General features: G+C 42.3%; 41 protein-coding genes (1 of these 41 running past the window's edge). 25 read left to right on the top strand and 16 right to left on the bottom strand.

The genetic code is table 11. From position 1 onward, the window contains the following. Together AC5JMF_RS00975 and AC5JMF_RS00970 are read left to right on the top strand one after the other, a co-directional pair. A protein-coding gene (locus AC5JMF_RS00975; protein ID WP_495793850.1) for a nuclear transport factor 2 family protein crosses the window boundary here: on the top strand, positions 1–392 show its end. The gene continues 421 nt to the left of window position 1, outside the view; the window shows 392 of its 813 coding nt (coding positions 422–813); the start codon falls outside the window, past its left edge; its stop codon occupies positions 390–392. A gap of 54 nt (positions 393–446) precedes the next feature. Then, a complete protein-coding gene (locus AC5JMF_RS00970) occupies positions 447–1,214 on the top strand; it encodes an SDR family oxidoreductase (RefSeq protein ID WP_495793849.1) in 768 nt (255 codons plus the stop codon). A 159-nt stretch (positions 1,215–1,373) separates the two neighbouring features. Here the strand turns inward: AC5JMF_RS00970 and AC5JMF_RS00965 are convergent, their stop codons facing one another. After that, entirely contained in the window at positions 1,374–2,291 is a 918-nt protein-coding gene (locus AC5JMF_RS00965; protein ID WP_495793848.1) for a histone deacetylase family protein, read from the bottom strand. Positions 2,292–2,620: 329 nt separating this feature from the next. Here AC5JMF_RS00965 and AC5JMF_RS00960 point away from each other — a divergent pair, with 329 nt between their 5' ends. Next, positions 2,621–3,658 (top strand): mechanosensitive ion channel family protein, encoded by a 1,038-nt coding sequence (locus AC5JMF_RS00960; RefSeq protein ID WP_495793857.1) that lies wholly within the window; start codon positions 2,621–2,623, stop codon positions 3,656–3,658. Here the strand turns inward: AC5JMF_RS00960 and AC5JMF_RS00955 are convergent. Further along, a complete protein-coding gene (locus AC5JMF_RS00955) occupies positions 3,650–4,426 on the bottom strand; it encodes an MBL fold metallo-hydrolase (RefSeq protein ID WP_495793847.1) in 777 nt (258 codons plus the stop codon). The genes AC5JMF_RS00960 and AC5JMF_RS00955 overlap by 9 nt on opposite strands. An 830-nt stretch (positions 4,427–5,256) precedes the next feature. Between AC5JMF_RS00955 and AC5JMF_RS00950 the strand changes: the two genes are divergently transcribed. The 7 genes from AC5JMF_RS00950 to AC5JMF_RS00920 all read left to right on the top strand — a co-directional run bounded on the left by AC5JMF_RS00950 (position 5,257) and on the right by AC5JMF_RS00920 (position 30,331). Next, complete coding sequence (locus tag AC5JMF_RS00950) at positions 5,257–7,071, top strand: fatty acyl-AMP ligase (RefSeq protein ID WP_495793846.1); 1,815 nt, start codon at positions 5,257–5,259, stop codon at positions 7,069–7,071. 135 nt (positions 7,072–7,206) lie between these two features. Further along, complete coding sequence (locus AC5JMF_RS00945; protein ID WP_495793845.1) at positions 7,207–7,515, top strand: acyl carrier protein; 309 nt, start codon at positions 7,207–7,209, stop codon at positions 7,513–7,515. A 95-nt stretch (positions 7,516–7,610) separates the two neighbouring features. Then, on the top strand, positions 7,611–8,999 hold the full coding sequence (locus AC5JMF_RS00940; protein ID WP_495793844.1) for a hypothetical protein: 1,389 nt from the start codon (positions 7,611–7,613) through the stop codon (positions 8,997–8,999). Between the two features lie 74 nt (positions 9,000–9,073). Next, entirely contained in the window at positions 9,074–17,257 is an 8,184-nt protein-coding gene (locus AC5JMF_RS00935; protein ID WP_495793843.1) for an amino acid adenylation domain-containing protein, read from the top strand. Further along, a complete protein-coding gene (locus tag AC5JMF_RS00930) occupies positions 17,254–21,885 on the top strand; it encodes an amino acid adenylation domain-containing protein (RefSeq protein WP_495793842.1) in 4,632 nt (1,543 codons plus the stop codon). The genes AC5JMF_RS00935 and AC5JMF_RS00930 overlap by 4 nt, the downstream gene beginning before the upstream one ends. Positions 21,886–21,887: 2 nt before the next feature. Continuing rightward, positions 21,888–28,136 carry an amino acid adenylation domain-containing protein gene (locus AC5JMF_RS00925; RefSeq protein ID WP_495793841.1) on the top strand — a complete coding sequence of 2,083 codons (6,249 nt, stop codon included), beginning with the start codon at positions 21,888–21,890 and terminating at the stop codon, positions 28,134–28,136. 167 nt (positions 28,137–28,303) lie between these two features. After that, on the top strand, positions 28,304–30,331 hold the full coding sequence (locus tag AC5JMF_RS00920) for an ABC transporter ATP-binding protein/permease (RefSeq protein ID WP_495793840.1): 2,028 nt from the start codon (positions 28,304–28,306) through the stop codon (positions 30,329–30,331). 25 nt (positions 30,332–30,356) lie between these two features. Here AC5JMF_RS00920 and AC5JMF_RS00915 read toward each other — a convergent pair whose 3' ends face one another. The 3 genes from AC5JMF_RS00915 to AC5JMF_RS00905 all read right to left on the bottom strand — a co-directional run bounded on the left by AC5JMF_RS00915 (position 30,357) and on the right by AC5JMF_RS00905 (position 32,407). Continuing rightward, positions 30,357–30,614: a hypothetical protein gene (locus AC5JMF_RS00915; RefSeq protein ID WP_495793839.1), complete on the bottom strand. Its 258-nt coding sequence runs from the start codon at positions 30,612–30,614 to the stop codon at positions 30,357–30,359. Positions 30,615–30,985: 371 nt separating this feature from the next. Then, the gene (gene mraY, locus AC5JMF_RS00910; protein WP_495793838.1) at positions 30,986–32,089 is read right to left on the bottom strand and encodes a phospho-N-acetylmuramoyl-pentapeptide-transferase; all 1,104 of its coding nucleotides are present in this window, start codon (positions 32,087–32,089) and stop codon (positions 30,986–30,988) included. Positions 32,090–32,167: 78 nt separating this feature from the next. Then, complete coding sequence (locus AC5JMF_RS00905) at positions 32,168–32,407, bottom strand: DUF3134 domain-containing protein (protein ID WP_495793837.1); 240 nt, start codon at positions 32,405–32,407, stop codon at positions 32,168–32,170. A 247-nt stretch (positions 32,408–32,654) separates the two neighbouring features. On the opposite strand from AC5JMF_RS00905, the gene AC5JMF_RS00900 reads away from it, so the two are divergent. From AC5JMF_RS00900 to AC5JMF_RS00865, 8 genes are all read left to right on the top strand, one after another. Beyond that, entirely contained in the window at positions 32,655–33,239 is a 585-nt protein-coding gene (locus AC5JMF_RS00900) for a PAP/fibrillin family protein (protein ID WP_495793836.1), read from the top strand. 331 nt (positions 33,240–33,570) lie between these two features. Next, on the top strand, positions 33,571–33,786 hold the full coding sequence (locus AC5JMF_RS00895) for a photosystem I reaction center subunit IV (protein ID WP_495793835.1): 216 nt from the start codon (positions 33,571–33,573) through the stop codon (positions 33,784–33,786). 110 nt (positions 33,787–33,896) lie between these two features. After that, entirely contained in the window at positions 33,897–34,760 is an 864-nt protein-coding gene (locus AC5JMF_RS00890; protein ID WP_495793834.1) for a DNA-formamidopyrimidine glycosylase, read from the top strand. 200 nt (positions 34,761–34,960) lie between these two features. Then, positions 34,961–35,176, top strand: coding sequence for an NAD(P)H-quinone oxidoreductase subunit O (locus tag AC5JMF_RS00885; protein WP_495793833.1), 216 nt, complete (start codon positions 34,961–34,963; stop codon positions 35,174–35,176). Positions 35,177–35,272: 96 nt separating this feature from the next. Then, the gene (locus tag AC5JMF_RS00880) at positions 35,273–36,157 is read left to right on the top strand and encodes a bile acid:sodium symporter family protein (RefSeq protein WP_495793832.1); all 885 of its coding nucleotides are present in this window, start codon (positions 35,273–35,275) and stop codon (positions 36,155–36,157) included. A 120-nt stretch (positions 36,158–36,277) separates the two neighbouring features. Further along, entirely contained in the window at positions 36,278–37,252 is a 975-nt protein-coding gene (gene mdh / locus AC5JMF_RS00875) for a malate dehydrogenase (RefSeq protein WP_495793831.1), read from the top strand. Positions 37,253–37,462: 210 nt separating this feature from the next. After that, a complete protein-coding gene (locus AC5JMF_RS00870; RefSeq protein ID WP_495793830.1) occupies positions 37,463–40,582 on the top strand; it encodes an NACHT domain-containing protein in 3,120 nt (1,039 codons plus the stop codon). A gap of 107 nt (positions 40,583–40,689) precedes the next feature. Then, positions 40,690–40,935 carry a hypothetical protein gene (locus AC5JMF_RS00865; RefSeq protein WP_495793829.1) on the top strand — a complete coding sequence of 82 codons (246 nt, stop codon included), beginning with the start codon at positions 40,690–40,692 and terminating at the stop codon, positions 40,933–40,935. 25 nt (positions 40,936–40,960) lie between these two features. On the opposite strand, the gene AC5JMF_RS00860 is transcribed toward AC5JMF_RS00865, so the two are convergent. From AC5JMF_RS00860 to AC5JMF_RS00830, 7 genes are all read right to left on the bottom strand, one after another. After that, the gene (locus AC5JMF_RS00860) at positions 40,961–41,224 is read right to left on the bottom strand and encodes a translation initiation factor (RefSeq protein WP_495793828.1); all 264 of its coding nucleotides are present in this window, start codon (positions 41,222–41,224) and stop codon (positions 40,961–40,963) included. Between the two features lie 36 nt (positions 41,225–41,260). Then, positions 41,261–41,752, bottom strand: a complete 492-nt coding sequence (locus AC5JMF_RS00855; protein ID WP_495793827.1) for a hypothetical protein — start codon at positions 41,750–41,752, stop codon at positions 41,261–41,263. 297 nt (positions 41,753–42,049) lie between these two features. Next, complete coding sequence (locus AC5JMF_RS00850; RefSeq protein ID WP_495793826.1) at positions 42,050–42,412, bottom strand: aspartyl protease; 363 nt, start codon at positions 42,410–42,412, stop codon at positions 42,050–42,052. Beyond that, positions 42,409–42,726 (bottom strand): hypothetical protein, encoded by a 318-nt coding sequence (locus tag AC5JMF_RS00845; RefSeq protein ID WP_495793825.1) that lies wholly within the window; start codon positions 42,724–42,726, stop codon positions 42,409–42,411. Before AC5JMF_RS00845 ends, AC5JMF_RS00850 begins: the two co-directional genes overlap by 4 nt. A 244-nt stretch (positions 42,727–42,970) precedes the next feature. Beyond that, positions 42,971–44,557, bottom strand: a complete 1,587-nt coding sequence (locus AC5JMF_RS00840) for a glucose-6-phosphate isomerase (protein WP_495793824.1) — start codon at positions 44,555–44,557, stop codon at positions 42,971–42,973. A gap of 113 nt (positions 44,558–44,670) precedes the next feature. Continuing rightward, on the bottom strand, positions 44,671–44,928 hold the full coding sequence (locus AC5JMF_RS00835) for a cytotoxic translational repressor of toxin-antitoxin stability system (RefSeq protein ID WP_495793823.1): 258 nt from the start codon (positions 44,926–44,928) through the stop codon (positions 44,671–44,673). A gap of 11 nt (positions 44,929–44,939) precedes the next feature. Then, positions 44,940–45,137 (bottom strand): hypothetical protein, encoded by a 198-nt coding sequence (locus AC5JMF_RS00830; protein ID WP_495793822.1) that lies wholly within the window; start codon positions 45,135–45,137, stop codon positions 44,940–44,942. Between the two features lie 272 nt (positions 45,138–45,409). On the opposite strand from AC5JMF_RS00830, the gene AC5JMF_RS00825 reads away from it, so the two are divergent. From AC5JMF_RS00825 to AC5JMF_RS00815, 3 genes are all read left to right on the top strand, one after another. Then, entirely contained in the window at positions 45,410–46,543 is a 1,134-nt protein-coding gene (locus AC5JMF_RS00825) for a branched-chain amino acid ABC transporter permease (protein WP_495793821.1), read from the top strand. Continuing rightward, complete coding sequence (locus tag AC5JMF_RS00820; RefSeq protein ID WP_495793820.1) at positions 46,533–47,336, top strand: ABC transporter ATP-binding protein; 804 nt, start codon at positions 46,533–46,535, stop codon at positions 47,334–47,336. Before AC5JMF_RS00825 ends, AC5JMF_RS00820 begins: the two co-directional genes overlap by 11 nt. Positions 47,337–47,745: 409 nt before the next feature. Then, positions 47,746–48,228: a peptidoglycan-binding domain-containing protein gene (locus tag AC5JMF_RS00815; protein ID WP_495793819.1), complete on the top strand. Its 483-nt coding sequence runs from the start codon at positions 47,746–47,748 to the stop codon at positions 48,226–48,228. 281 nt (positions 48,229–48,509) lie between these two features. Here the strand turns inward: AC5JMF_RS00815 and AC5JMF_RS00810 are convergent, their stop codons facing one another. Then, positions 48,510–48,962: a DUF29 domain-containing protein gene (locus tag AC5JMF_RS00810; protein WP_495793818.1), complete on the bottom strand. Its 453-nt coding sequence runs from the start codon at positions 48,960–48,962 to the stop codon at positions 48,510–48,512. A gap of 202 nt (positions 48,963–49,164) precedes the next feature. Between AC5JMF_RS00810 and AC5JMF_RS00805 the strand changes: the two genes are divergently transcribed. Next, complete coding sequence (locus tag AC5JMF_RS00805) at positions 49,165–51,165, top strand: M48 family metalloprotease (RefSeq protein WP_495793817.1); 2,001 nt, start codon at positions 49,165–49,167, stop codon at positions 51,163–51,165. A gap of 210 nt (positions 51,166–51,375) precedes the next feature. Here AC5JMF_RS00805 and ald read toward each other — a convergent pair whose 3' ends face one another. Continuing rightward, the gene (ald, locus tag AC5JMF_RS00800) at positions 51,376–52,467 is read right to left on the bottom strand and encodes an alanine dehydrogenase (protein WP_495793816.1); all 1,092 of its coding nucleotides are present in this window, start codon (positions 52,465–52,467) and stop codon (positions 51,376–51,378) included. Positions 52,468–52,785: 318 nt separating this feature from the next. On the opposite strand from ald, the gene AC5JMF_RS00795 reads away from it, so the two are divergent. From AC5JMF_RS00795 to AC5JMF_RS00785, 3 genes are all read left to right on the top strand, one after another. Continuing rightward, positions 52,786–52,956, top strand: a complete 171-nt coding sequence (locus AC5JMF_RS00795; RefSeq protein WP_495793815.1) for a hypothetical protein — start codon at positions 52,786–52,788, stop codon at positions 52,954–52,956. 318 nt (positions 52,957–53,274) lie between these two features. Then, on the top strand, positions 53,275–53,568 hold the full coding sequence (locus AC5JMF_RS00790; protein ID WP_495793856.1) for a hypothetical protein: 294 nt from the start codon (positions 53,275–53,277) through the stop codon (positions 53,566–53,568). Between the two features lie 243 nt (positions 53,569–53,811). Beyond that, entirely contained in the window at positions 53,812–54,882 is a 1,071-nt protein-coding gene (locus AC5JMF_RS00785; RefSeq protein WP_495793814.1) for a WD40 repeat domain-containing protein, read from the top strand. Positions 54,883–54,909: 27 nt separating this feature from the next. On the opposite strand, the gene AC5JMF_RS00780 is transcribed toward AC5JMF_RS00785, so the two are convergent. Next, a complete protein-coding gene (locus AC5JMF_RS00780) occupies positions 54,910–56,013 on the bottom strand; it encodes a PstS family phosphate ABC transporter substrate-binding protein (RefSeq protein WP_495793813.1) in 1,104 nt (367 codons plus the stop codon). Positions 56,014–56,107: 94 nt separating this feature from the next. Then, positions 56,108–57,223, bottom strand: a complete 1,116-nt coding sequence (locus AC5JMF_RS00775) for a protein kinase domain-containing protein (RefSeq protein ID WP_495793812.1) — start codon at positions 57,221–57,223, stop codon at positions 56,108–56,110. Positions 57,224–57,671: the final 448 nt, after the last annotated feature.

The raw sequence follows: 57,671 nt of genomic DNA, 5'->3' as shown, positions 1-57,671 counted from the left end.
CGATTAAATCGCGCCAACGCATCACAGGTGGCAAAATTGTCCACCAAGATATTCTTTCGGAACGTACTATACTAACCTCTGGTACCAAGCCCCCCCAAGTTGAGATCAAATTACCACAGCAGGTAAAAGTTGGACAGCAGTATAATTTTGATGCGATCGTTCAAGAACCACTAGGCGATGATTTTCTTCTAGGAACAGCATTAGAAGAACCTGTCAAACCAGAAAAATACCTTAGCCCTACACCTGTAGATTTACAACCACTTTCATCTGGTGGTTTGTTTAAAATAGGACGCGCACCATCCACCCCTGGTAGTCAATGGGTTTCTGCTGTGATCCTCCGCAATAACGGGATCACTATGGTAACTCAACGTATGGAAGTGTTGAAAAAATAAAATGTAGAGAGACGCGCCATAGCGCGTCTCTACAAGGGTTTAGGGTAACTAACAATGATTTCTCTCCAAAATCAAATCGTTTTGATTACAGGTGCAAGCAGTGGTATTGGTGCTGCTTGTGCCAAAATATTCGCTGGTGCGGGTGCAAAACTGATTTTAGCGGCGCGGCGTTTAGAACGTTTACAGCAATTGGTAGAGACGTTACATTTAACATCTGCACAAGTTTATTTGTTACAGCTAGATGTCCGCGATCGCAACGCTGTAGAGTCTGCTATCTCCAGCCTACCTGCTTCTTGGTCTGATATTGATATTCTGATTAATAATGCTGGTTTGAGTCGCGCTTTAGACAAGTTGCACGAAGGCAACTTTCTCGACTGGGAAGAAATGATTGATACTAACATCAAAGGTTTACTTTATCTCACCCGTTATATCGTACCTGGAATGGTAAACCGCGATCGCGGTCATGTGATCAATCTCGGCTCAATTGCCGGACATCAAACCTATCCCGGCGGTAATGTTTACTGTGCCACCAAAGCAGCTGTCAGAGCAATTTCTGAAGGCTTAAAACAAGACTTGCTAGGAACCCCTGTACGCGTCACTTCCGTTGATCCTGGCATGGTAGAAACAGAATTTAGCCAAGTGCGCTTTCATGGCGATATTGAACGTGCCAAAAAGGTTTACCAAGGAGTTACCCCCCTAACACCAGATGATGTTGCTGACGTCATATTTTTCTGCGCCACGCGATCGCCTCATGTCAATATCAATGAAGTAATCCTCATGCCAGTTAATCAAGCTAGCGCTACTCTGGTTCATCGGCTGTGAGAGGCTAGGGGTTAGGGATGAGGGGGATGAGGGAGATGAGGGGGAAATAACAAATACTCATTCCCAGTCCCCAGTCCCCAGTCCCCAGTCCCCAGTCCCCAGTCCCCAGTCCCACTCCCCACTCCCCACTCCCCACTCCCCACTCCCCACTCCCCACTCTCAAAGTCCATATCGCTGATAAACTTCACTAGCAGCACGATGCAGTAGAGAGTGACGCCAAACAAGAGATTTCAAATCGTCAGCGTAACCACCGCCAATTACGCAAGCCACGGGATAACCAGCAGCAACGCAGGTACTCAAAACCTGCATTTCCCGACGGAATATGCCAGCATCAGTTAATGCTAATTTACCTAAGCGATCGCCTATATGGGGATCTACACCTGCATCATAAAATATTAAATCTGGCTTGACTTTTGATATTAAATCTGGTAAGTAATTGGCTAAAGTTTGTAAATAAACATCGTCTTCCATGCCTACAGCTAGTGGAACATCTAAATCGCTGGTTTGTTTAGTACCAGGAAAATTCACTTCGCAGTGCATGGAGAAAGTGAAGACACTCTCGTCATCCTGGAAGATAAAAGCAGTGCCATCGCCTTGATGGACATCCAAATCGATGATGAGGATTTTTTGGACGAGTCTAAGTTTTTGTAAAACACGACAGGCGATCGCCATATCATTAAAAATACAAAAACCAGATCCATAACTTGGGAAAGCATGATGAGTGCCACCGGCAGTGTTGCAAGCTAAACCATGATTTAGTGCTAGCCTAGCAGTCAGTATCGTACCACCTACCGCTACACAAGTACGATTTACTAGAGCCGGACTCCAAGGTAAACCAATACGCCGCTGCGCCTTAGAATCTAGAGTACCTTCACAGTAAGCTTGAACATAGCTTGGGCAATGGACTAACTCTATCAAAGCTTGTGGTGGCCGCTCAGGGATATGAAATTGTTCTTGACTAGCTACATTGTCAGTTAATAGCAATTCATATAGTAGTCTGAACTTGGACATCGGAAAACGATGCCCTTGGGGTAGTGGTGCAATGTAATTTGGGTGGTAGATAATTGGCAAATCCATGCAAGTTCCCAACACTCATATGATCCATCAAGCGAAAACTACATTCTCACTTTACCGAAAACAGGGTGTGGAGTGTAGAGAAGAAAGAATAAAAAAATATCGAATATGTAGGGTACGTCAGTTCAATAAAGCCTTAACTCACAGAGAAATTATTCGTGCTGACGCACTATAACAACCAAACGAGGTAAAATTTATTAAGAACAAAGTTGCTAATTTCGGTAATTGTAGTTCCTTGATGTTAAGTTGATCAAAAAATAAAAGTACGAAAAAAAATAAATTTATTTTAGAGGATTTAAATTTTGAACTTTGAGTTTCCTAAAGGGGTTGATATAATGCAATGGATTCCACCGATTGCATTTATTCTAGCTGGCTTATTTGCTGGGATAATTGGTGAAAAAGTTATCTTTAAAAAGCTAAAAATATTTATTACCAAAAAACAGATCCCCGGAAGCGAAATTATATTTCAATCCTTGCACCGCATGACCTTCATTTGGTTTGTGATTGGTGGTTTCTTCTGGGCAATTCTGAGTTCTCCACTCAATGCAAACATTACCACAGTTTTGCAAAAAACTGTGACTATTGTATTACTGTACTCAGTAACTTTAGTGTTAGCAAGACTAACTGCTGGGTTTGTAAATTTCTTTCTCAGCAGAACAGAAAGAATTTCAGCATCGTTGATTTCTAACCTTGCTAAGATTGCCGTTCTAGTTCTGGGGACATTAATTATATTGCAAACCGTCGGCATTGAAATTACACCGATAGTTACAACTTTAGGGATAGGTGGTTTAGCAGTTGGCTTAGCACTTCAAGACACACTTGCAAATTTGTTTTCCGGCTTCTACTTAATTATTTCTAAGCAAGTTAGAACTGGAGATTATGTGAAACTAGACGCAGGTCATGAAGGTTACGTCACAGATATTACCTGGCGCAATACCACTATCAGAGAAATTTCTAATAACTTCATCATCGTACCCAATTCTAAGCTAGCTTCGGCAATTTTTATTAATTATCATCTACCAGCAAAAGAAATTACTTTAACGATGAATGTAGGTGTTGGTTATGACAGTGACTTGGAGCAAGTTGAAAGAGTAACTGTAGAAGTAGCTAAAGAAGTTATGCAAGAAATTGCCCCTGAATTAATTAGTAATGAACCATATATTAGATTTCACACTTTTGGGGATTCTAGTATAGATTTTACCCTTTACATGCGTGTTAGTGAATTCTTTGATCAACGAATGGGTAAACATATATTTGTCAAAAAATTACATAAACGTTATCAGCAAGAAAGAATTCAAATTCCTTTCCCAATCAGAGATGTTTATGTGCAAAATAATGGCAAAGAAGATTCAGCTATAGAGCTAAATTAAAGATCGTTTTTTCAATGGTACTTCAAAGCGATCGCCTGGTGTCGGTTCAATAACTTGTACAGAAAGATGATTCTTTTCTAATAACGAACGCAGTTCTGTAGTACTCCCTGCATACTTGAGGATTTTTGCGAGTAATCCCTCAAAAATCACATCTCCTCCAGCCGCTGTAGGTATTAATGCTTGAGGTTGCAACCACTTGATAACCTCCAAAACGCTATCCTTTCCTCTGATTAACGAGATTAACAAAGGTATTTCGATATCAATAGAAGGTGTAATTACTACATCAACTGGTGCAACCTGCTTAACTTCGAGAGAATGATATCCATGAGGTTCGTAGTAGACTTTGAAACCACTCTCTAACTCTTGCAGAAGATAGCCATTTTCTACTAGAAAAGGGCCAATTGGAGAGCCGGGAAAAGCCCTAATTTCTACTTGGTGATTCAAAGTAAAAGTTTCGCCATGAGCCAGCACCGTCACTTGTGTATAACCTAATTGTTGAACTACCTTAGCAGCATTAGGAGAAGCTACGACCTTGATATTGCGATCAAGTTGCTTGAGTGTTGGTGTATGAGCGTGGTCTTCTAAACCTTGAGATAGCAAAATCAGATCAATATTCTCTGGTATTGGGCGTTCTTGAGGTCGAGAACCTTCAAAAAACCAATTCAAATTGCCAAAAGTTAACGAACCAACCAGCCAAGGGTCGATTAATATCCGATTTTTACCAATTTCCAACAGCCAACTATTGCTATCGAACCAAGTTAAGTACATACCTACATGAAGATAACACCTGCTTCTATAGCAATCCTAAATCATTTGTGAGAAATTTAGAAATCGGCTTTGCCGACTTGAAGCAACTGGCGCGCGATTTCTAATCGCCGGGGTTGGTATTAATTTGGACTTTTCAAACAACCCCTAACGCACCGAAGATCTCGAACTGAGTGAAGTCCTTCGCGTAGCGTCTTTGACAGGAGAAGTCTAGGGAATTGGGACGCGGGGACACGGGGACACGGGGACGCGGAGACGCGGAGAAAATTTCCCCCTCATCCCCCTCATCTCCCCACTCCCCACTCCCTAACTATTTCCCATACATACAAACAAGTTACAGTTAGTAATTATTCTTTATTAAATGTTTTAAATATTTTAATCTACTCCTTAAATGTCTTAACTGTCTTAACTGTCCAGTTAACTGTCTTAACTGTCCAGTGACTGATCTTAACTGTCTAGTTAACTGTCTTAAATACTATTGTGTTTATTTAATAAATCTGAGATTATTGAAAACTGAAGTTACTTGATATTCCTTCAATAAAACAAAATAAATTACCTAAAAAATAATCTTTGACAAACAGTTATGGCCTATTTTTAGAATAAATATCTAAGTAGGTATTGCTATGTATATATAAGAATTTAAGAGCTTGAGAGAGTAAGGCTTAGGCTTAACTCACCGAAAAATATGGTACGTTATAGCAACGCTTAACGCACTCTAAAATTCAAGGTTTACTTGATAAATGACGTTTTAAAACTTAATTGGATAAGTTGATAAGTAAAAAATCTAAATATCTGCTGTAAGAAGAGTATCTAAAAACATCAAATATTGATCTATGAATGTCTACTTAAATAATTTCCCAAATTCTCAAGAAAAATTTTCAAATTTAGTAGAACTACTACGTTACAGAACACAAATTCAGCCAGATCAAAGGGCTTACACTTTTCTGCGAGATGGAGAAACTGAAGAGATCAGTTTAACTTACTCTGAATTAGACCAAAAAGCGCGATCGCTTGCCACCTATCTTCAATCTCAAAAAGCCACTGGCGAACGTGCCCTGCTATTGTATCCACCAGGTTTAGAGTTTATTGTTGCCTTCTTCGGATGTCTATATGCGGGTGTTGTAGCGGTTCCAGTTTATCCACCCAAACGTAACCAGAGCTTATCGAGATTGCGAGCGATCGCATCTGATGCTCAAACAACCATAGCACTCACCGTTAGCTCTACTCTCACCCAAATCCAGAGTCAGTTTGCCCAAGAGCCAGAGTTTGCCAATATGCCACTACTAGCTACCGATAGCATCGCTATCGATGGGGCATCAGACTGGCAACAAGTACCAGTAGATAGAGATACCCTAGCTTTTCTCCAGTACACTTCTGGTTCTACAGGAACGCCCAAAGGTGTAATGGTCAGTCATGGCAACCTGCTGCAAAATTCCGCAGACATCGACTTAGGATGGGAACACACATCAAATAGTGTCATGGTAACGTGGCTTCCTACCTTTCACGACATGGGGCTTATTTATGGAGTCATCCAACCCTTGTACAAAGGTTTCCCCTGCTACATGATGTCGCCAACATCCTTTATGGAGCGCCCATCTTGCTGGCTCCAAGCTATTTCGCGCTACAAAGCCACTCACAGTGCTGCTCCTAATTTTGCCTACGATCTTTGTGTACGTAAAATCTCTCCAGAACAACGTTGTTCCCTAGATCTCAGTAGCTGGCGTATGGCATTAAATGGAGCTGAACCAGTTAGAGCGGACATTATCAAACTTTTTACTCAAGCATTTCAACCCTATGGTTTTGACGAAGTTGCTTTCTGTCCTGGCTATGGTCTTGCGGAAGCTACCCTCAAAGTTACTGCGGTGCGAAAAAAGAGTCAGCCTGTATTTTGCACAGTTAAAGCAGATGCTTTAGCGATGAATCTGGTCTTGGATACTACTGGAGATGAACAGGGCGTGACGTTAGTTGGATGTGGATGGACTGAGATTGATACAAAAATCGTGATTGTTAACCCTCAATCCCTTACCCAATGTTCACTAGAACAAGTAGGCGAAATTTGGGTGTCTGGTTCGACTGTAGCCCAAGGATACTGGAGGCGACCCGAACAAACCCAGGAAACCTTTCAAGCTTATCTGACAGATACTGGTGAAGGGCCATTTCTCCGTACCGGGGACATCGGATTTATCAAAGATGGGGAGTTATTTGTCACAGGAAGGATCAAGGATGTAATGATCATCCGGGGACGAAATCATTATCCTCAAGATATTGAACTAGTTGTGCAACAGAGCCACCCAGCACTACGCCCTAGTTGTGGAGCAGCTTTTACAGTCGAGGTTAATGGTGAAGAACGCCTAGTGGTTGTTCAGGAAGTAGAGCGCACCTGGCTACGAAAATTGGATGTAAAGATGGTAGCGAGAGCTATCTGTAAAGCTGTCGTACAACAACACGAATTGCACGTTTATGCAATAGCTCTGATTAGGACAGGGAGTATTCCCAAAACTTCCAGCGGTAAGATTCAGCGCAGTGCTTGTCGAACAAAGTTTCTGGATAGAACGCTCGATGCATTAGCTTCAGTACATGGACATTCACAATGGCAAAAAAAGCTAGATGACAACAGCAAGCAACTTACACAAATTAGTACACCTTAGCCCCTATCTCATAAAAAGCACTATATGGTACTCATATTTGATTTGGTGAAAAAACTCCGTATACCTTAAAAATCTCTCTTCCTCTACTCCCTGCCTACGCAAATAATTTCATAAATCAAGTCAGATCCTTTAATTATGAAAACACAAAACGAGCAAGTTCCTCAAATGACAGTACAAACACAGAGCCACAACCAACAACATTCTATAGATGAAATTCAAAATTGGTTAATCTCTTACCTAGCACAAATACTAGAAGTTGCACCCGATGAGATTGATGTCAAGATTCCATTTGATGAATACGGTATGGATTCTGCATTAACAGTTGGGATGGCAGGAGATTTAGCAAATTGGCTTGGGTGTAGGTTTGAGCCAACTCTAATCTATGATTACCCTACCATCGATAGTTTGGCACGGCATGTAGCTTCGGTTTTAACTTCAGGTTGAATACTTGACTCTTGTTAAACTCAACAATCAAAAAAGAAAAATTTTTAATTGTTGAGAATTGATGATTTTAGTGTTGACTTTTATTGGCAAAAAACATGGTGGATTCTACTAAAAAATCTGAACAACAAAAACAGCCTCTCAATTTAGCAAATAATGCACAGCGAGAGAAGCATCGTAAGATAAATGACATCAATTATCGAAACAACCTAGCATCTAATTACACAGAAAAGATTCAAGAGTTAGATGATAACTTTGATTACGCTAGTAATAGCGCACATTATTGGAGTGAGCCTGGTTTATCAGTCCTTTACGGCACTCCACTTTACGAAGAAGCTTCCCCTTCACAAAAACTAGCTCTTAATCACCTGTATTGGGCTGCTGAGTATGACCATGTTGCAGCTAGTGAAGCAAGTACAGTTCAATACAACCAAGTGACAGCTGGTGTCTTTTCTCATTTTAGCGATTACGAAACACTCTGCTTATCTCTGTTCCATGAAACTGAGCAGGAACATTCACATATTCATGCTTTTCACACAATTGCCTACAAAACAAAAATTGCTTTATTAGGCAAAGCATTGCTGGGTAATAACCCTAAGAAAACCAAATCATTAGTTTCAGCACCTGTGCAACAGGTTTTCAACTTCAATTGGGCTAGCTCACCTTTTTCAGATTCACAATACAAGACTTTACGCTCCATTACCCAGATGATGCTCAAAAGTCAAACTAAAACCTATTCCTACTCTTCATATTTGCAGGATTTAGAGAACCAAGGTAAGTTTGTCCCAGCTTTTACTAAAGGTTATTTTGGTGTAGCAATCCCTCGACCTCTGCTACAGTTTTTCAATTTAAATTGGGGAAGTACGCCTTTCTTAGCCTGTCAGCATTACTTCTATCGTTACTCAGGTAATATGTATCTGAAGAATTTTGAACATGGCTATTATGACTACTTTAAAAATTTAGAAGCTAAAGGTGAATTCATTCCCACTCCAACGGCTGTTTCCTATTATCACCTCTTAGATGAATCTTTTCATACTACAACTTCCCAACTCCTAGCGAGAGATATTTACAAAGACTTTCCTAAACCAACAGCATATGAGCAATTGGTTGCGAACCTATTAGTTTATATGATGCAAACTGGCTTTGTAAATGGAATTTCTGCAGCGCTAGTAGCTGTTTTTAGACCTGATATCAATTTCATGCCATTCGTTTATAAACTATTGCGCTCTCGTGTCTTTGATATGTCTGAACAAGAAGCTATCCAATGGATGGAAAAGTGCTTTTGTCAAGAGCATGAAGGTTTTCATCAGAATTTTAAGTATCATCAACGCCTACTAAAAAATATCCGTCAGTTAACTAGCGGTATGGAATATTTGTGGCCAATTAACCGCGAAATGCGGATCATGGCTGAATCAGGTTCAATCAACAAGGCATTGGCAAGAAATACCAAGGCATTGCGAAACTTTTCTGAATCTATTGCTTGTTAAATCAGATATTTTTACCTAGATTCAAATATTCTTTATATAAGAACATTTGAATTTTTAAATTTAATAAAAGTCATATGGAATCTATAGCAATTGTAGGTATTGGTTGTCGTTTTCCAGGTGCAAATAACCCAGAAGCTTTTTGGAAACTTTTATCTAGCGGGGTAGATGCGATCGCAGAAGTCCCCTCAGAACGCTGGAATATTGATACTTTTTACGATCCCAATCCAGCAACACCAGAAAAAATGTACACTCGTCAGGGGGGATTTTTGGGACACATCGATCAATTCGATCCCAGCTTCTTCAGAATTTCACCCCGCGAAGCCAACTACCTAGACCCCCAGCAAAGACTACTTTTAGAGGTAGCCTGGGAAGCTTTAGAAAACGCTGCAATTGTTCCAGAAAACTTAGCAGATACCCACACTGGTGTTTTTATTGGCATCACCAACTTTGATTACCACAGGTTTTTATTCAAACATTTATCTAACCTAGACGCTTATAGCAGCACAGGTACTAGTCCGAGCATTACCGCCAACCGTCTATCTTATTTACTGGATCTACGTGGGCCAAGTATGGCAGTAGATACAGCTTGTTCTTCATCACTAGTGGCAGTTCACTTAGCCTGCCAGAGTTTACAAAACCGGGAGTCCAATCTCTGCTTAGTCGGAGGGGTGAACCTAATTTTATCTCCAGAGTCAACTATTATCTTCTCCCAAGCCCGAATGATAGCGCCTGACGGTCGCTGCAAAACTTTTGATGCTAGTGCTGATGGTTATGTTCGCGCAGAGGGTTGTGGTGTAATTGTTCTCAAGCGCCTCACAGATGCACTTGCAGATGGAGACCGGATACTTGCAGTCATTAGAGGCTCAGCAGTTAACCAAGATGGGCTGAGCAACGGCATTACAGCCCCCAACGGCCCGGCTCAGCAAGCAGTCATCCGCCAGGCTTTAAAAAATGCCCAAGTACAACCAGCGCAAATTAGCTATGTCGAAGCCCACGGTACAGGTACGTCTTTGGGAGATCCAATTGAGATCACATCCCTCAAAGCTGTGCTGAGTGAGGGACGTTCAACTGACCAACCTTGTTGGATAGGTTCAGTTAAAACTAATATCGGTCATTTAGAAGCCGCTGCTGGAATTGCCGGTTTAATTAAAGTGGTGCTGTCTTTGCAACACCAACAGATACCACCTAACCTGCATCTGAAGAAATTGAATCCATATATTTCTTTGGCAGGAACAGCCTTTGCCATTCCTACCGAATACCAGCCTTGGTTTAGCAGTACAGAACCACGCTTAGCAGGTGTTAGCTCATTTGGTTTCGGCGGCACTAACTCCCACGTCATTTTGGAACAAGCGCCACAAAAAAGTAGCGAGTGCATGGCAACTGGCGTTTGCAAGCAAGAAATTGCAGAACAACCGTTGCATCTTTTGACCCTATCAGCTAAGAATGAAGCGGCTTTGAAAGAACTGGGGCAACGTTATGCAGATTTCTTAGCGTCTCATGCTGATGTTTCTTTGGCAGATATTTGTTTTACAGCAAATACGGGGCGATCGCATTTTAACCATCGTTTAGCCATGGTGGTAGACTCTAGGGAGCAGTTGGTTGAGCAACTTGCAACTTTTGCAGATGGGCAAGACACGACTCAACTGATGTGCAATCAGGTAGGCAAAAAGCCCCCGAAGATAGCCTTTTTGTTTACCGGGCAAGGCTCCCAGTATATCAACATGGGACGCCAACTCTACCAGACGCAACCCATCTTCCGCAAAACACTGGAACAATGCGATGAAATCCTCCGCCCCTATCTGGAACATTCTTTGTTAGAGATTATGTACCCTGGGACTGGGGATAGGGGACTGGGGAGCCAGTCGCGTGCGGAGGCGTCCTCCGTTGAGCGAACTGGCGTGACTGGGGACTGGGTTAAGCAAGTTTCATCTTTGCTTGATCAAACTGCCTATACTCAACCTGCGCTGTTTGCTTTTGAATATGCCCTGTATCAACTATGGAAGTCTTGGGGCATTGAACCAAATGTAGTCATGGGGCATAGCGTTGGGGAATATGTAGCGGCAACTGTAGCAGGGGTTTTTAGCCTGGAAGATGGACTGAAACTCATTGTCCATCGGGGACAGTTGATGCAGCAGTTGCCAACTGGTGGCGAGATGGTTTCGCTAATGGCATCAGAAGCGCAAGTGCGACAAATCATCGCACCATTGCATGAGCGGGTGACAATCGCAGCTATTAACGGCCCTGAAAGTGTAGTCATTTCCGGAGCTAATGAAGACATTAGTAGTATTTATCACCGACTAGAAACCTTGGGGATCAAGGCAAAACGTTTGCAAGTATCTCATGCCTTTCATTCTCCTTTGATGACGCCGATGTTGGCGAAATTTGCGGCAGTAGCTCGTCAAGTTACTTATAAACAACCACGCATTTTATTAGTATCCAATGTTACCGGACAAAAAGTTGATGAGCAGATTGCCACAGCAGAATACTGGGTAAATCATGTGATACAACCAGTGCGGTTTGCTGACAGTATGCAGACATTGCGTACTCTTGGGTATCAAGTCTTTTTAGAGATTGGGCCCAAGCCAACTTTGTTGGGTATGGGGCGTCAGTGTTTGCCAGACAGCGAGGGTTTGTGGTTGCCTTCTTTGCGTTCTGGAATACCGGAATGGCAACAAATGCTCTCTAGTTTGGGTGAGTTATATGTTCAAGGAGCCAAGATTGATTGGTTGGGGTTTGAGCGAGACTATCCGCGCCAGAAAGTCGCACTACCAACCTATCCGTTTCAAAGACAGCGCTATTGGATTCAACAAGTAGAACAAACTATGAATGGAAAAAACTTAGCTGTAAATAGTAACAAACTGAACTCAAAGCTAGATGCTACTCTCACACCCAACAGACGAGAAGAAATTTTAGCCACACTGCAAACTTTAGTTGGGAATTTGCTGCAAGTCTCGCCAGCAGATGTTAACATTCATGCTCCCTTTTTAGAAATGGGTGCGGATTCGATTATTCTCGTCGATGCAGTGCGCCGCATTGAAAACACCTATAAGATCAAAGTTGCAATTCGTCAGTTATTTGAAGAGTTGACGACTATTGATACATTAGCCACGTATATAGACCAAAATTTATCTCCACAATCGGTTGAGTTAGATTCGCTCCAACCTAATTTCAAAGTACAACCACAACAGCTAGAGCAACCAACCTCTACACAATCAATTCCTGAATCGAGTTTTCATAGTACACAGGATTTTGCACACAGAGGAACAGCCGCTCCTGAGACTACCTTGGAACGAATTATGACGCAGCAGCTCCAAGTCATGTCTCAGCAATTAGAGGTTTTGCACGGCAACAGTTTGTCTGCAAAAAGTTTATCGCCATCTCAAAATAGGCAGTTGCCATCTGCTCAACCTGTAACCCCTACTGTTTATTCGCCCCAAAAAGAGCAACACAATCAAATTACTCCCAGCACAGAACCAGAGCAAACGTACCGTCAGCCATCTTCACCGCTTCCTCCCTTGCCAGTTAGACAGATTCCAGAAAGGGAAATTGACCTCCAACAAAAGCGCCATATAGAAGTACTAAGCGCCCGGTATAATCAGCGCCATCAAAAATCAAAACAGCTTGCACAAAGCTATCGTCCAGTACTAGCCGATAGCAGAGCTACAGCCGGGTTCCGTCTCTCTACTAAAGAGATACTTTATCCTATTGCGGGAGAGCAAGCACAAGGTTCCAGATTGTGGGACGTGGATGGTAATGAGTATGTAGATCTAACTATGGGGTTTGGGGTACTTCTTTTTGGTCATGAGCCACAGTTTGTAACAGAAGCTCTCGAAAAGCACTATCAAAAAGGTCTAAAAATTGGCCCACAGTCCAAATTAGCTGGAGAAGTTGCCCAGTTAATCTGCGAACTGACGGGTATGGAACGAGTGACTTTCTGTAATTCAGGTACAGAAGCAGTGATGACAGCGCTACGTCTGGCACGCTCAGCTACAGGTCGTACTAAAATTGCTTTATTTGCTGGTTCCTATCACGGTCAGTTTGATGGAATCTTAGCCACAGCAGCAAAGGGTGAGATTAAAGCTGTACCTTTAGCTTCAGGAGTATCTCAGAATTTTGTTGAAAATGTTTTAGTACTCGATTATGGAAATCCAAAATCCATTGAGATTTTGCAAGTCCATGCTCAGGAATTAGCCGCTGTATTGGTTGAGCCTGTACAAAGCCGCCGACCTGATTTACAGCCCAAAGAGTTTTTACAGCAATTGAGGCAATTGACAAAAGCATCAGGAACAGCATTGATTTTTGATGAAGTTCTTACGGGTTTTCGTATACATCCAGGTGGCGCACAGGCATGGTTTGGCATTGAAGCAGATATCGCCACTTATGGCAAGATTATTGGCGGTGGAACTCCAATAGGAGTGGTAGCTGGGAAAGCCATCTACATGAATGGTATTGATGGTGGTTTGTGGGACTATGGAGATGCTTCTTATCCACAAGCAGAAAAGATATTTTTTGCTGGAACCTTCAATAAAAATCACACAGGGATGGTTGCGGCGTTGGCAGTGCTTCAGCATCTTAAAAAACAAGGCCCCGAACTTCAGCAGCAGTTAAATCAGCGGACATCGCAGTTAGCACAGACACTTAACTCTTACTTTCAACAAGAAAATGTCCCCATCCGCGTTGTGCATTTTGGTTCGTTGTTTCGTTTTGCTTTTTCAGGAAATTTAGATTTATTTTTTTATCATTTAATTGACAAAGGTGTTTATATCTGGGAAGGACGTAACTGTTTTCTTTCTACAGCATATACCGATGCAGATATCGATTATGTAATCCAGGCAGTCAAGGAGAGTGTCAAAGAACTGCGAGAAGGTGGTTTTTTACCGTCAGGTTCAAGCAAGTTGTTTCCAATTGAGAAAACTCCTAATGGAACATCAAGCAGTTTGACAGAAAAAAAACAGCCGCAAGAATTTTGGGAACAAAATGGATCTGTGCTGCAAGAGCAGAATAATGTCTCCTATGTGAATTCGGTTGTTGCTGAAGAACTGAAAGTTGAACAAGTCTACGCACTTCCCTTAACTGAAGCCCAAAAGCAACTCTGGACATTAGCCCAGCTAGGAGAAGATGGCTCAGTTGCCTATCACGAATCTGTAACGCTGCAATTGCGAGGCCCATTGAACGCAACGGCAATGGGCAAGGCAATACAGAAACTAGTTGACCGCCACGAAGCACTGCGAACAAAAATCAGCCCCAAGGGGGATGTGCAAGAAATCCTACCTTTCTTTCAAATTGATTGTCCTGTATTGGACTTCAGTTGTGTAGAAGGCGGCCTATCTCAAGTCGCCCAGTGGTTAGACCAAGAAAGCCAAAAACCCTTTGATTTGAGCAACGGTTCTCTGTTGCGTGTGCATCTGCTCAAATTAGAACCAGAACTCCATTTATTGGCTTTGAGCGGTCATCACATCGTAGTCGATGGCTGGTCGATGGGAGTGATGCTCCGGGAATTGGGGGCTTTTTACTCAGCTGAGTCTCAAGGAACGATTTGTCAACTCAATCCCCCTAAACAATTTCGGGAATTCATCGAGTGGCAAAATCAGCATTGCCAGACGCAGGAGATGAAAATTTACCAATCCTACTGGTTAGAGAAATTGACCGCGCTCCCTGTTTTAGAATTACCCACCGATCGCATTCGCCCACCCATACAAACATATAACAGCAGTCGAGAAACTATTAAGCTTGATGTTCAAGTGACCAATAAACTCAAGCTGTTTAGTCGAGAACAGGGTTGCACCCTGCTAATGACACTGCTATCGGTTTGCATGACGTTAATTCATCGACTGACGGGACAGGACGATATTATCGTGGGGGTTCCTACATCTGGGCGATCGCTTTTAGGTAGTGAAGCTATAGTTGGTTACTGTTCCCATTTCTTGCCAATACGCAGTCAGTTAACGGGTAATCCTACGTTTGTAGAATATCTCAAACAGATGCGGGGTGTTTTATTAGAAGCTTACGAACACCAAGATTACCCCTTCGCTCAATTGCTCAATCAACTGAATCTCCAAAGGGACATCAGTCGCTCTCCCTTGGTTGACGTGAGCTTTAATTTAGAGCCATCTATTACTCTGCCACAGATGTCTCAACTGGAGACTAGCTTATTCCCTCAAGCCGTTAAATTTAAGGATCGGGATCTCCATTTAAATGTGACAGAACTAGCGGGTGAGCTATTAGTGGAATGTGATTATAATATCGGCTTATTCAATGCAGACACCATTGAGCGCTGGCTGAGTCATTTCCAAACTTTGCTGCAAGCAATTGTCACTGAGTCAAAACAACTTCTGAGGGAATTACCTCTGTTGACTGCTGAGCAACGACATCAGTTATTAGTTGAGTGGAACGATACTCAGGCGGATTATCCCCAAGATAAATGTATCCATCAGTTGTTTGAAGCGCAAGTAGAACAAACACCTAACGCCACAGCGGTAGTATTTGGGGAGCAACAACTTACCTATACTCAGTTAAACACGCAAGCGAATCAACTCGCCCATTATCTTCAAACACTTGGGGTGGGGCCAGAGGTACTGGTAGGTATTTGTGTGGAGCGATCGCTCTTAATGGTGATAGGTTTACTTGGCATTCTCAAGGCCGGTGGTGCTTATGTACCACTTGACCCAGAATATCCCCAAGATCGTTTGAGTTTCATGCTCGAAGATGCTCAAGTTTCGGTGCTGCTAACCCAACAGCGACTCCTCAGCAAACTACCCAAGTATCAAGCAAACTTTGTCTGTTTGGATACTGACGCTCAACAGATTTTCCAGTTGAGTCAGGACAATCCTACCACAGGTGTGCAAGCAACCAACTTGGCTTACGTAATTTATACCTCTGGTTCTACCGGAAAGCCTAAAGGTGTAGCGATGAATCAGCTTGCTCTTTGCAATCTGATACTGTGGCAACTGCAAAATATGACAACTTGTAATGATGCTAAAACTCTGCAATATGCTCCTGTCAGCTTTGATGTTTCCTTCCAAGAAATATTCTTTACCTGGTGTTCTGGAGGTACGTTGTTGTTGATTGGGGAGGAATTGCGCCGCGATACTTTGGCTTTGTTAGGTTTTATCGAAGAAAAAGCTGTTGAGAGACTGTTTGTTCCCTTTGTTGCTTTACAACAGCTAGCTGAAGTAGCTATTAGTAGCGGATTAGTTACTAGTCATCTACGAGAAATCATTACTGCTGGCGAACAGTTGCGAATTACTCCAGCCATTTTTCAATGGTTAAGCAAACTAACTGATTGTACTTTGCACAATCATTATGGGCCATCGGAGAGCCATGTAGTCACCACTTTTACTCTGACTAATTCAATAGACACTTGGCCACTACTGCCTCCAATTGGGCGACCACTCGTCAACACGCAAATTTATATCTTAGATAAGTATTTACAACCAGTGCCTGTGGGTGTGCCAGGAGAGTTACACATCGGTGGTTTGGGGTTGGCGAGAGGCTACCTCAACCGTCTGGAATTGACACAAGAAAAATTTATCTCCAATCCTTTTAGTACTAATCCACATTCCCGGCTTTATAAAACTGGGGATTTAGCACGCTACTTGAATGATAGTAATATCGAATACCTTGGACGTGTCGATAATCAAGTTAAAATTCGGGGCTTTCGCATTGAGTTAGGCGAGGTTGAAGCAATACTGAGCCAATATCCTGATGTGCAAGCATCTTGTGTCATCGCCCGCGAAGATAATCCAGATGATAAGTGCTTAATCGCTTATGTAGTGCCACATCAACATTTAACACTCACGATTAGCAAATTGCGTCAGTTCCTCTTGAGTAAACTGCCTCTTTACATGATCCCAAATGCTTTTGTGATCTTGGAAACGTTGCCATTAACTCCTAACGGCAAGATAGACCGCCGCGCCTTACCATCACCAAACCCAGAACTTAGCCGTTCGATCAGTTATGTTGCACCACGTAATTCCACTGAGAAAGCGATCGCAGATATTTTTACACAAGTTCTGCGAGTTGAACGAGTCGGCATTTATGACAACTTCTTTGAAATAGGTGGCAATTCCCTCAAAGCCACTCAAATCATTTCTCGGTTGCGAGAAACATTATCTCTAGAGTTTCCCCTGCGCCGACTGCTAGAACAACCTACAGTAGCTGACTTGGCTCTTGGTTTAGAAGAGATTCGCTCAACAATGCAAAAGCTACAAGCCTCTGTTAGTGACTCATTAGATAACCGAGAGGAAATAGAATTATGAAAACAATTGAAACGTTTTTGTTTGATCTAGCAAATCTTGATATTAAGCTTTGGGTAGAAGGCGATCGCCTCCGCTGTAATGCTCCTCAAGGAATAGTAACATCAGATATTCGTACCGAACTGCAAAATCGCAAAGCAGAAATTATTACTTTTCTCGAACAGGTTAATCCAGATGCTGATTCTGCTGCCAAGCCAATTGTTCCAGTTTCCCGAAATATAGATCTCCCGTTATCATTTGCCCAACAACGACTCTGGTTTCTTTACCAATTGGAAGGTGTAAGCGCCACTTACAATATGACAGGAGCGTTTGAATTGAGTGGTTCTCTAAATGTAGATGCCCTCAAACAAGCAGTAGGGGAAATCTTACAGCGCCACGAAGCCCTGCGTACAAGTTTCCAAGAGGTCGATGGTATTCCAGTACAAGTAATTGACCCAAACCCCACCTTGGATTTACCAATAGTGGACTTGCAACAAGTCAATCAACCAGAAGCAGAAACCGAAAGGTTAGCTCGCCTAGAAGCACAAACACCCTTTGACCTATCTCAAAGTCCCTTACTGCGGGTAAGTTTATTCAAGTTACACCCACAAAAGCATGTGCTGCTAATAAACATGCACCACATCACCTCTGATGGCTGGTCAGTAGGGGTCTTCATCCGCGAATTGTCCATGCTGTATGCAGCCTTGTGTATGGGAGAGCAACCACACTTACCCCAATTACCCATTCAGTATGCGGACTTTGCGGTTTGGCAGAGGCAGTGGTTGAGTGGGCATGTGTTAGCAGCCCAACTAGACTACTGGAAGCAACAATTAGCGGGAGCGCCACCTTTACTAGAACTCCCCACAGACCGCCCTCGCCCAGCGATACAGACTTTTCGAGGTGGAGTTGAGCGACTTCAACTAGACAGCAAGCTAACTTCTCTGCTGAGACAACTCAGCCAAGAGTCAGGAAGCACTCTATTTATGACGCTGCTGACGGGTTTTGTGGTGTTAATGTCTCGCTACAGCCGACAAACGGATCTGGTTGTTGGCTCGCCAATAGCGAATCGCAACCGCAAAGAGATAGAAGGGTTAATCGGCTTTTTTGTCAATACTTTGGCACTGAGATTTAATTTATCCCAACAACTGAGTTTTGCAGACTTATTAAAGCAGGTGCGACGGGTGACTCAAGATGCCTATGACCATCAGGATTTGCCCTTCGAGATGTTAGTTGAGCAGTTGCAATTGGAGCGGAACCTAGATCGTAACCCATTGGTGCAGGTAGTGTTTGCCCTGCAAAATGCTCCCTCTTCCTCTTGGGATCTACCTGGTTTAAAGGTTGAGGATATGCCTTGGGAACTAAACACAGTTCGAGTTGACCTAGAAGTCCACTTGTGGGAAGTAGCGCCAGGTCTTGAAGGTTTTTGCTGCTACAACAGCGATTTATTTGATGCGGCAACTATTGTCCGGCTGATGAAACATTTTGTGAATTTGTTAGAAGCAATTGTTGCAAACCCACAACAACCAGTAACGTTACTGCCGTTACTCAGCCAGCAAGAACGCCATCAAATGTTGATAGAGTGGAACGATACTCAAGCAGATTATCCACAAGACAAGTGTATTCATCAGTTGTTTGAGGAGCAGGTAGCGCGTACCCCAGATGCAGTGGCAGTTGTGTTCAAAAACGAACAACTCACCTACCACCAATTGAATTGTCGTGCTAACCAGTTGGCGCATTACTTGCAGTCATTGGGTGTAGGAGCCGATGTACTAGTAGGCTTGTGTGTAGAGCGCTCCTTGGAGATGCTCATAGGACTATTGGCAATTCTCAAAGCAGGTGGTGCTTACGTGCCCCTTGACAGTGAGTATCCCACTGAGCGCCTCAGCTGGATGCTAGAAGACACGGATATCTCACTGCTGCTCACCCAACAGCACTTAGTTGATAAACTACCGCCAAATCAAGCACAAAGAATCTTTTTAGATGAAGTTTGGTCACAAATCGACCAAAACAACCAACATAACCCAACTAGTGGAGTTAGAGCTTCTCATCTGGCAAATGTGATTTACACCAGTGGTTCTACAGGTAAGCCCAAGGGGGTGATGGTTGAACATCAAGGATTGTGCAACCTCGCTCAAGCTCAAATTCAAACTTTTGGTGTAGATTCCTCCAGTCGCGTTCTCCAGTTTGCTTCCTTGAGTTTTGATGCCTGCATATCAGAAATCTTGATGAGTTTGGGAGCAGGGGCAAGACTATACCTGGGAACAAAAAACTCAATCATGCCAGGTGTGCCGTTAATTGAGCGATTACGCTCCGATGACATTACCCATATCACCCTACCACCATCAGCACTGGCAGTCCTTCATTTGGCAGAACCAAGAGTGCTGCAAACAATCATTGTCGCTGGTGAAGCTTGTTCTATTGAACTGATAAAGAAATGGTCTGCTGAGAGAAACTTCTTCAACGCCTACGGCCCAACAGAAGCCTCCGTCTGCGCCACAATCGCAAAATGCATTTCACAAGACGAGAAAGTAACCATTGGTCGTCCTATTGCCAACACGCAAATTTATATCTTAGATAAGCATTTACAACCAGTGCCTGTAGGTGTGCCGGGAGAGTTGCACATCGGTGGTGTGGGATTGGCAAGAGGCTATCTCAACCGTCTGGAACTAACTCAAGAAAAATTCATTCCTCACCCCTTTGGTTGTGGTCGCCTCTACAAAACCGGGGATTTAGCATGTTATTTAAGCGATGGTAATATCGAATACCTGGGACGTATCGACAATCAAGTTAAGATTCGCGGCTTCCGCATCGAATTGAGTGAAATTGAAGCAGTACTGAGTCAACATCCCTTGGTACAGGAAAGTGTCGTTGTCGCAAGAGTTGATCACACTGGTGACAAACAACTGGTAGCTTACTTAGTACCCGCTCTCAAAAACAAAGTATTACCCCAGCAGTTGGTTCAATGGCAAACTGAGTACGTTAGTGACTGGCAAATGCTCTATGAGCAAGCATACGGTCAATCTCAAGCATCCTCAGATGACGTAACATTCAATATTACTGGTTGGAACAGTAGCTACACCAAGCAACCAATCCCAGCAGGTGAAATGCACGAATGGGTTGAGAATACAGTCAGCCGAATTCTGTCTGCTTCACCGCAACGAGTCTTAGAAATTGGTTGTGGCACGGGGTTATTATTATCTCGCATTGCTCCCAACTGCATTGAGTATTGGGGATGTGATTATTCTATTGCTGCCTTAGAGCATGTTGAGCAGGTATGTCAAACATTGGCTTTAAACAATGTGCGGCTACTGCACACAATGGCGGATAACTTTGCAGATATTCCTGCTAGAGAGTTCGATACTGTAGTTGTCAACTCAGTAGTGCAATATTTCCCCAGTGTGGAGTACTTGTTGCAGGTACTAGAGGGAGCAGTGGCAGCAATTGGTACTGTGGGTACTTTATTTGTGGGAGATGTTCGCAGCTTGCCTCTGTTAGAACCATTCCATGCCGCAGTGCAGTTGTCTCAAACTGCTGAGTCTACAAATATTGAGCAATGGCAGCGAATGGTACACCAAAGCGTCGCTGCTGAAGAGGAATTAGTCATCGACCCCAGGTTTTTCATCGCTCTCCAGCAACGTTTGCCTCAAATTACTGGGGTGGAGATTGTGCCCAAACGTGGTTATGCTCAAAATGAGCTAACCCAATTTCGTTATGATGTCACCCTGCATGTGGGTGGTGATGTCGCTTCAAGGATAGTTCCTTGGTTAAATTGGCAACTAGACAAGCTTTCATTGACACAGATTTCAAATCAACTGCAACAACAACCCCAGGTGTTGGCAATTAGGGGTGTACCGAATCAACGGGTGCAGCAAGCATTACAGGTTTGGCAATGGTTGGAAAATCCCCCAGTTGTGGAAACGGTGGGGCAACTGCGGCAACTGCTCGCACAACAGCCAACTGTTGGGATTAATCCCGAAGAGTTTTACCAACTCGGGCAGCAATTCGGCTACACTGTCCACACCAGTTGGTGGGAGAGTAGCCAGGATGGTTCCTATGATCTGGTGTTCTGCCGCAACGGTTTGATGCAAACATCTGAGGTACACAAGGTATTAGCGTTCTGGGATATTCAAACCGTCACTCACTCACCCTGGACTGACTACACTAACAATCCCCTACATGCCAAGTTAGTTCAGAAGCTAGTGCCCTTGGTGCGTTCCTTGATTCAACAAAAGCTACCCAATTACATGGTGCCAAGTGCTTTTGTTCTCCTCAAGGCTCTGCCGTTGACACCCAATGGTAAAGTTGATCGTCGCGCTCTGCCTTCACCTGATACAGCTAATAGAAATCTTTCTACTGGCTTTGTTTCACCTCGCACACCAATTGAAGCTCAAATCGCTCAAATCTGGAGTGAAGTTCTGGGAGTTGAACGCATTGGTGTTAAGGACAACTTCTTTGAACTTGGGGGGCATTCCCTGCTCGCTACTCAAGTGGTATCACGAATCAACTCAGCTTTTGGACTTGATTTATCTGTACAGATGATGTTTGAGTCTTCCACAGTTGCTGGAATAGCATCTTATGTCCAGGCAGTGGATTGGGCAGCAAAAGAAGATTTACTAGTTACACAAATGAGTGGCGAGTTAGTGGAGTTTTGATAATGACTAACAGCATTGTTGAATTTGTATGTCACTTGAGTGACTTGAGTATTAACCTGGAGGCTGATGGCGATCGCCTGCGCTGTCATGCACCGGAAGGGGTGTTAACTCCAACGCTGCGCCAGGAAATAGCCGGACGTAAAACAGAAATTATGCTGTTTTTGCAGCAGGCAAAGCAGCTTAAAGCTGCTCATCAGTTGCCCATTCAAAGAGTGCCACGGAACAATAACCTGCCTTTGTCTTTTGCTCAACAGCGGCTCTGGTTTCTGCACCAACTCTCACCCGAAAGTCATTCTTACAATATGCTGGCGGCTCTGCGGCTAGAGGGGTTACTGAATATAGTTGCATTGGAGCAGAGCCTGAATGAACTCATTCGCCGTCACGAGGTCTTAAGAACTACTTTTCTCACGGTAGACGGAAAACCTGTTCAAGTGATTGCCCCTCCTAGCTTTAAAGAGCAGGGGGAGAAAAATATTTTCATGCATGGTGATGAAATTGGCTTCACTTTGCCAGTTTATAACTTGCAAGGGTTATCAGCCGAGGAGCAAACTGACCAAATTCGACAAATAGCGAAGTCTCTTGCTTCCCAATCCTGCGATTTGGCTGTTGGGCCATTAGTACAATTCACCCTGCTGCAACTGAGTAACCAAGAGTGTGTATTGCTGTTGAAGATGCACCACATTATCTACGATGGCTGGTCTTTGAACATCTTCAACCGTGAATTGTCTCAGCTATATGTAGCTTTTACTCAAGGATTACCCAACCCGCTACCGGAATTACCTATCCAGTATGCTGACTTTGCTGTTTGGCAACGCCAATGGCTAACTGGTGAAGTTCTAGAAAGGCAACTCAACTACTGGCAGCAACAGTTAGCAGGTGTCCCTTTGGTGCTAGAATTGCCAGGCGATCGCCCACGTCCCCCAGTTCAGAGCTTCCGGGGTGGAGTTGAGTGTTTTCAACTTGATCGCAACCTGACACAACGTCTCAAGCAGCTGAGTCAAGAGTCAGACACAACCTTGTTTATGACTCTACTGGCAGCTTTTTTGGTGTTAATCTCTCGTTATAGCGGTCAGTCAAATGTTGTTGTTGGCTCCCCTATCGCCAACCGCAACAGTTCCCAAGTTGAGCAGCTAATGGGATTTTTTGCGAATACCCTGGCATTAAGGGGCGACCTTTCTGGCAACCCCACCTTTGCTGAATTCTTAGCGCAAGTGCGACAAACAACCTTGTCAGCCTACGCTCACCAAGACTTACCCTTTGAGATGTTGGTGGAAAAGTTACAGCCAGAGCGAGATTTGAGCCGTAATCCCTTGGTACAGGTGATGTTTGCTCTCCAGAATGCCCCACAGGCTTCTTGGAATTTACCAGGTTTAACTATTCACGATCTGCCCTTGCCACTTGATGAAACAGTCAGGTTTGACTTGGAAGTAAACTGCCAGGAAGTTATGGGAGTTCTGGAAGGTATTTGGAGTTACAGCACTGATTTATTTGATGCCACCACAATTACTCGCATAGCCCAACATTTTCAAACTTTACTTCAGGCAATTGTCGCAAATCCCAAAGCACGAATTTCCGAATTCCCTCTGTTAACTCCAGCAGAGCAACAACAGTTATTAGTTGAGTGGAACAACACTACAAAAGCATATCCCCAATATCAGTGTATTCATCAGTTGTTTGAGTCACAGGCACAGCGTACTCCCGATGCAATAGCTGTAATATTTGCAGGGCAAAAGCTAACCTACCGACAGTTGAATGAGCAAGCAAATCAACTAGCACACTACTTGCAAAGTCTGGGAGTCACAGCAGAGGTAATGGTGGGACTCTGTGTGGAACGCTCTTTAGAGATGGTTGTGGGTCTGCTTGGCATACTTAAGGCTGGTGGTGTTTATGTTCCCATAGATCCAGCTTATCCCAAAGAACGCATTGCTCATATATTGTCAGATTCACACCTGCCAATTCTATTGACTCAGCAAAAATTAGTTACCTCTCTACCAAACCATCAAGGACAAGTAGTTTGCTTAGACACTATTGGGGTAGAAATCTCTGCTGCAAGTGAATTTCTGCCCACCAATTCTCTAACACCAGAAAACTTGGCTTATGTAATTTATACCTCCGGCTCAACTGGAAAGCCCAAGGGAGTTGCGATCGCTCACCGAGGTTTGTGTAATCTAGCAACAGCACAAATCAGGCTATTTGGCGTGCAACAAGATAGCTGCGTTCTCCAATTTGCTTCTTTGAGCTTCGATGCTTCAATCTCGGAGATTTTCATGGCTATTTGTGCGGGGGCCAAGCTGTATCTAGGAAGCCCAGAGGAATTGCAACCGGGGCCTGCTTTGCTGGGGTTATTGCAACAGCAGAGGATTACCCACGTTACCCTTGTGCCGTCAGCACTCGCTGCTTTGCCTGTTGATGAGTTGCCAGCTTTGCAAACTCTCATCGTTGCAGGTGAAGCATGTCCAGCCAATTTAGTAGACAAATGGTCTGGTGGGCGACGTTTCTTCAATGCTTACGGCCCTACTGAATCCACCGTCTGTGCTACGGTTGCACAATGTCAGCAAGGGAAGCAAGCACCACCAATTGGTCGTCCAATTGACAATACCCAAATTTATATTCTAGATTCCGATCTTCAACCAGTTCCTATCGGCGTTCCAGGAGAACTGTACATTGCTGGTGTCGGTTTGGCGCGAGGCTATCTCAACCGCCCCGATCTAACTAATGAAAAATTTATCCCCAACCCCTTCCAAAGAAGCAGGGGAGCAGCACTTCGACTACGCTCAGTGACCGGGAGCAGGGGGAGAATAGAAAACCAATTTGCTAATTGCGAACTTTTATATAAAACTGGGGATTTGGCACGTTATTTACCAGATGGAAACATAGAATACCTGGGACGCATCGATAACCAAGTAAAAATCCGGGGCTTCCGGATCGAGTTAGGCGAAGTTGAAGCAGTACTCAGTCAACACCCAGCAGTACGAGAAACTGTGGTTGTGGTGCAAGAAGATATTCCTGAGCGCAAATACTTGGCGGCCTACATCGTTTTCAACCAAAACTTAGCAACTACTAACAGTGAGCTACGCGGTTTTCTTAAAGAAAAACTGCCCAATTACATGATCCCAGGAGTATTTGTGATCTTGGATGCCCTGCCATTGACACCCAATGGCAAAGTAGATCGTCGCTCCCTATCAACACCTCAAACAGCTCATCAGGAACTGACAGCAACTAAAGTAGCACCCCGCACTTGGATTGAAAAAACACTAGCCCAAATCTGGTGTGAAGTTCTTCACCGAGAGCTTGTTAGCATCCACGACAACTTCTTTGAGCTAGGAGGGGATTCTATTGTTAGCATTCAGATTATTTCTAAAGCTAATCAAGCAGGACTGCAACTCAATCCCAAACAGATATTTGAACATCAAACAATCGCAGAATTGGCAAGTGTCGCTCGTGCTGCTGTAACTGTCCAGGCAGAACAAGGTCAAGTAACTGGGTTATTACCTCTAACACCCATACAGCACTGGTTTTTTACACAGAATTTACCAGCATTTCATCATTTCAATCAAGCTTTTCTACTGGAAGTACCACAAGTTTTTGATCCTATCCTGTTGTCGCAAGTGGTACAGCAATTGTTGGTACATCACGATGCACTGCGCTTACGCTTTGTCCAGTCTGGTGAATATTGGCAACAAGTTAACACAGAGAGCGATGATATCATTCCTTTTTCCCAGATAGATTTATCAACAATACCAGACGCAGGGCAAAAAGCAACCATTGAAACTGCTGCTGCTGAACTACAAGCTAGCTTCAACCTCTCTTCTGGGCCATTGGTGCAAGTAGCCTTTTTTGCTCTCGGTAATGACAAACCCAGCCGTTTACTAATAGTTATTCACCATTTAGCAGTGGATGGTGTTTCATGGCGGATTTTGTTGGAGGATTTGTTTTCGGGTTATCAACAGCTTAGTCATGGTAAAGAGATTCAGTTTTCTCCTAAGACGACATCTTTTAAAGACTGGGCTTTGAGACTGAGGGAGTATGCACAGTCAAACACTCTCAAATCAGAGCTTGCATATTGGGAGGCACAATTACCTCAGCAGGTTTTGAGCATACCAGTAGACTATGCTTGTGAGACTAACACTGTAGCATCTGCCCGCACGGTGTCGGTATCGCTGAATATTGAAGAAACCCGTGCTTTATTGCAAGAGGTTCCCAAAGCTTATCAAACTCAAATTAACGATGTCCTGCTGACAGTTCTGGTGCAGGTTTTAGGTAAGTGGAGTGGTGATAATTCTCTGCTGCTTGATCTTGAAGGTCATGGGCGAGAAGATATCTTTGACGATGTAGACTTATCTCGTACAGTTGGTTGGTTTACAACAATCTTTCCCGTGCTTTTAACACTTAAAGCAACTGACAATTTAGGAGATAGCTTAAGGTCTATTAAAGAACAACTCCGCACTGTACCCAATCGGGGTATTGGCTACGGTTTGCTGCGCTATTTGAGTAGAGATGCAGAAATTACTTCTAAACTCCTAGCACTTGCCAAAGCTGAAGTCAGTTTCAATTACCTGGGGCAATTTGATTGGGGAATGCGAGAAGCTTCTATATTTAAAATAGCCCCCGAATCAATCGGTTCAGGACACAGCCTGCTTGGATATCGTAGTTATTTATTAGCTATTAATTCAATTGTATTAGAAGGGCAGTTACAGGTAGATTGGACTTACAGCGAAAATGTTCACCAACTTGCGACAATTGAAAGTCTAGCTCAAGATTTCGTTGAAGCATTGCGATCACTAATTGCTCATTGTCTAACTGTCGTTCCGGAAAACTATACATTTGATGAATCTAATAATCAGGTAATTGACGACCTTGCTCAACAATTAAATACTTACCAAAGTGAGGAAAATAAGCTTCCTCTACCTCTACATTTATTAGAACTTCCAGAGGAAATCTCTGAATTCCTACCTGAAGATACTGAATCAGTATACCCTCTTGCCAAAATGCAGGAGTTTATGTTGCATCATTACTCAAACACACGTCAAAAAACGGGAGTTTATCATTGCCAGCAATCATACGATTTTGAGGATAATACTCTTTCGTTAAATGCTTTTCAAAAGGCATTAGAGTTGTTAGTGCAAAAACATCCAACTTTCAGAACTGTATTTATTATTCTGAGTGGAAAACCAGTTGCTCAAGTGGTAAAAAATAGCCTGAATTTTTCAATCACTCAAGAAGATATTAGCCACATTAAATCGAATGAGCAAGAAAGTTATATTGATACAGTGATGAAGTGGGATCAGCAAAACTTATTCCAGATTCTCAATCCTAATCAGCCACTTTTTCGATTCTGGATTTTTCAAAAAGCCGAAAATAGATTTGAATTTTTGATGTCAATTCATCATGCAATTATAGATGGCTGGAGCAATATTGAATTTATAAACGAACTATACGAGTTATATTCTGCTTTGAAAAAAGGAGAAGAAATAACAATAGCTACCTCTGATATTGTGTATAAGGAGTTTGTGGCATTAGAGAAAGAAATTATTGAGTCAAAGAATGCAGTAAATTTCTGGAAGCATCAACTAAAAAATCATATATATAGACCATTGAACCCGTTAACAACTCCAGTGGAAGAAATAGAAGCTGTTACTGAAAAATACGATTTTAGCTCGGAAATAGTTGCTAATTTACGTCAATTATGTGGGAGATTGAGAGTTTCGCCAAAAGCAATTTTTTTGAGTACCTACCTTGACATAATTAAAACTGAAATTCAAGAAAACACGGTTACTGTAGGAATCGTTTCCAATGGTAGAACAGAACGACTATCTGAACCGTTCAGAACTTTAGGCTTGTTCTGGAATATGGTTCCGTTTTCTCAACCAACTATTGAAGATAAAAGCTTACAAATAAAAAATGTGCATCAATCTTTAATTAATATGGAACCCTATGTTAGGTATCCACTACTCCAAATTTTGTCAGATCAAGAAAAAACAGAGTTATTTTTTGCTACATTCAATTTTGTACAGTTTCGTAATTCCAAAAATATTCTGGCTCATGCTGGCTTGAATGTAAATGGGATAAAATCTCACGATCAGTTCAATTTTCCTTTAAACTATACTGTATCAATGGATTTTTCTGTAGGGAATATAAGTATAGCTGTGAAGTACGATAAGATGTATTTTAGTTACAAAGATATTTGCTCAATGCTGAATAAGTATATTGAATTATTAAAACATACACTTCATCCAGAAGCAGATGTTTAGGAAAAGAAAATACAAACTTGAATTTGAGTAAATCAAGTGTTTAAAATAAATACAATCCTTTCTAAATCATCAGGTTATACATCAATAGATAGGGCATTTAGTGAGTGTAAATAAAGTACTGATCGCTAAGTGGGTTTATCAAAAAATGTTTAGTTTATTGCTAGAATATGCCGACCCAAGTTGTTCAAGACCAATCTTTAATGAATGCTTCTTCAGCTTTTACTCAATTTTGGGAAAATGTGGGTGCGATCGCCGGCCCTTACTGGTATCCGACAAAATCAGAAAACAGAGCATTTTCAGACGTGATTCGCGCGTGGTTAACGCTGATTTTTCTGATTTTATTAATCATCGCACTTGTCGGTATAACTGCTTTTAATAGTTTTGTAAATCGGCGTTTGATCGATGTCATCATTCAAGAAAAAGATTATTCTCAGTTCGTCAATACATTATTAGTTTATGCCGTTGGACTTGTCATAGTAACGCTATTGTCAGGATTTACTAAAGATGTCAGAAAAAAAATTGCTCTTGATTGGTACAAATGGCTAAATAATCAAGTTTTAGATAAATATTTCCATAATCGTGCCTATTATAAAATCAATTTTAAATCCAATGTCGATAACCCAGATCAACGGATAGCTCAAGAAGTCGAACCTATTACCAGCAATGCTCTCTCGTTTTCAGCCACTTTCCTAGAAAAAGTGCTAGAAATGGGGACTTTTTTGGTAATTGTTTGGTCAATATCTCAACAAATTGCAATTCCTCTACTTATTTATACAATCATAGGTAATATTATTGCTATTTATATAACTCAAGAACTGAATAAGATTAATCAAGAGGAATTAGAATCTAAAGCCGACTATACATATTGTCTAACTCATGTTCGTAATCACGCTGAATCGATAGCTTTTTTTCAGGGAGAAAAACAGGAGTTAAATATAATTCAGCGCCGCTTTAATAAGCTGATTCAAGATACTAAACGTAAAATAGATTGGGAAAGAGGTAAGGAAATTTTTGCTAGAGGATATCGATCTATTATCCAAATATTTCCTTTTTTAATACTCGGCCCTCTATATATGAGAGGTGAAATTGATTATGGACAAGTTGAACAATCTGCTTTAGCTAGCTATATGTTTGCTAGTGCTTTAGGAGATTTAATCGGTGAATTTGGCACCTCTGGACGATTTTCCAGTTATGTTGAGCGTTTAACTGAGTTTTCCGATGCGTTAGAAAAAGTGATTCAACAACCAGAGAATGTCAGCACCATTAAAACAGTAGAAGAAAATCATCTCGCTTTTGAAAATGTCACTTTACAAACGCCTAACTATGAACAGGTGATCGTTGAAGATTTATCACTATCAGTTCAAAGAGGAGAAGGTTTATTAATTATTGGGCCGAGTGGTCGAGGAAAAAGTTCTTTGTTGAGAGCGATCGCCGGTTTATGGAATGCGGGTACTGGTCGTCTGATACGACCGCCTCTAGAAGAAGTTTTATTTTTACCGCAACGTCCTTATATAATCTTAGGAACTTTGCGCGAACAGTTGCTCTATCCTAATACAAATCGTCGAATGACAGATGCACAACTCGAAGATGTATTGCAACAAGTAAATCTACAAAACTTGCTCAGTCGAGTCGATGGTTTCGATACAGAAGTTCCTTGGGAAAATATCTTGTCATTAGGAGAACAACAACGCTTAGCTTTTGCTCGGTTATTAGTTACTCATCCTGGGTTCACTATCTTAGATGAAGCAACTAGCGCTTTAGATTTGCAAAATGAAGGAAATTTATATCAACAGTTACAAGAAACGCAAACAACATTTATCAGCGTTGGACATAGGGAGAGCCTATTTAATTATCATCAATGGGTTCTGGAACTTTCACAAGATTCTAGTTGGCAACTTGCAACCGTAGAAGATTATCGATCGCAAAAAGCAAAACAAATCGTCACCGATCCTCCTGAAAATGTTCAGACCACAATAGATGACCTTCCTACTGATGAGTCCCGAAGTCAATCAGGAATATTAACAGAAGTAGCCACAGGTGAAGGACTTTCTCATAAGGAAATGCAGTTATTAACAGACTCTCCCGTTAACACTATTAGAAGTAAGGCAAGCCTTGGCAAGTTGATCACTGGCAAGGACGGCTTTGTTTACCGCTATGATAAAGACCCCAAGGTGTTGAAATGGGTTAGAGTTTAATTGGGGACTGGGTAAGAGAAAATTCTCATGATTCACCTCGACCGTTGCCGCGCTGCTGGCCTAGCAGGTATTCCCAGATACGACGGATTTCAGCTTGGTTTTCCTGGATGATGGTGCGATCGCTTTCGGCGTTTTGGATCGAGTGCATCAGGATGTCTATAAGGCTGTGGATTTCTTCAGTATTTTGGCGGACTGTTTCTTGTAAGGAGAGTTGGTTGGTAGTGAGGGTTTCGAGTATGCGTTCGATGCGGTCTAGGCGATCGCTTTTTTCTTGGTCTGACATTACTAGCATTGCTAACCTTGTCAACTATTATCGGGTAAAGAATAGATTTGTTGCATAGATCTTTTTTTTGCCGGGCTACGCCCCGCTTCTCTACGAGACGCTTCGCGAACGCGAACGCTAACACGCAAAGGCAAGGCAGCGCGGTCTTGGGGAGCCGCAGCCGTGGGCGGGTTTCCCGACTTGAGGAACTACTGCGTTGTTCTGGTCGAGAGAGTTGTAGCAAGTGGCGTGGTTTCATGAGCAACTGCCGCGCAAAGAAAGAAACTATAATTGGACTTTTGCAAGAAGTCTAATGCAAAAGCCCCCTTCAAGCTAACCACTCGAAGGGGGATGGGAAAATTTTAATTTTATTCAGGCATTTTTGAAAAAACTTACAGTTGACCAATTGCCAAAGTTATGAAAGCTAAAATTGCACCAATGATATAAAACACTGCAACTACTTGTAATTCTGACCAACCAGTCAACTCCAAATGATGGTGTAGAGGTGCCATTTTTAATAAGCGCTTACCTTTACCATCGGGGCCTTTGGTGGCTTTATAATAACTAACCTGCGCCATGACAGAAAGGGTTTCTACAAAGAAGATACCGCTGAGAATAAACAGCGCTACTAAGCTGTTCGTCAACAGCGCTACAGCAGCTAAAGCGCCTCCCAATGCCAGAGAACCTGTATCCCCCATGAACACACGGGCTGGGTTACGGTTATGGGCTAAGAAGCCTAAGCAACTACCACTTAATGCTGCACAAAAAACCATCAAACCAGGGGCAGTAGGAGCAATTAAAGCACCTAAAGCGAGTAAAGCGATCGCTACTGTTCCAGAAGCCAAGCCATCGATGCCATCAGTTAAATTAGTAGCATTACTCTCTGCAACTAAAACAAATCCTGCTAGGGGCCAAAACAGCAAGCCTAATGGTAGTGAAAAGCTCACCCAAGGCAAAGCAATACTTGTAATATCAGAGGGTTGATTAAACATCAGCCACAGACAAAACACCGCTGCAAAACTGATTTGCAAAGCCAGTTTCATCTTGGGAGATATGCCTTTGTTCGACTTGCGGCGTAGGATCTGCCAATCATCAATCCAGCCAATCAAACCATAACTTAGTGTCAAAGCAGAAACGGCAAGCACTTCTTGGGCAAAGCCAGACAAAAAGCAAGCAGCTACCACCGCCACGGGTACGAAAAATATACCCCCCATTGTTGGCGTCCCTGCTTTTTTAAGATGGGCTTGGGGACCATCTTCGCGGATGATTTGTCCAGTTTTGAGGGCTTGCAGTAGGGGTATTACCCAATGGCCCATAACACCTGCACCCACCGCGCACAATAGTAGCGGTAGGGTAAGTGACATTCCTTGCCAGGGCAACCTATTCCCCATCCAATCAAAAATTAATGCTGCTACGCTTAGTCCTGTGACTAAGCCAGAAGCCAATCCAATTCCAGAAATATTTGATCCTTGGTTAGGAGATAATTTAGCGTCCACGGAAGTTTCCCTTCACTCCACACTACAAAATTCAATCCCAGGAACTAGGAATATTACCCAATTCCTAAATCTCAGAGGCTAATCCTCTTCTATTGCTACATCGTCATCGTCATCCAAATCATAGTCGCCAATTCCATCTTCCACACCCATTAGCGACTCTATTTCTTCTTCATCATCCAGAAAATCTGGTTCGTGAACGTCACGCGCGATGATTCGACCGTTGGCTTGCAACCAGTCTAATAGTGAGGACTCTTGCTTTAATGGAATTACAGCTGCTCGCTGATTGCGGGGTGCTTCACGTAATGGAGAATTTATCATATCGACCAACAAGACACGAAAAGGTTTACGTAACTTGACATTAAGAGTCTATCACTTGATACGGGATAATTTAGTTATTCATTCAAGTGGTGGATTAATAAATCCGCACTAGGGCAGAAATTTTTATTTAATGGTCGTAGGGTCTACGAAAAGGGATTATTAGTAATTTATATGACTCTACACATAGGCTCTGAATATTCTGTTTGTATTGATGAAAATTGAATCATTATTTTAGAGGTGACAAGCGATGATCACAAAAGCGGCTCTTATGGATGCGATCGCTGGCACAAATCGTGGTTTACTGGCAACTGAGCCACAGAAGCAGGCTATCTTAGCAGCGATCGCCACTTTAGAAGACCTGAATCCAACACCGCGTCCAGTAGAGGCTAGCGATTTGCTCAATGGCAACTGGCGTTTACTTTATACCACGAGCAAGGCACTTTTGAACCTAGATCGTATACCTTTATGTAAACTTGGTCAGATTTACCAGTGTATTCGCACAGAAACTTCCAGCGTTTACAACATAGCTGAAATTTATGGCTTACCTTATCTCGAAGGATTAGTTAGCGTTGCTGCTAAATTTGAGCCAGTTTCAGAGCGTCGCGTCCAAGTAAAATTTCAGCGCTCTATTATCGGTTTACAACGATTAATAGATTACACTTCCCCATCAATCTTCATCCAACAAATCGAAGCTGGTAAAAAATTTCCAGCATTTGATTTCGGCATCAGTAGTGACAGACAACAAGGTTGGCTAGACATTGCTTATATAGATAACGATTTGCGGATTGGCAGAGGTAACGAGGGGAGCGTATTTGTATTAAACAAAGTATAAGTTTGTGCAATAACACCATTTGCAAACGAGGGTAAGCGATTGTTTGATTCTTGTCAAGGGGGAAATTTGGGAAGTTTGGGGACTGGGGATTGGGGATTGGGGACTGGGAAGATGAGGAGACGCGGGGACGCGGAGAACAATTAATGACAATTCCCAATTCCCGTGGCTGAGCGAAGTCGTTCGCGGAGCGTCTCCGACAGGAGAAGCCCAATTCCCAATTCTCCAAACAGTCAAATAACTTAACAAACCAACTGCAAACAACCTTGAAGTTGTAGAGTGAAATCAATTAGCCCTATTTATTGGCGATTGATAACTAAAAGGGAAGATAATCATGGTTCAACGTGGTTCTAAAGTACGTATTCTCCGCCCAGAATCTTACTGGTTTCAGGATGTAGGAACTGTGGCTTCGATTGACCAAGGTGGCGTCATCAAATACCCAGTGATTGTCCGGTTTGAGAAGGTCAATTACTCTGGTATCAACACCAATAACTTTGCTCAGGATGAGTTAGTAGAGGTGGAAGCGCCTAAAGCGAAGGCGAAAAAGTAAGCAGCAAAGCCTTTTGGGGATTATTTGATGGGATGATAGAAGAATCTGTATTTCTTTTATATAGATCCCTAAGATCTCCACAATATTAAATTGCTTGCTGATTAGTTTAAATGCCTGAACTGCCTGAAGTCGAAACAGTCCGGCGGGGTCTAAATCAATTGACCCTTGACCAAAAAATAACGGGTGGAGATGTGTTACTTCAACGAACCATCGCCTACCCGTTTTCTGTCGGTGAGTTTATAGATGGAATTAAAGGAAGTGCCATTACATCTTGGCATCGTCGCGGTAAATATCTCCTAGCTGAACTCACCCCCTCATCCCCCTCATCCCCCTCATCCCTCCCTACCACTTGGCTAGGGGTGCATCTGCGAATGACCGGTCAACTATTATGGTTGCATCGAGATGAACCATTACATAAGCACACACGAGTCAGGTTATTCTTTGGGGATCAGCAAGAATTGCGCTTTGTTGACCAACGCACCTTTGGTCAAATGTGGTGGGTTCCTGTGAGTCTTGCAGTAGAAAGTATTATTACTGGTTTAGCAAAACTAGCAGTAGACCCGTTTTCACCAGAATTCACAGTTAAATATTTAACAGACAAACTCCAAAACCGCCGCCGTCCCATAAAGACTGCGTTATTAGATCAGTCAGTGGTAGCGGGATTAGGCAATATCTATGCCGATGAAGCACTATTTAAGAGTGGAATTTTACCCGAAACCCTTTGTGCAAATTTGCAGCTAGAGCAAATTGAACGTTTGCGAGTTGCGATCGCTCAAGTGTTAGAAACTAGTATTGCGGCTGGTGGTACAACTTTTAGTAATTTTCTCAATGTCAAGGGAGTTAACGGCAACTATGGTGGTGTAGCCTTAGTTTACAACCGCGCCGGAGAACCCTGTCGAATTTGCAGTAATTTAATACAGCGAACCAAGTTAGCTGGAAGATCCAGTCATTTTTGTCCCCAGTGTCAAATTTAAAGGGGAGTAGGCAAGAGGACGTGGGGACGCGGGGACGCAAAAAAGAAAATTCTCCCTCATCTCCCGCTCACTGAGCGAAGTCGTACCCTGCGGGAAGCAAGCTACGCGCAGCGTCTCCGACAGGAGAAGTGCATCCTCCTCATGCCCCGGTTACAAGCTAAAATCCTGTATAAAACAATTTACAAAATTGAGAGGAACTCATGGCAGTTAAAAGAGGGGATATAGTTCGCGCTGTCCGCGAGAAACTGGAAAACAGTGTAGAAGCAAAGGCTAGTGATTCTCGTTTTCCTTCCTACTTGTTTGAAACCAAGGGCGAAATTGTGGAAATCAAAGGTGATTACGCCCTTGTTAAGTTTGGGAAAGTCCCAACACCGAATATTTGGTTACGCTTAGATCAACTAGAAGAATTTAGCTAAGTACGGAACAGTTATTATTTTTGTCTGCATACGCTGGATGACATAACTAATGTAAACTTCTGATTTATGCAGAATATATTGCTTTAATCCAGCTTTATGCAAGCAACTTTGTTGACTAACGTGATTTTACCCCTATCCTTAGCTATTATCATGCTGGGAATGGGTTTATCTTTGCAGGTAAAAGATTTTCAACGCGTTACTAAGTATCCAAAAGCAGTCTCGGTTGGCTTGGTAAGCCAGTTAATAGTTTTACCAATCATTAGCTTTTTCATTGTTAAAACCGTACCCATGCAGCCTGCGATCGCAGTAGGACTCATTATCGTCGCCTTATGTCCTGGAGGCGTATCATCAAATATGGTGACGTATTTAGCTCGTGGTGATGTGGCGTTGTCAGTTACTCTCACGGTGTTGAGTAGTATCATCACCATATTTACTATTCCCATATTTGCGAACCTAGCACTACAACATTTTTTGGGACAAAGTGCAGCGATCGCATTACCCATTGGTTCGACAATGTTACAGATATTCCTAATTACAATGGTGCCGATTGCTTTAGGGATGTATATACGCTACTTATTGCCGGATACGGCTTTGCGTTTAGAAAAAGTAACTAATCGCCTAGCGATCGCTCTACTTGCGGTTATTATTCTGCTAATCTTGATTCGAGAGTGGAATCGCCTGCCAGAATTCATTTTGCAAGTGGGTATAGGGGTGGTGATGTTGAATGTGATCTCAATCTTGGCAGGATTGTTTATCAGCAAACTATTCCAACTCAATATTCCCCAGCAAATATGTATTGCCATAGAAGTTGGGATTCAAAATGGTACACTAGCGATCGCCATCACGGCTGGACTGCTGAATAATCCAGATATGGCGGTTCCTGGCGCTATCTATGGCTTATTTATGTATTTCACTGGCTTTGCGATGATTAGCTATGGCAGAAAGTTATCTGCTACTAATTCCATCAGTCAGATTAATTAATTACGAATTACGAATTAATTAACAGTATTGTTGTGGACGCCAAAATACCTGCAAAAAAGTGTACTGAGTTCTTGATTTAGATAGCATTAATATAGTAGCGATCGCACTCTACACCAGATTATGTCTTCTTCCTCAGATTCTCCTATTGTGTGCAACTTACCCCGTGTGACGATTATCGGTGCGGGTAGAGTTGGTAGTACTCTCGCCCAACGCATTGCGGAAAAAAACCTCGCTGATGTGGTGTTGCTAGATATTATTCCGGGAATGCCCCAAGGGTTAGCGTTGGATTTGGTTGAAGCTAGGGGAATTGAATTACATAATCGCCAGATTATCGGCACAAATAACTATGCTGATACATTTGGTTCGCAAATTGTGGTAATTACTGCTGGAATTCCGCGCAAACCTGGTATGAGTCGAGATGACTTGCTGAAAACCAATGCCAAGATTGTGGTGGAGGCGGCCAAAAGTGCGATCGCTCACTCTCCCAATGCTATTTTTATAGTCGTTACTAATCCTTTGGATGTGATGACTTATTTAGCTTGGCAGGCGACTAGTTTACCACGCGATCGCATTATGGGCATGGCTGGCGTGTTGGATTCTGCCCGGTTTGAAACTTTTATTGCTTTGGAATTAGGCGTATTACCTGCGGATGTCAAAGCGATGGTTTTGGGTAGCCATGGTGATTTAATGGTTCCTTTAGCCCGTTATGCCACTGTCAATGGTGTGCCGGTTACAGAATTGTTGGATGCAGCTACTGTTGAACGTTTGGTAGAAAGAACTCGTAATGGTGGTGCAGAAATTGTGGAATTGATGCAGACAGGCGGCGCATTTTTTGCACCTGCTTCTGCTACATCGGTGATGGTGGAATCGATTTTGTTGAATCAGTCGCGGTTGTTACCTGTGGCGACATATTTGCAAGGTGAATACGGTTTGGAAGATGTGGTGATTGGTGTTCCTTGTAATTTGGGATGTGGTGGAATTGCTAGGGTTTTGGAGTTAGGTTTGACTGATGGGGAAAGAGAGGCTTTGCATACTTCGGCGCAGTCTGTGCGGGAGAATATTGTGAGGGCGCAGGAAATTTTGGCTGGTGGTTGATCACGCAGAGGCGCAGAGGCGCGGAGAATGAGAGTTTGAGAGGGTTAAATTATTTATCTCTAGATGGATTTTTGTTGAAGTTACTGGGTCTCAAAGGCTATAGGGTTTAGTTTATATACAGGCTTAATTGTTTGTAATCGCTTTTAGTTGTGCGATCGCATCCGTAAATTTTGGGGCGATCTGCTTAACCTCTACCAGCAAAATTATACCATGCCAGAAATTACTCCCGAACAGAAATCGGCTCAAAGACTACAAGAAGAATCTGCTGTTGAAAAACCAAAAGAACTTACACCTGAACAACCAAAAGCAGCTGCTTTGGAACGACGAGATGCAAGGCGTAGAAGAGTTCAAAAAATTCTCGCTTATGTGGGTTTCCCTAGCTCTGGTGTTGGTATTGTAGCAACTATTAATTTTATCAAAAATGGTCAATGGATAGAAGCATTAGGAACAGCAACTTTAACTTTCATAGTGCTACTTTTAGCTATTGGTGGTAAGTTTGTTAAAGATATTATCAACCTAGTACTAGACAAAGTTGAGGAAAGGTTAGAACAAAGTTCAGATAAATTAGCCGATTGGATTGTTAATCAACTTGAAACTTTGATAGTAGGTATATGGTGGCGATTAACTTCTCCATTTCAACGTGAATATTATCGGAGGTTAATTTATATCTGTCGAGACTATCTAACACAGGGACTAGATAAAGATAAAAATTTAAAATTACAGCAAGTATTTATACCGCTTAAGATTATCGCTAAAGATGCTGCTAACGTCTATCCAGAAATGATGCCGCAGGTCAAAGAAGCTGATAACTCAAAGCAAAAACAAATTTGGGATTTTCTAGCAGCTAAGGAACGCAACAACAAGCCAACATATCCTCGTATAGCAGTGTTAGGGGCACCAGGATCTGGTAAAACCACACTTTTGAGATATTTAACTCTCATTTATGCAAAAAGACAAGAAAGAAAACTACATCCGAAAGCACCACGATTAATTCCCGTGTTATTGTATCTCAAAGATATACGTTTAGAAATTGTTAATAATAAACCATCTTTGGCAGAGTTAGTTACAGAAAAAGTCAAGCAGCAACAAAAAATTAAACCTCTAGTTCCACCTCCCAAATGGTTTGAGGAAAAATTACTTCAAAACAAATGTTTAGTAATGCTGGATGGTTTGGATGAGGTTGCAGATGAAACCCAGCGTCAACAGCTTAGTCGTTGGGTAGATGAACAAATGGAAGCATACCCAGACACGACTTTTATTTTAACTTCTCGACCATTTGGCTATAAAACTGCACGGCTACAACAAGAAGTAACAGTTTTAGAAGTGCAACCTTTCAATCTCAAACAAATGCAACAGTTTATTCATAACTGGTATTTGGAAACGGAGATCATGAGTAGTGCTGGAGAAAAAGATTTAGGAGTATGTGAACAAGCAACACAGCAAGCTGATGATTTAATTAAACGAATTAGAAATAGTAATCCACTCACAGCAATGGCCGTTAATCCTTTATTGCTGACGATGATTGCCACAGTCCACCGTCGCGGTAGTGCCTTACCTGGAAAACGAGTTGAGCTTTACAAAGAAATTTGTCAAGTTTTATTAGAAAAGCGACAAAGAGCTAAGGCTATTGATGATCCGCTAATAGCTACTCAAAAGCAAGCTGTTTTACAAGTATTAGCATTAGGATTAATGCTAAAGAACACTCGTGAATTCAAGTTGTCTGAAGGAGTTGCTCGAATCAAGGGTAAATTAGTGACTGTGGCTGGCAATGATGCTAATCCTGAAGAGTTTATCAAGCAAATTCGTGACGTTAGCGGGTTGTTAGTAGCAAAAGATATAGATATTTATGAATTTGCTCATTTGAGTTTTCAGGAATATTTAGCAGCAGTTCAAATTAAAGAATGTAATTTAGATAATTTCTTAACTAAAAACATTAATAATTCTTGGTGGGCTGAAGTTATCCGTCTTTATGCTGCTCAAAGTAATCCTAGCCATTTAATTCGTCAAATTTTAGCCATATCATCTCCATTAGTTGAAACTGTAGCACTCGCCTATGATTGCTTGGAAGAGGGCTTAGGTGTAGATTCAGACGTTCGGCAACAACTGCAAAGACAGTTAGATACAGATTTAGAAAGTGAACTTAGCAATGAGAGATTTAACTTAGCAGCTAATGTATCACTATACAGGCAACTCAAGAACTTAAGACAGATTGATGATGGTGTTGCAATTGATATGAGCTTTATCACTTGTGCAGAATATCAACTGTTTATTGATGAGAAGTTGAAAGCAGGTGAACATTACCAACCGGATCATTGGAAAACCTATAGATTTCAGCATGGAGATGCTAATAAACCAGTTACTGGGGTGAGAGCTAGTGATGCAGAGGCGTTTTGTAAATGGTTAACTCAGCAGCATTCAGCATTGGGATTTAGGTATAGGCTACCTACCTTGATTGAAGTTGAGGAGCATCCAGTTACTGAAAAGCAAGTAGGATGCTGGTGCAGGGACGAAGAACAGCTAGTACTTGCAGGAATAGAAACACTATATAAACAAAATTGGCGACAGCAATTAGCTGAGGTTTTGGTTTTTTCCAACGACCTTCACCTACACTTCAACGGTGTCCTCAACCGCGACCTTTACCGCAACCTCGACCTTTACTGCGACTTCGACCTCAATCTTGATCGCAGTCTCAATCTCGACTATGAGCGCGATCGCGATCGCAACCTCTACTACAACCTCCACCACGACCTCAACCGTGTCCTCAACCACGACCTTAACCGCGTCACCTACCGCGACCTCTACCGCGACCTCTACCGCGACCTTAAACACGACCTCAACCGCATCCTTAATCGTGTTTTCTACCACGACCACGACCTAGACCGTGACCTCGACCTCGACCGTGTTTTCTGCTACGACCTTGACTTCAACCACGACCGCGACCTCGACCGCGACCTCGACCGCGACCTTGACCGGGATCACTTCCTCAACCACGACCTCGACCACGACCTCTACCGCCACCTCTACCAAAAAATTAATTCAGGAAAAGCTAGTGATTTTTTACTTTTGTACTTTCCTTTAATTTTCTTGATTTTGATCTTTGATTTTACTTCAGCCCTTTATTTGGCAGTAACGAAGAACAAAGAAGCATTAAAAAAACTCAATTTAAATCGTGAACAATGTGAGATTTTCAGTGAAAAGTATGCCGAAATGAGAAATAATATTTTTCAATATTATGTATGGTTAGTGTTGCTAGATGAGAGACAAGCAGGACAAATGCCAGCGTGGGAAGGTATCAGGATTATCAGAGAAAAAGTTGATCAACAGACGTAATTTGTTATTGAGATTTAGTTTAAAAAGTTAATAGGGTGCGTCAGTACAAATAATTTCTCGGTAAGTCAAGGGTTTCTCGAACTGACGCACCCTACATATTAGACCTCTTGCAAAAGTCGGATACTCGCCAGAAAATAAATTTTCTGGCTGATAACTCAAGTCGGTTTCAACCGACTAATAACAGTATTTTTAGTCCGTTGAAACGGACTTTTGCTATTAGGCAGAGACTTGAGTCTCTGACGGTTCAAGTATTTTTGCAAGAAGTCTATTGGATATTTTTTGAAGTTCCTAAAGGTGCGATCGCCTTCCCTCTTCCCAGAACTTACCAAATGTTATGCAAAGACGCGCCATAGCACGTCTTTACAGTATCAATGGCAACTAGCGCTCGTACTCATCAGCGGGATCGCCGTAGGGGTCTTCGCTGGCTGGGGTGACATTACCGTAATATTGATCAGCAGGGTCGCCGTAGGGGTCTTCGCTGGCTGGAGTGACATTACCGTAATATTGATCAGCAGGGTCGCCGTAGGGGTCTTCGCTGGCTGGAGTAACCTCGCGATCGCGATAATCGGTATCCTGTTCATATTCCTCGTCGTTTGGCCCACCGAGAAATTCTTTGGCTTTGCGGAAAAAGTTGTCCACCATAATTTCTCTCCTATTCTCTAGTCTTTTTCTGTTGAGCTAAAATGCTGGGGCTTCCTGTGGCGCAACGTCCCTTAAATCGCGCCCAGTGGTACGCCCGTTATAACCTTGGAAATCTTGATACTGTCGCGCTTGCGACTCTGGAACTTGGATTCCTCCAGGTGGTGGTGTCACCCAGTTAACACGACCTTGGCTATCGCGGTAGTATACACGCCCATTCTTGGAAAGATAGTACTTGCCTTTTGCCCCCGCTCCTTTGGCATTTTTTTGCCTTTGGTAGAGGTAATAAAGAGCGGCTGCTCCTGCTAAAACTGCTACTTTTTGCCCTGTTGTCAATCCCTTTTTGGCTTGGGGTTGCTTAGTGGGGGGAGGATAATTCACATTTCTGCCAGCGGTATTGTCAACAGGTGGCGGCGCAGTTGTTCGAGAATCACCGCCACAGCTACTAAGCAGTGGGAGTGATAGCAATGCAGAGAGAAATACTGCCGTTGGTAATGAAGCTTTTTTGGGCTTTATGTATGTTATGTTCATCCGATTTCCTCATCACTCTGCGCTTAAGTAAATGTTGTGTTTTTATCACTAACTCCCAAAATTGAAAGAACGTTTACCGTTCATTTACAACACCACAGGTAAACCATTTGGTTGAAATGATGATGAAGTTTTTTCACTATTCCATCTTGCCTTTGAGAGAGGTATATTCATCCCAAAGAGGTATGCGGTTAATTAGGTAATATTTTTTATTGTGATATTTGCTGAGTTGTTAATTAATGGGGTGTTGAGTGTAGCGATCGCATTTCCACAGCAAATAATTTAATTTTGATATCGCGCTTATCCTAAAGTTAATATTCCAGCCTGATAATTTACTATCAAAGGCAGAATTTTCAACCACTGTGAACCTAACAATATTTCATTTATTTCATCCCCTGCAAAAACAGGAATCTCATACTCTTGTTCATCCAATAACACTTTACCTAAATAAATATCAAATCTTGCTTCTCCTTGTGCAGTTTGCAGAGGTTCATCTCCGATGTAGGTCCAGTTTAGACCATCTAAATCCTGTTTATTAATTGCCATAAATCCTGTAAAGCCGCTATCTAACATGGTATCCACAGGTAAATTTAATCCATTACTAGTAATCAAACTAATTTCAAAATATAGCTGCCCATTACTATCAAATGTACCCTGAATCATATTGTGCCAGTGGTTCCTGTCTCATTCAGACAAAAAACACAATGACGAGTATTTGGGTATTTCTCAATAGCTTTTTTATGAGCTTGCATATTATCTTCATCAATGAAGTAATCGCCACTATCCGGTTCTACTGCGATATACCAACCATAGTGATCCTCAATCCAATCAGGACACACCCGCTCAAATATTGCGCGACAACGCCGATAGAATACTTCATCTTCTGCTTTGCGTCTAGCAAGTTCTTCTGATGATAAAGTGCGTTCTGGAAATATCCTTCCCCTGCGAACTGATTGCTTTGGTGTTAATTGAGTCATATTTTTAACCTTAATTTTTACTGCTGCTCTCACTTTATTTTACGGTGAGATAAACTAATATAGGTCAGTTAAGCATTTCTTTCTTCTCTCTGCGTTGCGTTAGTTGTTATAACTGGGGAAACCCCCGCAACACACTGGCTTTTCTGCATGTTAGCGGCTTGTTAAATAAGTTAAGCACCCTAAAAATCTAGGATGCTTAACAAAAGAAACTTGTTGTCAACACAACAATATTGGAACTAAATTATCAACTTGCAGAAACTTTTAAATTACTGGGTTCTTTCAGATTACCTGTTAAAATTACACCTCGCTGATTAGCATGTAGATGACGCACAATTTTGTAAATTGCTTCTATTTGATCGGATGCGCCTGCTTTTTGGGCAAGTTTTTCTAGAGAAAGGGGAGCTGTTTCTTTTTGTAATACTGCTACTACTCGTGTTTGCAAGTCGAGAATGACCGCAGCAGCTTTTTTACCAGCTTCTACACCTGGTTGATGGTAAGCGTTGACGTTGATCAAGCTAGCATACAAGCCAACAGCACGTTCATACAAAGCAATTAAAGCCCCAACAGTCCGGGAATTAACTTGAGGAATTGTGACTGTAATCGAATCGCGATGATTTTCATACAGTGCTTGTCTGGTTCCTTGGAGAAAACCGCAAAGATAATCGCCTGATGTGACTCCAGGATCTATTTCTAGAGATGGGCTATTACGGTCTTCTAAAACTTCAATTAGGGTAGCAAAGAAATTGGGCACGCCTTCGCGTAACTGTTGCACATAAGCGTGTTGGTCTGTTGAACCTTTGTTGCCATAAACGGCGATGCCTTGATGAACAACGTTACCATCTAGGTCTTTTTCTTTACCCAAGGATTCCATCACCAGCTGTTGTAAATAGCGGCTAAATAAAAATAGGCTGTCCTTGTAAGGTAGGACGACCATATCTTTTTCACCTCGTCCGTTGCCAGCAAAGTACCAAGACAAGGCAAGCATCGCCGCTGGGTTATTTTTCACATCTGGTATGCGGGTAGCGTCATCCATTTCTTTTGCGCCTTCTAGCATGGCACGAACATCAATGCCTTGTAGTGCCGCTGGTACTAGCCCTACAGCAGACATTTCTGAGGTGCGTCCTCCCACCCAGTCATACATGGGAAATCTGGCTAGCCAACCTTCAGCTTTTGCCAGTTTATCTAAGTTGCTATCAACGCTGGTAATGGCTACTGCATATTGAGAAAACTCTAAATTTTGTCCAGCGTAGGCTTTTTTAACTTCTATCATGCCGTTACGAGGTTCTGGTGTTCCTCCAGATTTGGAGATTACCAGTACCAATGTGCTAGCAAGGCTATTTCGCAGATGAGTGAGGACGCGATCGATACCTGCGGGATCGCTATTATCGATAAAGTGAATTTTCAGAGGTGGAAAGTCAGGGGCGAGGGCTTCGGCGACAAATTGAGGGCCAAGGGCGGAACCGCCAATGCCAATGGAAATAATATCAGTGAAGCGGTTTGCTCTGGGAGGATGAATAGCACCTGTTTGGACTTTTTCGGCAAAGGCTTCGATTTGTTCCAAGGTTTGGACAATTTCTTGTGTAAGTTCTGGAGTTGGTGCTAAGTCAGGATTTCGTAGCCAATAGTGTCCAACCATGCGGTTTTCGTCAGGATTGGCGATCGCACCCTTTTCCAGTTCCGCCATATCAGCAAACGCCTTTTCAAACTTCGAGCGCAACGACTCCACAAAAGCGTCATCAAACCGCATCCGACTTACATCTAAGTACAGTCCTAATCCCTCGTGGAAATACAACCAGTCCTGGTATCGTTGCCAAAGTGCGCTAGCATCCATAGGGAAATCTCAAGTAAAGTGTTTTTCAAAAACCAGTTTAATTTATAGGTTACAGCGATCCCTGCCTAGCCTTATACAGTTTACAGTTTTAAGTGTTGAGTTAACTCCTTTGTTTAAACATCTGGCATAGGGATGACACGCAAAAATTTTATTATTTCACCCCTAATTTCTATACCTATTAAGTAATCATCTAAGGTAAAGCGGTGAAAAATGCCCTCATTGTCAAGTTGTCGCAGATCTGGCAAACTATGCATCTGCAACTTTTGGGCAAACTCAATAAACACAAAGTCATATACCCGCTCGTAGGCTGCGGATTCTAAATTTTTCAGGTCTAGCAAAAAAGACCTGGCATAGCGCACTTCCAAACTCACAGTCACTTACCTTACAAAAACATTAACAGTCGTAATGCTTCCTCATGGGTTAAAATGTCCCACGGTTGCTGCGATCGCTTGACTTGTTGTATGGCTTTTAGCGTATAAAAGTCACAATGTAATGCGTGAAGAACGCTCCAAACGCTTTGCAAATCTTCATCAACCAACTGCTCAACCAAGTGATGCATTCTAATTCGCAGCAAATTCATTATGAAAATTACCCATAACCAAACATCTACAATAGTGTTCCCAGAAAATGGGCAGGGATTGAGGGGGATGAGGGGGATGAGGGGACGCGGGAGATGAGGGAGATGAGGGGGACGCGGGGACGCGGAGAATGACAAATGAAAATTCCCCATTCCCCAGTCCCCAATCCCCAGTCCTCATTCCCCATTCCCCAGTCCCCAATCCCCAGTCCTCATTCCCCGTGGGCTGAGCGAAGTCGAAGTCCACTCCACATTCCTATAACAAAAACTAAATCATGACCGACTATCTCATTTTCTTAGCAATTTCTACGGCAACTTTTGCTTTGTTCAGTCTTGGACTCAATTTACAATGGGGCTTCACAGGGTTAATTAATTTTGGCCATGTGGCTTTTATGACCCTTGGAGCATACACAACTGTGTTGCTCAGCTTAAAGGGCGTTCCTGTGTTCATTTCAGCAGTGGCGGGAGCGTTTGTTGCAGCTTTATTAGGTTTGGTAATTGGTTTAGCAACTCTGCGTTTGCGGGAGGATTACCTAGCAATTGTGACTATTGGTGTTGGCGAATTGATTCGCTTGGTAGTAAATAATCAAGAGTTACCTGTGGGTGATACTTGGACATCTGGAGCTTTTGGTGTCCAAAGTTACCCAATACCTTTATTTACAGAACCAAATTTGGGGGTACGGTTTTTCATGATGGGGCTGCTGACATTGCTTGCAGCTATAGCTTGTTTCACATTATGGCGATGGGTTCGTACTGCCCAAATATCGTTAGCTAATGATTCTGACAGAAGAATAGTTAATAAACAAGAATACTTGTCACGTTTAATAGTAGGAATTTTGTTGGCACTATTGGTGGTAGCAATTTATATTTCTGGATTAATTGCACTATATAATTACAACCCAAAAGCAGGTTTGATGTTGTTGTCGCTTTTGGTATTAGCATTCGTGTTTTGGCGGTTGGAAATTTTAATCAGATCGCCTTGGGGTCGAGTTCTCAAAGCTATTCGTGAAGATGAGGAAATTCCCAGAGCAATGGGGAAAAATGTTTTTTGGTATAAACTACAATCTCTCATGTTAGGGGGTGCGATCGCAGGCGTTGCTGGTGCTTTCTTCGCTTGGCAACTCAGCGCTATTTATCCTGATAATTTTCAACCGCAGCTTACTTTTGACTCTTGGATTATGGTAATTTTAGGCGGCTCTGGAAATAATGTTGGGACAATTTTCGGCGCGGTGATTTACTTTGCTTACGATGCGATGACGCGAGAAGTATTACCGAAAATTCTTCCCTTTGATGAAGCGCGATTAAGTGCATTCCGCATCATGGTAATTGGTCTTATATTAATGATACTAATGATTTGGCGACCTCAAGGTATCTTAGGGAAAAAGGAGGAACTCACCCTTGGTAAATAACCATTCATCTCAATTTCCTCTGGAATCATCTCAAATTCCCCTACTAGCAGCTTCTGGACTTTGTAAAAGCTTTGGTGGTATCAAAGCAGTTAATGACGCAAACATTGAAGTTGCAAAAGGTAGCGTCACAGGTTTAATTGGCCCCAATGGTGCTGGTAAAACTACTTTGTTTAATCTACTTTCGAATTTCATTCGCCCTGATAAAGGAAGAGTGATTTTTGATGGCGAACCAATTCATCACCTGCAATCGTACCAAATTGCTCAGCAGGGGCTAGTACGTACCTTTCAGGTTGCTCGAACTCTCTCGCGGTTGTCGGTATTAGAAAATATGCTGCTGGCGGCGCAAAAACAAACGGGTGAAAACTTTTGGCAGGTGCAACTACAACAGCACATCGTCGCCAATGAAGAAAAGCAACTGCAAGAACAAGCGATGTTCCTGTTAGAATCAGTGGGTCTGGCAAAAAAAGCACACGACTACGCTGGTGGTTTGTCTGGTGGACAACGCAAGCTGCTAGAAATGGGACGGGCGCTAATGACAAATCCCAAGTTAATTTTGTTGGATGAACCAGCAGCAGGGGTTAATCCCAGACTAATTGATGATATATGCGATCGCATTGTTACTTGGAACCGTCAAGACAGCATGACATTTCTAATTATCGAACACAATATGGATGTGATTATGTCATTGTGCGACCGGGTTTGGGTGCTTGCTGAAGGGCAAAATCTGGCTGTAGGAACTCCAGCAGAAATTCAAAGCAACACCAAAGTTTTAGAAGCTTATTTAGGAAAATAGAGTGCGATTATTTTTCTCTTCCACACAGCAAGAAAGGATTTAAGAGGGAACAGAGAGCAGGTTTTCAAACCTGCCCAAATATTGGGTTCCAGAGGAACTAAATTTATGACAGTAGATTCATCTACCACTACAAAAATAGTTGTTAATAACGTTCCAAAATCTATGTTGAGCATGGGGTAAGTTTGAGTTGAATAGCTGGTAACTTTCATCTTCTTATTTCTGTTGCCTTTTTTCTAATTCGCATCAGGCGTAATTACAAATTACGAATTACGAATTACGAATTATCCCTCTCCTTCTATTGGGTGAACCATTTGGGTGAATTAAAAGTAATCGAATTGGGTGAGGTCTTTTGAGAGTCAACAACTTTACTGTGTAAGTGTCTCAAAACAATTAGCAAGGAGTAATAAAAATGACACTTATGACTCAAGAAATTAACGGTATAAACCCAATCGATAGACCCATATTACAAGAAGGTGCTACAGGTGAAGCAGTAAAAAAACTACAACAACTGCTAAATAGTTACGGCACTTACTCAGGTGATATCGATGGGGTATTTGGATTTGAAACTACAGGGGGTGTCATATTATTCCAGTATCGCTTTTTTTTGCAAGAAACTGGAATTGTGAACAGTAAGACTTGGCAAGTACTTTACAAGTGTTGCCCAGTAGATATGCCCATTCTTAACCGAGGTAGTCAAGGTAAGCTAGTTGTAGCTCTTCAACAGAGACTACGTATTGCTGGTAAATATACAGATGTATTTGATGGTAACTTTGGCCCAGTTACAGAAGCAGCGGTGAAATCTTTTCAACATCAGTATAATTTACCCGCTGATGGTATTGTACGCGATCGCACTTGGTTCGCTCTCAGCAATCTGAATGAGTTTAGCTGCTAGTCATAGCAATTCTATTCAAAAGCACTTGTTTCCAATTGAGGAAGATTTGGTTGAGGAGTCCTTAATAAATATGTATTAATACTAAGATTTATGTACTTTTAAATATAAGCTCAATCAATATTTTTGCGTCCGCTAGACTAGAAAAACTCATGTAACTGATTTTTTCTAGTCTTTTACTTTTAAAAGTTTAGTATAAAAAATTAAAGTGCGCTTTAATTAAGTTTTTTGAGATGTTTTAATTACGAATTACGAATTACGAATTACGAATTACGAATTACGAATTAGTATCGCCAGTATTTTTCACTCAGTAAATCATCGATTTCAGTGCTGAACATCCATGCATCGGGAAACTGGGATTGGGGATAATCTTCGCGTGTATCTGATAAAGCATTTTGCCAAATCTCAGAAAAATTTTGGTTCAAGTGATTTCTTAGACTAGGTGACTGCTTTAAGAGTCTTTGGATTCGTCTACGTTGTTCTCGAATTGTCAGTTCCCAACCACGATAATCGTTAGGAGATTCAACGTAAATTCGTTTAAGAACATGGCAAAGCAAAACTTCCAATCGACTTTCTAATTCTCGTTTATCGCGTCCTGCTAAGCCCTCAATCTCCTCCACCAAGCTGTCAATATCAATTTCATCAAACCGTCTTTCTTTAAGCTTGGCAACTGTATCATCAAACCAAGCAACAAGATCCTGCTTATAAAGTGTCTTTTGTGACTGGGTTTGAGTCATTGACTTGCTCCTTGAGCGTCTTTAAGTTTTATTTTAGCGGCACATGCATCTGGATTTTGGTTTACAATTGTCTACCTGACAACCCTAGTTGTAATAAAAAGATACAATTTATACATCGGTCACTTTCCGAAATGGCGATGACGAATACTGTATATATCTAGTATTGATTGATCAAATACTACTCCTTTACAAAGGAGAGCCTATGACATTGCAATCTGGACTAGATGCCTTAAAACAAGGACGTTATCAGGAAGCGATTGAAATTTTAGAGCAATTCTGTGGAAATTGTGTTGACCGCAATTCTCCAGACTATCTTTCAGCGCAGATGTGGCTAATGAAAGCTTATCAAAGTACAGGCGACATCGAAAAAGCCACAAGCTTGTGTCAAAAGTTAATGGTGAGTGAAAACCCACAAGTGCGGAGTTGGGCAGAACAAGCCCGTCAATCCTTACCCAAATCATCAGCAACCCAGTCTAGTAGCGCCATCCAAAAAACCGGACGTGCTGCGACTTTGGGGGTGAAATTAGCGATGGGGGGTGTAGGCGGGAGTTTGGCATTAGCTTCTGGCGTCACTATGACCTTGCTGTTTGGCATGGTGTTAGTTTTAGGTTTGAGCTTAGTATTGATTTTAGGTAGTGATGATCCACTCAATGGACTAGCGATCGCAATTGCCATTACCCTTATTTTCAATATTGCAGCCTTTTTTCTGTCTCCATTCCTCATGGACTTGACTCAAAGCTGGCTTTACCATACCCGTTGGGTAGAGTTGGCAGAAGTTGAAAGCCTCAGTCCAGAGACAGCTAGAATTATTCAGCAAGTCTGTCAGCAAAAAAATCTCAAAACACCAAGACTAGGAATTATTAACGACCAGAACCCCACGGCTTTTACTTATGGTTCATTACCTAACAGTGCCCGCCTAGTCGTTAGTCAAGGACTTTTTACTTATCTCGATGATGATGAAATTGCTACCGTCTATGCTCACGAATTAGGGCACATCGTCCATTGGGACTTTGCAGTCATGACAGTAGCCTCCACCTTAGTACAAATTTGCTACTTGGTTTACAGCACAGCTAGAAGATTAGGGCGTGGCGGCGGTAGCAGCAAAATCAAAGACGCCATGCAAAGTGCTGCTTTAGTTGCTTATATTTTTTATATTCTTGGTACATATTTACTACTCTATCTCTCCCGTACACGAGAGTATTTTGCAGACCACTTTGCAGCAGAAACTACAGGCAACCCCAATGGATTATCTCGCGCCTTAGTTAAGATTGCTTACGGCATTTTAGAAGAAGGTTCACGTGCCCAAGAGCCCAGTCGTCTGATTGAAGGGACTCGCGCCTTGGGTATCTATGACCCCAAAGCTGCTGCTTCCACAGGCACAGCTTACCGTATCGCCTCCGACCCTCAAAAAATCGGTCGCGTCTTTTTGTGGGATATGTTTAACCCTTGGGGTTGGTGGATGGAATTAAATTCCACTCACCCACTCACAGGCAAACGCGTCCGCGCCCTCAGCACCTATGCCGAACAGCTAGGTTTACCGACTGAGTTCGATATGGGGCGAGTTATTGGTGAAGGCAAAAATCTTAATAAGAGTAAGCTTTACGGTAGCTTCTTGTTAGATATCGTGTTGTACGGTGCCGAAACCATAGGTTTAATAGCTGGTTTATGCATGGGTGTGATGCTTTTTTCCAGTTCTCAAAACCCAGCTTTAACCATAAGTGCGCCATTAATTGGTTTAGGTTTAGGAATTCTCGTCAAAGCTCTGGTGATGTTCCCCAACTACAAGCAAGCACCAGCAACCGACATTCTCACCCTGATGTCAGACCCATACGCTAGTCCATTGCGCGGACAACCTGCAAAAATTGCAGGTCAATTAATTGGTCGTGGCGACGCAGGTTATCAATTTGGTTCCGATTTAAAAATTCAAGACCGTAGCGGTATGCTTTATTTGCACTACGCTTCACGCTTTGGCCCCTTGGGTAATTTCCTGTTTGGGATGAAACGAGTGCAAAACTTGATTGGTGAACAAGTTGGGGCTGTGGGTTGGTTCCGTCGTGGCGTTGCACCCTGGATGGATTTGATTCAACTCCAAAGTGAAAATGGCACCATCGTCAACAGTTACCATCGCTTTTGGTCATTCATGCTTGGCGGTGGATCGATTATCCTGGGAGTGGTCTTGATGATGTTTTTGAGCAGTAGATAGCTGAGTTTCTATCCTGCTGTCAAAGCATTTCTCATTCCATCCAAGCTTTATTTGCTCAGGAGGTAGTTAATAACTGCCTCCTTTTTTTGCTTATGAGTCGTGATGCGTAAAGCCCCCGGTTTCTAACCAGGGGAGTGTCAATGCTGTGCTTCTACAGGACGTTCATCTGGAACGAATTCTGCGGGAGTTGTGTCTAGTGCAATTATGATCCTAACTCACTAAATCAGGGAATACTTCTTGCACAGCAGGATGCACTAAACGATGGTTTTGTACATTTACCCCCTTGGCTAAGGCTGAGTTGGTTTCTAGTGCCTTAATTCCTAAATTTGCCAACTGGATGACATAAGGTAATGTACTGTTGTTGAGGGCTTGGGTTGCTGTCCAAGGTACTGCTCCTGGCATATTGGGAACGCCATAATGGACTACACCTTCTTCAAGGTACACCGGGTTCGTATGCGATGTGGGATGTAAAGTTTCTATACAACCGCCTTGGTCAACAGCAACATCAACTATTACAGAACCAGGATGCATTTGTTTGACCAATTCGCGAGATACTAGTATTGGTGTCCGACGTCCTGGCACTAAAACCCCACCAATTAATAGGTCGGCTTCTTGAACGGCGGCTTCGATATGGGCAGAATTACTGTAAAGTAACTCGACTCTAGAGCCAAACAGAGTTTCTAAGTAGGATAGACGTTCGACATTGACATCTAAAATTTGCACTATAGCACCCATGCCAACAGCAATTTTAGCCGCTTCTGTCCCGACAACACCGCCACCTAAAATCACTACTTTGCCTGGTTTGACTCCAGGGACACCGCCTAAAAGAACGCCTTTCCCACCTTGCTGGCGTTCTAGAAACCTCGCCCCAAATTGTACTGCTAGCCGACCAGCAATCACACTCATGGGAGTGAGGAGGGGGAGTTTGTTGGCACCAGGTTGTTCTACGGTTTCGTAAGCGATCGCACAAGTGCCACAATCAATCAAATGCTCGGTTAATTTGCGATCGGCTGCTAAATGCAGATAAGTAAACAAGATCTGTTCTTTCTGCAAAAATTGATATTCTGATACTAGTGGCTCTTTGACTTTTACCACTAGATCTCGATTCCAAACGGCTTCTGGTGGGATGACAATTTCTGCTCCGGCACTTTTGTAATCATCATCTGTGAATCCAGCACCAATACCTGCTTGCGTCTGCACGAAGATGGCATGACCATTTTCCCGCAGTACCCGCACGCTAGAAGGACTCAACCCTACTCGAAACTCTTGATCTTTAGTTTCCTTGGGAACGCCTATTTCCATTTACTGCCTCTGATATTTTTTTGTTTAACTTTAGCCTGCCAATTTCTAGCTTGCTACTTCCGTATTAGGGATAGCTAATCTCTGTCTTTTGAGTTGCAACTTTATCTGCACAACTCCACACTCTTGCCCTTGACTATTGCCCGAATATTCATACAATATATAAAGAATAATTACAAATTGTTAACAGAGCGTTTACACAGCTGCTTCATCAGAGAGCTTGAAACTAAATTTACTCAAGCTATCTGAGCAATCAAGCGCTGAAACCAGCTCGCAACCCACATATTAAGTCCCGTTTGCCGAAAAAGAGGTTTCTCGAACATGACACAACCACAACCAACAATCACGCCCAAACTAGAAGAGCCCAAGTTTGGCTTTAATGAATATGCTGAGCGCTTGAATGGTCGGGCAGCGATGATCGGCTTTATCTTGATGGTGTTGATTGAATACCTCACCAATCAAGGAGTACTATCATGGCTCGGTCTGAAGTAGTGCCATGTGAAAATATAGGTATATAAGTTGTAAACTAGTAGTCAGATGAGTTATGACCAGTTGGTTATTCCAGCTGGTTTTGACTTTAGCAATTGATTACAAACTGTATCGGGTGAGTTATTGTATTTGAATATTAAGCACAGTCAAAAGTGTAAATTTAAATCTAGGTCTGCAATTACTACATGCAAGAGGTAGATTACTACACTTTCTTTCCTCCTATAAGACTATTATAATATCGTATGCCTTCAATTAGAGGGACAAATCGTGATTATTATCGGTAAATTCTATAAAAGGTGAAGTAAAGCCAACCAAGCTGTGATGAACGCTGTATTACCTCGTTTTTTAAAGTCAGCCTACCGAAAAGAACCAGTCATCGCTGTATTGATGACGATGGGTGTTGTAGATGCCTTAATTGGTGGATTAGATGATAGCTGGTCGTTGTTTGCTTTTGGTTTGGGAACAGCGGGTATGACGCTAGCCTTTAAGTTGTGGCGTACCCAGCAACGTCGTCCCATACCTGAAGAACCTGTTGTACAACATTATTTACCATCTCGTTCTTCTAGTTCAGCTTTACCAATGCTGAGCGTTTCTAAGAAAAAACCTCACCAATAGATAGTGTTAGGGACTGCCAAATAAAAAAATATGCCATTGCTTTGGAGCAGGGGGAGGCAAAGTTGTAGCAAAGTCTAGAAAATTAGATAATTTATTTCTTGGAATTCCCTGAAAAAGTAAAAAGAGGATACCCATAAATAAATTTAAGGGTATCAAGTTTTTTATGAGTGCCCTGTTTGCTGAGTGCTGAGTTATAACTTTGTCAGGTTAACTTGCGTACTTATTTAGAAAGTGAGGACAGTAGTGAGGAGTAAGACAAAAGGAGGTGGCGTTTTTGTAATTCGCCCGTATATTATATTGGCATTGATGGCAGCTGTAGCCTTGCCAATCACGGTTTGCAAAGGTTTTAAGCACAATACTGCTCATGCTGCCAATGAAGTGGCACAAGACCCTCAAGCTACTAGAAATTTTACCAATCCTCAGCTAGTTTACTCACTCGCCGGACATGCAGGAACGATTAAATCATTAGCTTTTAGTCCAGATAGTCAAGTTCTAGTTAGTGGGGGTGCAGAAAGCGAAGGTGTAATTCGTTTATGGAATGTCCAACGTGGTAAAAGGTTGGGCAGTATTAATAAAGCACATAAATCAGCTGTAGAATCTTTAGTGATTTCACCAGATGGTCGAACATTGGTTAGCTGTAGTGATGACAACACAATTAACTTGTGGAATCTCAGAAATTATAAGTTTACCCGCTCATTTGTGGGACATACCAGTAATGTATTATCTTTAGCGGTGTCTCCTGATAGTAAAGTTCTCGTCAGCGGCGCTTTAGACGGGATTAGGTTATGGGATTTACTGCAACAACGTCCATTAGGAACTTTGGTACGCTTTGATAACTTAATTTATACACTTGCCATGAGTCCTGATGGCCAGATTCTGGCGAGTGGCGATAATAAAGGTGTAGTCAAGCTGTGGAACTTGAGTACTGGTAAGTTAATTCGTGGGTTTGTAGCTCATTCTTTTGCTGTGAGTGCTGTTGCTTTTACACCTGATGGGCAAACATTGGTTAGCGCTAGTCGCGATCGCACTGTTAAACTTTGGAATATCAACTCTGGAGATTTAGTCCGTACTTTCACAGAACACAACAATTGGGTAAATGCTATTGCCATCAACCCAGACGGACAAACCCTCGCTAGTGCCGGCAGAGATGGTATTAAAGTGTGGAATTTAACTACAGGTGAGTTACTATATACACTGGTTGGACATAGCGATTGGGTAAGTGCGATCGCTTTTAGTCCAGATGGTCAAACTTTGGCCAGTGGCGGATTTGACCGCAGAATTAATATTTGGGGAACTCCATTTCAACGTAATTAAATGACAAGTCTGCAACTGCACCTGATATTACTGCCGAACTGGGATAAAACCAGCTTGCTCAATTGCTTTTTGACCTTGGTCGGTCAGTAAAAGATTGGCATAAACTTGACCGGCTCGTTGTTCACGATTTTTGTTGTGCTTGATAATTACAAACAAGTTGCTGGTAATTGGATAGCTGCCGTTTTTGATGGCTTCGGTATTAACCTGGTTGCGTTGACGTGGACACTGTTCGGGTGATACTGATGGTTGGCGGTAGGGAGTAATGAATTGGTCAGAGGTGCGTCCCAATGGTAAAGCTCTGACGCTGCATTGCCCTACGACTGCACGAGCAGAGGTATAGTATATACCACCTGGGGTTTGGCTGACTTGGCGAACTGCATCTGTAGTAGAGTAAATGTAGTGGACATTCGAGCCAGGCGATCGCATATTCAAATTGCTACCATTAGAAAGTATGGCGATATCTGCATCTTCTGGTCGTTGGGAGAAAGGAGTAATGGACAAGTCTGGCCCTCCTACTTGTTTCCAGTTAGTAATCTCTCCCAAATAAATCTGTTGTAATTGCTTAACAGTTAAACCTGTTACTTTGAGCGATGGGTTGACTATTACCGCTATGCCATCAATGCCTACTGGACGTTGCTCAAGGGTGAATCCTCGCTCTCTGGCAGTGGCGCGTTCTGTATCTGTGACGGGACGAGAGGACTGAGCAAAGTCTAATTGTCCATCAAGTAACATACGAATGCCTGAGCTAGAACCAGGACTACCCCCAACGGGGTCTATGTAGCGAAATTGTAGTTCAGGACGGGCGCTTTGAATTTGAGAATCTACTAATTGCCGAATAGGTGCCCAAGCTGTACTACCACCATACTTAAATGAGTCATTCGGAACATCAATGACTGTCTTAAAGGTAGATTCTTCACCAGAAGTAGTATTTAAACTAACAGAGGAATACTCGGCATTGCTGCGAACCCATAAATTTGATTTTAGTAACCACCAAAGCAGTCCACCAATAACCACGATAGTCATCAGTTTGCCAATAATTAAACCTCTGAGGAATAGGGCAATATCTGCATTAATTACAGGCTTTTTTTTATCTGTATTAACGACAGGTTTTGTTTGATGTGTATTACTCATTTGCTTATGTTGTTTATATTATGAATTACACAGAAATTTATGGTTTTTAAAGTTCAGTTTTGATCAGTTTGTTGTGATGATTATAATTCGCTGTTCATTGACTCTTTTTAACGGGGTGGGGATAAATCTGGCTTTTGGTATTTTCTTCAATCGTGCAATTATTCTTGCAAACTTCTTTTTGATCTGATGATTTGTTTGTGGGAATATCCATTAATCTGTTGAATTTAGTAGGTTGGTCTGGCAATGATGTATTTGCATTGAGAAAAGCATAGAACAATACTAATATTACAAGGCTAGTAGTAACACCGAGACCCATCCCCAGTAGTAAAAAAAAGTTTCTAAAGAGTGGTAAAGATTTGTGATCTGCATTTTGATTTGGTTCAGCAATTGTTACCGAAGGTGGCAATTTGGTAGAAAGTAGCGCTTGTAAAGCTTCTGTGGCAGACTGATAACGTTGGCTATGGCGATCGCGCACCATTAAGTCAATAACATCTGCAAGGGCGTCGCTTACCTGTGCTTTGTGACGCCAAATAATTTCTTCTGTATCGGGATCTTCTTGCAGTTGATTAGGCTGTAAACCTGTTAGGGCTTGGATACCAATCATGCCTACTGCGTACACATCACTACAAAGTTTTGGTTTTCCCTTAGCCTGTTCGCTGGGCATATAGCCAGGAGTGCCGACAGCAATTGTAACATTCGCTCCCAAAGCACCAAGTTTTTTGATACTCCCAAAGTCAATAAGTACAACTTTGCCGTCAGAGTGTCGCCGCATGATATTTTGAGGTTTGATATCCCGGTGAATGATGTTGTGCTGGTGGACAAAAGCCAATACTTCTAGAATGTCTTTTAACAGATTAAAGACCGCATTTTCACTTAGAGACTTACCTACTATAATTTCCTGAGTTAAATCATAACCGTCTACAAATCTTTGAACTAAGTAAAAATCTCCATCTTCATCAAAATGAGCAAATAGTGTTGGAATTTGGTCGTGGTTGTTACCTAACTGATATAAAGCTTCTGCTTCACGAGTAAATAAGCTTTTGGCAATGGGCACAACAGCAGGATTAGAATCTTTTGGTTTAAAATGCTTAACGACACAATGAGGCTTTCCTGGTAAGTCCAGATCCACTGCTAAGTAGGTATCACCAGATCCGCCGCTGCCCAATACCTGAGTAATCTCAAAGCGATTCCGAAGTATCTTTTTAAGCAAAGGATACTGGTGTGTATTACGTGTCCTACATGACGAGGAGTAGGTGTTGTCACAATCTACACTCCCCAAGAGTTTAATGGTCTCAATTTTGCTTTGGGGCAGTTCCATACTTACGCTACTTGATCGATATTATTTGATGCTTACTTATGCATCATAGATTTTACTCGAGTTATTACATAAGTTTACCAAATAATCATGTTGAAGTAAACCTCAACATCAGTGCAAATAATGAAACTTTATGATAAAGCGCTACGTCTTTATATTATTGCTGGCAAGCGCTAGACAGTTATTTGATTGCTGAGTGCTGATTTTACGTAGTATATTTTAGATTGTATAAAACACTTTGGCAGTTTGTGTATATCAAAAGGGGCTGGTCTCACCATCACAGGTTATTTATAAGGATGGCTAGGCTGAAAACCCTTGAGGATGTGGCACGTCATAGTGCCAC

The organism is Desmonostoc vinosum, assembly GCF_059505385.1.
The sequence above is the reverse complement of the archived record's forward strand: the minus strand, read 5'-3'. Positions and strand labels throughout refer to the sequence as shown.

Excerpts from the sequence above, each read along its gene's own strand:
- ald (WP_495793816.1), bottom strand. The coding sequence starts at position 52,467 with ATGGAAATAGGCGTTCCCAAGGAAACTAAAGATCAAGAGTTTCGAGTA.
- AC5JMF_RS00935 (WP_495793843.1), top strand. The coding sequence starts at position 9,074 with ATGGAATCTATAGCAATTGTAGGTATTGGTTGTCGTTTTCCAGGTGCA.
- AC5JMF_RS00790 (WP_495793856.1), top strand. The coding sequence starts at position 53,275 with ATGAACGCTGTATTACCTCGTTTTTTAAAGTCAGCCTACCGAAAAGAA.
- AC5JMF_RS00890 (WP_495793834.1), top strand. The coding sequence starts at position 33,897 with ATGCCTGAACTGCCTGAAGTCGAAACAGTCCGGCGGGGTCTAAATCAA.
- AC5JMF_RS00900 (WP_495793836.1), top strand. The coding sequence starts at position 32,655 with ATGATCACAAAAGCGGCTCTTATGGATGCGATCGCTGGCACAAATCGT.
- AC5JMF_RS00825 (WP_495793821.1), top strand. The coding sequence starts at position 45,410 with ATGACCGACTATCTCATTTTCTTAGCAATTTCTACGGCAACTTTTGCT.
- AC5JMF_RS00930 (WP_495793842.1), top strand. The coding sequence starts at position 17,254 with ATGAAAACAATTGAAACGTTTTTGTTTGATCTAGCAAATCTTGATATT.
- AC5JMF_RS00815 (WP_495793819.1), top strand. The coding sequence starts at position 47,746 with ATGACACTTATGACTCAAGAAATTAACGGTATAAACCCAATCGATAGA.
- AC5JMF_RS00915 (WP_495793839.1), bottom strand. The coding sequence starts at position 30,614 with ATGTCAGACCAAGAAAAAAGCGATCGCCTAGACCGCATCGAACGCATA.
- AC5JMF_RS00795 (WP_495793815.1), top strand. The coding sequence starts at position 52,786 with ATGACACAACCACAACCAACAATCACGCCCAAACTAGAAGAGCCCAAG.
- AC5JMF_RS00905 (WP_495793837.1), bottom strand. The coding sequence starts at position 32,407 with ATGATAAATTCTCCATTACGTGAAGCACCCCGCAATCAGCGAGCAGCT.
- mdh (WP_495793831.1), top strand. The coding sequence starts at position 36,278 with ATGTCTTCTTCCTCAGATTCTCCTATTGTGTGCAACTTACCCCGTGTG.
- AC5JMF_RS00850 (WP_495793826.1), bottom strand. The coding sequence starts at position 42,412 with ATGATTCAGGGTACATTTGATAGTAATGGGCAGCTATATTTTGAAATT.
- AC5JMF_RS00925 (WP_495793841.1), top strand. The coding sequence starts at position 21,888 with ATGACTAACAGCATTGTTGAATTTGTATGTCACTTGAGTGACTTGAGT.
- AC5JMF_RS00805 (WP_495793817.1), top strand. The coding sequence starts at position 49,165 with ATGACATTGCAATCTGGACTAGATGCCTTAAAACAAGGACGTTATCAG.
- AC5JMF_RS00810 (WP_495793818.1), bottom strand. The coding sequence starts at position 48,962 with ATGACTCAAACCCAGTCACAAAAGACACTTTATAAGCAGGATCTTGTT.
- AC5JMF_RS00870 (WP_495793830.1), top strand. The coding sequence starts at position 37,463 with ATGCCAGAAATTACTCCCGAACAGAAATCGGCTCAAAGACTACAAGAA.
- AC5JMF_RS00950 (WP_495793846.1), top strand. The coding sequence starts at position 5,257 with ATGAATGTCTACTTAAATAATTTCCCAAATTCTCAAGAAAAATTTTCA.
- AC5JMF_RS00860 (WP_495793828.1), bottom strand. The coding sequence starts at position 41,224 with ATGGTGGACAACTTTTTCCGCAAAGCCAAAGAATTTCTCGGTGGGCCA.
- AC5JMF_RS00945 (WP_495793845.1), top strand. The coding sequence starts at position 7,207 with ATGAAAACACAAAACGAGCAAGTTCCTCAAATGACAGTACAAACACAG.
- AC5JMF_RS00880 (WP_495793832.1), top strand. The coding sequence starts at position 35,273 with ATGCAAGCAACTTTGTTGACTAACGTGATTTTACCCCTATCCTTAGCT.
- AC5JMF_RS00830 (WP_495793822.1), bottom strand. The coding sequence starts at position 45,137 with ATGAATTTGCTGCGAATTAGAATGCATCACTTGGTTGAGCAGTTGGTT.
- AC5JMF_RS00855 (WP_495793827.1), bottom strand. The coding sequence starts at position 41,752 with ATGAACATAACATACATAAAGCCCAAAAAAGCTTCATTACCAACGGCA.
- AC5JMF_RS00955 (WP_495793847.1), bottom strand. The coding sequence starts at position 4,426 with ATGTACTTAACTTGGTTCGATAGCAATAGTTGGCTGTTGGAAATTGGT.
- AC5JMF_RS00965 (WP_495793848.1), bottom strand. The coding sequence starts at position 2,291 with ATGGATTTGCCAATTATCTACCACCCAAATTACATTGCACCACTACCC.
- AC5JMF_RS00895 (WP_495793835.1), top strand. The coding sequence starts at position 33,571 with ATGGTTCAACGTGGTTCTAAAGTACGTATTCTCCGCCCAGAATCTTAC.
- AC5JMF_RS00940 (WP_495793844.1), top strand. The coding sequence starts at position 7,611 with ATGGTGGATTCTACTAAAAAATCTGAACAACAAAAACAGCCTCTCAAT.
- AC5JMF_RS00840 (WP_495793824.1), bottom strand. The coding sequence starts at position 44,557 with ATGGATGCTAGCGCACTTTGGCAACGATACCAGGACTGGTTGTATTTC.
- AC5JMF_RS00920 (WP_495793840.1), top strand. The coding sequence starts at position 28,304 with ATGCCGACCCAAGTTGTTCAAGACCAATCTTTAATGAATGCTTCTTCA.
- AC5JMF_RS00885 (WP_495793833.1), top strand. The coding sequence starts at position 34,961 with ATGGCAGTTAAAAGAGGGGATATAGTTCGCGCTGTCCGCGAGAAACTG.
- AC5JMF_RS00845 (WP_495793825.1), bottom strand. The coding sequence starts at position 42,726 with ATGACTCAATTAACACCAAAGCAATCAGTTCGCAGGGGAAGGATATTT.
- AC5JMF_RS00780 (WP_495793813.1), bottom strand. The coding sequence starts at position 56,013 with ATGAGTAATACACATCAAACAAAACCTGTCGTTAATACAGATAAAAAA.
- AC5JMF_RS00970 (WP_495793849.1), top strand. The coding sequence starts at position 447 with ATGATTTCTCTCCAAAATCAAATCGTTTTGATTACAGGTGCAAGCAGT.